Below are 57,671 nucleotides of genomic sequence, written 5' to 3'. Positions count from 1 at the left end.
TACCGCAGGTTATGCCCCGCCAAGTTTATGTCAGTTGTCTGGTCCATTCCGGCTTCCGATAGTTGAGGCGGCGGCCGGCCGCATTGCCGATGCCGCAAGCCGCCGTCAACTCCCCGCCCAACAACGCGCCCGCTCCGCCCCCGAAGGTTGCGGGCACCGGAAGACCCAGCCCATGACTGAAGCATTTCTGTGCGACGCCGTGCGCACGCCGATCGGGCGTTACGCCGGCGCGCTGGCGCCGGTACGCGCCGATGATCTCGCCGCCATCCCCCTGCGGGCATTGCTCGACCGCAACCCATCCCTCGATCCGTCGGCAATCGACGACGTGATCCTGGGCTGCGCCAACCAGGCGGGAGAGGACAACCGCAACATCGCTCGCATGGCGGTCCTGCTGGCCGGTCTGCCCGAAACGGTTCCCGGCACCACGGTGAACCGCCTGTGCGGATCGGGGCTCGACGCCATCGCGCTCGCGGCGCGCGGCGTGCGCGCGGGCGAACAATCCCTGCTCCTGGCCGGCGGAGCGGAGAGCATGTCGCGCGCGCCCTTCGTGATGGGAAAGGCAGAAGGCGCTTTCTCCCGTGCGATGCGGCTGGAAGACACCACCATGGGCTGGCGCTTCGTCAACCCGCGACTGAAGGCGTCGCACGGCGTTGACACCATGCCGGAAACCGCCGAGACGGTGGCCGAACGGTATGGCATCGCCCGCGACGATCAGGATGCTTTCGCCCTGCGCTCGCAGCAGCGGGCCGCCGCCGCTCAGCGCAGCGGACGCCTTGCACGGGAAATCGTCGCCGTGCCGGTCGCCGGTCGCAGGGGGGCGATCACCGAGGTGACAGCCGACGAACATCCTCGCCCGGACACCACGCTCGATCAGCTCGCCGCGCTGAAGCCGGTGGTGCGTCCCGGCGGTACTGTGACCGCCGGCAATGCGTCCGGCATCAACGACGGCGCGGCGGCGCTGATCGTCGCCGGAGAGACGGCAGCCAGGCGTCATGGCCTCACGCCGCGTGCCCGCATCGTCGGCGCGGCGGTGGCCGGCGTCGAGCCGCGCGTGATGGGTATGGGACCGGTCCCGGCGGTGCGCCTCCTGCTCGACCGCACCAGCGTGCCGCTCGACCGCATCGACGTGATCGAGTTGAACGAAGCGTTCGCCGCACAGGGCCTTGCCTGCCTTCGGGAGCTTGGACTGGCGGATGACGATCCGCGGGTCAATCCCAATGGCGGTGCCATCGCGCTCGGCCATCCGTTGGGGATGTCCGGTGCGCGGCTGGCCACCACCGCGTTGATCGAACTGGAGCTGCGCGGCGGCCGGTACGCCCTGTGCACCATGTGCATTGGTGTCGGCCAGGGCATCGCACTGCTGCTTGAACGGGTGTAGCAGCGATTGTTTCTTCAGAGCAAAGGGCGCCTCCCGGTGGAGGTCGCCCTTTTTCGTGAACGATTGACGACCGATCACAGCGCCTGCTGCAGCTCCGGCACAGCCTTGAACAGGTCCGCGACGAGGCCGTAGTCGGCGACCTGGAAGATCGGTGCCTCCTCGTCCTTGTTGATGGCGACGATCACCTTGCTGTCCTTCATGCCGGCCAGATGCTGGATCGCACCCGAGATGCCGACGGCGACGTACAGCTCCGGCGCCACGATCTTGCCGGTCTGGCCGACCTGATAATCGTTCGGCACGAACCCCGCGTCCACGGCGGCCCGGCTGGCGCCGACCGCGGCGCCCAGCTTGTCGGCGATGGCCTCCAGCAGGTGGAAGTTGTCGCCCGACTGCATGCCACGCCCGCCGGAGATGATGATGCGGGCGGCGGTCAGCTCCGGACGCTCCGACTTCGACAGTTCGGCCGAGACGAAGCTCGACAGGGCGGGATCGGCCACGGCGGCGATGCTCTCGACCGGGGCGCTGCCGGTGGCTGCCGCCGCTTCGAAGGCGGTGGTGCGGACGGTGATGACCTTCACCGGGTCGGCCGACTGCACGGTGGCGATGGCGTTGCCGGCGTAGACCGGCCGCTCGAACGTATCCGAAGAGACCACGGCGGTGATGTCGGAGATCATCGCCACGTCGAGCAAGGCGGCGACGCGCGGCAGCACGTTCTTGCCGGCTGAAGTGGCGGCGGCGAGGACATGGCTGTAGCCGGGGGCGAGCGACACCAGCAGCGCCGCGACCGGTTCGGCCAGGGCATGCTCGTAGGCGGCATCGTCGGCGAGCAGCACCTTGGCGACGCCGGCCAGCTTGGCGGCCTGCTCGGCAGCCGGCGCGGCGTTGCGGCCGGCGACCAGGAGGTGGATGTCGCCACCGAGCTTGGCGGCGGCGGTCACCGCGTGGGCGGTGGCAGGCTTGAGGATGACGTTGTCGTGGTCGGCGAGGATCAGGATGGGCATGGCGGATTCCTCTGGCGGGCGGGGGTGGGGGCGAGTGCGGGCACTTGCCCCCACCCCGACCCTCCCCCGCTTCGCAGGGGAGGGGGAAAGTGCTGATGCGGGAGAGCGGCGGAGTTCCCTCCCCTGCGAAGCGGGGGAGGGTTAGGGTGGGGGCACCGGAGCCGGCGCTCAGATCACCCGCGCCTCGTTCTTCAGCTTGTCGACCAGCGTGGCGACGTCAGGCACCTTGATGCCGGCCTGACGCTTGGCCGGCTCGGTGACCTTCAGCATGGTCAGGCGCGGCGTCACATCGACGCCGAGCGCGTCCGGCGTGACGGTCTCCAGCGGCTTCTTCTTCGCCTTCATGATGTTGGGCAGCGAGGCGTAGCGCGGCTCGTTCAGGCGCAGGTCGGCCGTCACCACCGCCGGCAGCTTCAGCTCCACCGTCTCCAGCCCGCCGTCGATCTCGCGCGTCACCGCGACCTTGCCGTCGCCGGCAACGATCTTCGAGGCGAAGGTGCCCTGACCCCAGCCGAGCAGCGCCGCCAGCATCTGGCCGGTCTGGTTGCAGTCGTCGTCGATCGCCTGCTTGCCGAGGATGACGAGGCCGGGGGCCTCCTTCTCGACCAGGGCCTTCAGCACCTTGGCGACGGCGAGCGGCTCGGTCGTCACGTCGGTCTGCACCAGGATGGCGCGGTCGGCACCCATGGCGAGAGCGGTGCGCAGGGTCTCCTGGGCCTGAGTCGGGCCGACGGAGACCACGACGATCTCGGTCGCCTTGCCGGCTTCCTTCAGGCGCACGGCTTCTTCGACGGCGATCTCGTCGAAGGGGTTCATGCTCATCTTCACGTTGGCGGTCTCGACGCCGCTGCCATCCGCCTTGACGCGGATCTTCACGTTGTAGTCGACCACTCGCTTAACGGGGACGAGTATCTTCATGGTTTGCATCCTTATGCGGCTCTGATGTCGGCAAGGAAGCGGTTGATCTCCTGATGGAGGTCCCCTGCCTGCCGCGCGAGATCGTTGGAGGCGCTCAGCACGTCCCCCGCCGCGGTCTTGGTGGTGTCGGCCGACCGCGCGACGCTGTCGATGATGGTGGTGACGGATTGGGTGGCCTTGGCGACCTGGGCGGCATTGGTGGCGATCTCGGCGGTCGCCGTTTCCTGCTCCTCCACCGCTTCGGCGACGATGCCGGAGATGCGGCCCATGTCCTGGATCACCACGACGATCTGACCGATGGCGGCGGCGGCACCGTCTGTTACCGATTGCATGGTCGCGATCTGGCTGCCGATCTCGTCGGTGGCTCTGGCGGTCTGCGCCGCCAGATGCTTCACCTCGCCGGCGACGACGGCGAAGCCTTTGCCGGCCTCCCCCGCCCGTGCCGCCTCGATGGTGGCGTTCAGCGCCAGCAGGTTCGTCTGGGCCGCGATGTCGTGGATCAACTGGACCACCGCACCGATGCGGCTGGCCGTCTCCACCACCACCCGCATGGTCTCCCCGGCCTCGGTCGTCGCCCCGACGGCAGCCTGGGTGATGCGGCCGGATTCATCGATATAGCGGCTGATATCGGTGATCGAGGCACTCAGTTGGTTGGCCGCCGACGCCACCGTGCCGACGCTGGCCGCCGTCTCGTCGGCCGCAGTGGTGACGCCGGTCGCCTCGCTCAGCGTGCGGTCGGCACCGATGCTCATCGAGCGTGCCGTCGCCTCCAGCCCCTCGGCCGCCGCGGTCACCGCCCGGACGATGCCGCCGACGCGCCGGTCGAAATCCGCCGTCATCCTTTCCACTTCCTGCGCCCGCTCGTCGCGCAGGACACGGACACGCTCCTGTTCGGCATGGAGCACGTCGGCACGGATCAGCGCCTCCTTGAAGACCTGCATGGCGCCGGCCATCCGCCCGATCTCGTCGCCCCTTTCGGTGGCGGGGATCTCCAGCCGGCGGTCGCCCTCGGCGAGGCGCTGCATTGCCACGCACATGGCCGTCAACGGCCGGACGATGCCGCGGGCCAGCAGGATTCCGGCGAAGCTGACGACCAGGAGCAGGGCGGCGCCCACCCCGATCATCTGGTTGCGCATGGCGCGGACAGGAGCCAGGATTTCGTCGACCGACGCCTCGGCCAGCACCAGCCAATGCAGTCCGTCATGGCTCACCGGCCGATAGGCGGCGAGCGCCGGAGAGCTGCCGCCGAAGCGGGTGGCCTCCATGACGCCGATATGATCGGGGTCGGCCTTTGCCGCCGCGACGACGGGGCTGTCATAAGGCGCCAATATGCCCTGCCCGCCGGAGAAACGCGGCGTGCTGCGCAGACGACCATCGTCGCCGACCAGGAAGGTGTCTCCGGTTTCTCCCATGCCGTCGCTCGCCAGCATGATGCGGTCGATCCCGTCCGCTTCAATCCTGAAAACCAGCGTCGCCAGATTCTGTTGGCGACCATCCGGGAACCGAAGGGCGACCGGCGCCGCCAGGAAGGCGGAGGCGGCTTTGCCGGCGGCATAGGGCGCGAAGTCGGCGATCATCGCCTCGCCGGCCATAGTGCCCGCCGTGATGCCATCCACGAGACGACGCAGCGGGCCTTCGGCGACCGGCTTGGCGAAATCGTCTTTTTTAGCAGCGCTGTAAAGGACGGTGCCGTCCGGCGCCACCAGCAACACGTCGGCCAGGCCGCGCCGCTGCATCAGATCGCTCATCCAGCCATGCAGGCGCAGATGCGCCGTGTCGTACATGGCGTTGTCGGCCGATTTCTCCAGATTGTAGCGCTCTGGCGCCGGATAGGGATTGTCGTCGACATAGCGTTTGCGCAGCAGGGCGGTGGGATCGCCACGGTCGGCTTCGATCCGCCAACCGTTGACGAGGGCCACCGCCGCATCGCGCATGGACCGGGTGTTGGCGGTCAGCACGACATCGCCTTCCAGCCCTTCGATATAGGACCGCACGCTGGCGGCACGGGCGTCGGCCAATGCCACCAGCTTTTCGCCGGCCGCCGCGCGCAGGCGACTCGATGCCGCGGAGTAGGCGAAGCCGCCGAGCAGGATCGCCGTGACCACCGCGGCGCCCACCAGCGCGCCGGGAATCCTATGGCGCAGCAGCAGGCGCCTTCCGTCGAGGCGGGACATCAGCGGTTCCCCCTGCCTGGCAGCCGGTGCATCAGTTCGCCGATGATACCGCGGCGGAAGAGCAGGACGCAGACGACGAAGATGCAGCCGATCACCACCGGCACCGGCAGGCTGGTGGAGGCGAGGTAGCTTTCCAGCGTCACCACCAACCCGGCACCGACCACCGGCCCGAACAGCGTGCCCATGCCGCCCAACAGCGTCATCAGCACCACCTCGCCCGACATCTGCCACGTCACGTCGGTCAGGCTGGCGAGCTGGAACACCAGCGCCTTGGTCCCGCCGGCCAGCCCGGCCAGCGAGGCCGACAGCACGAAGGCCACCAGCTTGTAGCGGTCGGTGCGGTAGCCGAGCGACACCGCGCGCGGCTCGTTCTCGCGGATCGCCTTCAGCACCTGGCCGAAGGGCGAATGCACCGTGCGCCAGATCAGGGCGAAGCCGGCGACGAAGATCGCCAGCACGGCGTAGTACATGGTCAGCGGCTGGCTGAGGTCGAACAGCCCGAACAGCAGGCCGCGCGGCACGCCCTGGATGCCGTCCTCGCCATGGGTGAAGGGCAGCTGCAGCGCCAGGAAGAACACCATCTGCGACAGCGCCAGCGTGATCATGGCGAAATAGATGCCCTGCCGGCGGATGGCGATCAGGCCGAAGACCAGCCCCAGCAGCCCGGCGACCACGGTGGCGGCGAGCAGGCCTGCCTCCGGCGCCCAGCCCCATTCCTTCACCACATGCGCGGCGATGTAGGCCGCCCCGCCGAAGAAGGCGGCATGGCCGAAGCTGAGCAGCCCGGCGAAGCCGATCAGCAGGTTGAAGGCGCAGGCGAACAGCGCGAAGCACAGCACCTTCATCAGAAAGACGGGATACAGGACATAGGGCGCCAGGACCGCCAGCAGCAGCCCGGCTCCGGTCAGCAGGATCTTCGGCGAGCCGCCGGACATGACAAGGCCTTCGTGCAGTGTGTCGCGGGTTTGCATGGTCATGGCTTATCTCTCCCGTCCGAACAGGCCGGCCGGCTTCACCATCAGCACCACGGCCATAATGACGAACACCACGATGTTGGACGCTTCGGGATAGAAGACCTTGGTCAGCCCTTCCAGCAGCCCCAGCCCGAGGCCGGTGACGATGGCGCCGAGGATCGACCCCATGCCGCCGATCACCACCACCGCGAACACCACGATGATCAGGTTCGACCCCATCAGCGGCGACACCTGATAGATCGGCGCCGCCAGCACGCCGGCCAGACCGGCCAGCGCCACCCCAAACCCGTAGGTCAGCGACACCATCACCGGCACGTTGATGCCGAAGGCCTGCACCAGCGTCGGGTTCTCGGTCGCCGCCCGCAGATAGGCGCCCAGCTTGGTGCGCTCGATGGCGAACCAGGTGCCAAGGCACACCAGAAGCGACGCCGCCACCACCCAGCCGCGGTAGGTCGGCAGATACATGAAGCCCAGGTTGGTGCCGCCCTTCAGCAGGTCGGGAATGGGATAGGGCTGGCCCGACACGCCGTACTGGTGGCGGAAGGCGCCCTCGAAGATCAGCGCCAGCCCGAAGGTCAGCAGCAGGCCATAGAGATGGTCGACCTTGTAGAGCCGGCGCAGCATGGTGCGCTCCAGCACCAGCCCGACGGCGCCGACCACCAGCGGCGCCAGCACCAGCGCCCCCCAGTAACCGACGCCGGCATGGCTCAGCAGAAGCCACGCCACGAAGGCGCCGACCATGTACAAGGCGCCATGCGCCATGTTGACGACGTTGAGCATGCCGAAGATCACCGCCAGCCCCAGGCTGAGCAGCGCATAGAAGGAGCCGTTGATCAGGCCGAGCAGAAGCTGGCCGAACAGGGCTTGCGGCGGAATGCCGAGCAGTTGGGACATCGGGCGTCTCTCTCCCGCTCACACGCCGAGATAGGTGTGGAGCTTGTCCATGTTGGCGTCGAGCTGGTCGTTGGGGATCATGTCCACCACATGCCCCTCCTCCATCACGTAATGGCGGTCGGCGATGGTGGCGGCGAAGCGGAAGTTCTGCTCCACCAGAACGATGGTGAAGCCGCGGGCCTTGAGCGCCCGCACCGCCACGCCGATCTGCTCGATGATGACCGGGGCCAGACCCTCGGTCGGCTCGTCCAGCAGGATCAGGGTGGCGCCGGTGCGCAGGATGCGGGCGATCGCCAGCATCTGCTGCTCGCCGCCCGACAGCCGTGTTCCCTGCGTCGAGCCGCGGCCCTTCAGGTTGGGGAACAGGTCGTGGATCTGCGGCACCGTCATCCCGCCGTCCTTCACCACCGGCGGCAGCGTCAGGTTCTCGTCCACGCTGAGCGAGGAAAAGATGCCGCGCTCCTCCGGCACATAGCCGATGCCAAGGCGCGGGATCCTGTGCTGGGCCATGCCGATCAGCTCGGTGCCCTGGAAGCGGATGGAGCCGGTGCGCTTGCCCATGATCCCCATGATGGCGCGCATGGTCGAGGTCTTGCCGGCGCCGTTGCGGCCCAGCAGCGTCACCACCTCGCCCTGGCGCACCTCCAGGCTGACGCCGTGCAGCACATGGCTTTCGCCGTAGTAGCCGTGCAGGTCGGCGATCTCCAGCATCGCCGTTCCGGTGTGGGCGGTTTTGGTCATCGCGCCGTCAGGCATGTCCGGTCCCCATATAAGCTTCCATCACCTGCGGGTTCTTGGAGACGACCTCGTACGGCCCCTCCGCCAGGATCTCGCCGCGGCGCAGAACGGTGATGGTGTCCGACAGGTGGGCGACGACCGACAGATTGTGCTCCACCATCAGCACGGTGCGGTCGGCGGCGACGCGCTTGATGAGAGCCGCCGTGCCCTCAATGTCCTCATGGCCCATGCCGGCCAGCGGCTCGTCGAGCAGCATCACCTCCGGGTCGAGCGCCAGGGTGGTGGCGATCTCCAGGGCGCGCTTGCGGCCATAGGGCAGCTCGGCGGCGGTGTGGCCGGCCCAGGGGGTGAGGTTGACCGCCTCGATCAGTTCCAGCGCCCGGTCGTGCAGGTCGTAGAGCGACGACTCGGACTTCCAGAAATGGAAGCTGGTGCCGAGCGGCCTCTGCAAGGCGACGCGGACATTCTCCAGCACGCTCAAGTGCGGGAAGACGGCCGAGATCTGGAAGGAGCGGACCAGCCCCATCAGCGCGATGTCGGCCGGCTTGGTGCGGGTGATGTCGCGGCCCTTGTAGAGGATCTGGCCGCGCGTGGGGGTGAGGAACTTGGTCAGCAGGTTGAACACCGTGCTCTTGCCGGCGCCGTTCGGGCCGATCAGCGCGTGGATGGTGCCGCGGCGAACCTGGAGGTTCACCTCCTTCACCGCCACGAACCCCTTGAACTCCTTCGTCAGGTTGCGCGCTTCCAGGATGATGTCGTCGTTCGGTGCGGCGTTCATTCCTGTCCTTTTCCGGTCTTGGGTCGGTCGGCCGGCGGCGGGCCGACATAGCGTGATGTCGGCCGCAGCATGCGTCCGGTCCGTTCCTGTTCGCGCACATGCGCCGCCCATCCGGCCGCGCGGCTGGCCGCGAAGAGTGGTGTGAAGCCGGCACGCGGCACACCGAGCGCTTCCAGCAGCAGGGCGGCGAAGAATTCCACATTGGTGTGAAGGGGCCGGTCGGGACGACGCGACGCCATCACCGCCAGAACCGTCCGCTCGACCGCTTCGGCAAAGGCGAGCCGACCCTCGGGTGCCCGGCTCGCGCCGGACCGCTGCAGAGCCAGCAGGCTGTCCTTCATGACATCGGCGCGTGGATCGCGGATATGATAGGCTCGTGACCCGAAGCCCATCAGGCGCTCGCCCCGGTCGAGCGCAGCCGCCACCCAGACGTCCGCATGGTCCGCCTCGCCGATAGCGTCCAGCATGTCAAGGACCAGCCCCGGCGCGCCGCCATGCAGCGGCCCTTCCAGCGCGCCCAACGCCGCCACGGCGGCGGCCAACAAGCCGCCCCTGGTCGAGGCGACCACGCGGGCGGTGAAGGTCGAGGCGTTCACGCCATGATCGACCATCGCGACCAGATAGCGGTTCAGTGCCCGTATTTCCGCCTCGCCGGCAGCGGCGTCATGGATCATGCGCAACAGATCGGCGGCATGCGGCAAGGAGCGGTCCGGCGCCACCGGGGTTTGTCCGTGAACCAGCCGAACGGCCGATGCGGCGGCAACGGCCGCTCCCGCCACCAGCAGCAGCGGCGTCATCGCGCTTCCCGGCAGCGAGGCCAGCAGACAGCGCTGTAGCTCGATCACCGTGAGATCGGACGGCATGGCCGCAAATCGGGAAGACAGCCGCGCGAAGGCTTCGCACCGCGCCCCCCCAAGCGCATCCAGGCTCATCTGCGCCGGGTTCTTCGCGTCCCACAGGATCGCCACGACGTCTTCATAGGACCGGTCGATCAGGTCGGGCAGTCGATGCCCGCGCATCACCATCTCACCCGTCGCGGGGTCGCCCCCGCTCAGGCTGGTTTCGGCGGCCGATATCCGCTCCATCGTCATGCTGTCCAGTAAGGGGGAAAGGGCGCCACCGCTGGGAGGGCTGCGGCGGTTTCGGTGGGAATCCTAAGCAATTCGCCCTCCGGCTCAACTTCGTTTATGTAAGCAGCGCATTACCATCGGTTATGCTTCACCAGCCTCCGAGCCTTGCAGAGCACCGGCTACATCTTTTTGACCAGGGGGCACTCGCTGTCAGACAGCGGCCGGAAGGCGCGGTCGGCGGGAACGCTGCGGACCATCTTGTAATAGTCCCAGGGCGCCTTGGATTCGGCCGGGGTCTTGACCTGGAACAGGTACATGTCGCGCAGCACCCGGCCGTCCTCGCGCACGGTGCCGTTCTTCGTCATGAAGTCGTTCACCGGCGTTTCCTTCATCGTCTTCATGACGGTGGGGGCGGCGTCGGTCCCGGCGGCCTTGATCGCCTTCAGATAATGGCTGACCGCGCCGTAGACGCCGGCCTGGTAGAAGGTCGGCATCGCCTTGCGCTTCTCGAAGAAGCGTTTGGAGAAGGCGCGCGTCTCGTCGTCCATGTCCCAGTAGAAGGGCGTCGTCAGCATGATGCCTTGGGTCGCCGGCAGGCCCAGCGCGTGGACCTCGCTGATGGCGAGCAGCAGCGCCACGATGTTCTTGCCCGATTGGCCGAGCCCGAATTCCGCCGCCTGCTTGATGGCATTCTGGGTGTCGGCCCCAGCGGTGGCGAGCGCCACGACCTTGGCCGGCGACGCCTGGGCCTGGAGCAGGAAGGAGGAGAAGTCGGCATTGTTGGCCGGCATCCTGACGCTTCCCACCACCTTGCCCTTCTGGCTTTCGACGACGGCGCCGGTGTCACGCTCCAGCGCGTGGCCGAAGGCATAGTCGGAGGTCAGGAAGTACCAGCTGTCGAAACCCGAGGCCACCACCGCCTCGCCGGTCACATGGGCCAGCGCATAGGTATCGTAGGTCCAGTGGATGCCGTTCGCCGTGCAGGCCTTGCCGGTCAGGTCAGAGCTGGCCGGCGAGGAGAAGATGGCGACGCGGTTCTTCTCCTTGGTGATCTGCTGCACCGCCAGCGCCACAGCGGAGTTCGGCACGTCCATGATGGCGTCGACCTGATCGACGTCGTACCAACGCCGTGCCGTCGAGGCACCGACGTCGGCCTTGTTCTGGTGGTCGGCGAAGATCAGTTCAACGGGCGTGCCGTTGACGGAGCCGCCGAAATCCTCCACCGCCATCTGCGCCGCGGTGATCGAGCCTTGCCCGGTGCTGTCGGACAGCTGGCCCGAAAGATCGGTCAGGATGCCGATCTTGATCTTGCCGTCGCTGTAGGCGGCACTTTGCGCAAGCGCCGGCTGGGACAAGGTGTGGGCAAACAGGCAGGCGGCAACGGCCGCCGTTACGGCGTAACGGTTCATCAGTTCCTCCCTAGGGTATTTTTATGGATGGCCAGCTTTCCGGACGGTCAGGCGGCGTCCCTGGAGGCCGCCACATGCTGGGCGGCCAGCCGGCCGAACACCGCGCCGCGCAGGACCGAGGTCGAGCCGGTATAGACCTGGTGATAGAGGCCGACCGTCTCGCCCGCCGCATAGAGTCCCGGCATCGGCCTGCCATTGCCGTCCAGCACGCGGGCATCGACGTCCACCTTCAATCCGCCGAAGGTGAAGCAATTGGCCGAGACGATGGGGAAGGCGCGGAACGGACCCTTGGTCAGCGGGCGCGCCCAGTTGGTCTTGGCCGGGCTCAGCCCGGTGGTCGCCAGACCGTCCACCCGCGTCGGGTCGAAGCGGGTCGCGTTGGCCGGACAGGCGGCGTTGTAGGCGGCGACCGTCTCCAGCGTGGCGTCCAGCGGCAGCCCCAGCTTGCCGATCAGCGCGTCGAGCGTCGGCGCCTCGATGGCCGGCACGTCGCTGCGGATGCTGGCGCGCCAGCGTGGAATGTCCTCCACCTGGTCGTCGAACAGCACATAGGCGATCCCGTCGGGCTGATCGGCGACGATGCGGGTGATGTGGTCGTAGGTGGCGTCGGCGGTGCCCGGCGCCTCGTCGAGGAAGCGCTCGCCGCGCTTGTTGACCAGCACGCCATAGGGCCAGATGAAGATCACCGCTTCCGGCTGGCGCGACCGCGGATCGACCGGTTCGGCATGGTAGGAGCCGAAATCGCCGGCCGCCGCCGCCCCGGCGTCGAGCGCCATGCGGATGCCTTCGCCCCGATTGTAGTAGCCGCCGCGTGCCACCGGCCGCACATGCTTGGCGCGCTGGCCCATGTAGCGGGTCATCATCTCCGGATTGCCCTGATAGCCGCCCGACGCCAGGATGGTCGCCCGGCCGCGGATGGCGACGCGCAGCCCGTCCGTCCCGGTGGCATAGACGCCGCCGATGCGGCCCTCGTCGTCACGCAGCAGGTCGAGCGCCGTGGTGCGGTAGAGCACGCGGGCCCCCAGCGCCTTCGCCTCCGCCATCAGGCGTTCGATCAGGGCAAGGCCGCCGCCCTGCGCCGCGATGCGCTGGGTGTTCTGGGTCAGCAGATAGATCGGCTGCGGTTCGAACCGCAGGCCGAAGCCCTTCAGCCAGGCGATGGTCGGCGGCACCCGCTCGGCGAAGCGGGAGATCACCTCCGGATCGGGGAAGGGGTGGGCCTTCACATAGTCCGGCCAATGCTCGTAGGGTTCGGCGGCCGCCGCCAGCACGTTGGGATCGATGTTCAGCCCGGCATTGGCGGCGAAATGCTCCTCGAAATCGTCAGAGATCTCGGAATCGTTCTTCATCCGCATATAGGCTTCGGTCCAGCGCGAGTTGCCGCCGAAATCCTCCTCGGGCGCCCGCTCCAGCAGGGTGACCGACAGGCCGGCCTGCAACGCCGTCACCGCCGCCGAAAGCCCGGCGATGCCGCAGCCGACGATGACCAGATCGCTGATGGCGTGCTCAGACATCCGTGTTTCCTCCGTCATTTCATTGATCTTCCGACCTGTCCCGCATCATCCTGCGAGGCGTTTCCGGTCGCTGTCGGGTTCGCTGTCGGCCACCACGATTCCGGCTTCCGTCAGCTGCTCGATCGCCGCCGGACCGTAACCGAGTTCGGTCAGCACCGCGCGCGTGTCCTGTCCGATGCGTGGCGGGTCACGGCGGATCGTCAGATCGGTGTCAGCCACGTGGATCGGCAGCCGCGGCAGCGCGGTCCGCACCCCGTTGGGCAGGGTGGTCGGCATCAGCCCGCCGGTCGCCCGCAGATGCGGGTCCTCGAACAGATCCTCCGGCCGGGCGATGGGCGCGAAGGGAATGCGGGCGCGCTCGCACACCGACACCGCCTCCTCCATTGACAGGCTGCCGAACAGCCCGGTCAACAGCGGCAGCAGGCGCGGCCTGGCAGCGATGCGTTCGTTGTTGGTGCGGAAGTCCGGATCGTCGCGCAGGTCCGGCCGGTCGATGACGGCGCAGAAGCGCTCCCAATGGCTGTCGGTGGTGATGCCGACGAAGATCGGCCGGCCGCCGGCGGTACGGAAGGTCTCATAGACCGCCCAGGCCGACACGCGCTCCGGCATCGGCGGGATCGGCCCATCCGACTGGGCGGCGTAGCAGAGATGCTGCCCCATCAGGAACACCGTGGTCTCGAACAATGCGGTTTCGATGGTCTGGCCCTTGCCGGTGTGCTCACGCTCGCGCAGTGCCACCAGGATGGCGATGACCGCGAACATGCCGCCGGTGATGTCCACGACCGAGGTGCCTGCCCGCAAAGGCCGGCCGCTCGGCCCGGTCATATAGGCGAGCCCGGTCATCATCTGCACCACCTCGTCGAGCGCGAGGCGGCCGGCATAGGGGCCGTCGAGGAAGCCCTTCAGGCTGGCATAGATCAGGCGCGGGTTGACGCGGGCCAGCGCGTCGGCGCCCAACCCCAGCCGCTCCATCGTGCCGGGGGCGAAATTCTCCACCAGCACGTCGGCCTCGGCGACGAGGCGGCGCGCGATGTCACGGCCCTCCGGCGTCTTCAGGTCGACGGCGATGGAGCGCTTGTTGCGATTGAAATAGCCGAAATAGCCGGTGCCGAAGCCTTTCAGATGGCGGGTCGGCTCGCCGTTGGGCACCGGCTCGATCTTCACCACGTCGGCGCCGAGGTCGGCGAGGATCATCGCGCAGGACGGCCCCATCACCGTGTGGCCGAAATCGAGGATTTTGACGCCGGCCAGGGGAAGCGTTTTGCCGAGGGGTTGGTCGGTCATGCGCCATCTCCTGCAACCGGACGCGGCGACGCCCCGTCATAGCGGTAGGGAATAGACGGCGGCATCGGTCCCTTGATGCGGCCGCCCTGCTGCGACTGCTCCCAGGCGTGCGCCAGGATGCCAACCGAGCGCGACAGCACGAACAACCCGCGCCCAAGACCAGCCGGGAAGCCAAGTTCAGCGAAGACCACGGCGGTGGCGCCGTCGATGTTCATCGGCAGCCGCTTGCCCTTGCGCCCGGCAAGCGCATCCTCCACCGCGCGGCCGATGGCGGCGGCCTCTCCGGTCACGGTGCCCTCCCCTCTCGCCTCCTCGACCAGGGCCAGCAGCCGGCCGGCGCGCGGATCGACGGGATGGAAGCGGTGGCCGAAGCCGGGGATATGCTCGCGCCGCTCCAGCCGGGCGGCAATCTCGCTCTCCGCCGCCCCGGCCACGGACATGCCGTCCGCCATGCGAGCGGCGACGGCGGCGTACAGTTCCATGCATTGCTGGCCGGCGCCGCCATGGACGTCGCCCAGCGCATTGATGCCGGACGCCATGGCGTTGTTCAGTCCGACGCCGCAGGTGGCAGCCATACGGGCTGTGGCGATGGACGGCGCCTGTGGGCCGTGGTCCACCGCCGCCACCAGTGCTGCACCCAACAGCCGGCCCTGCGCCGGTGTCGGCAACTCGCCGCGCAGCATCAGCCAGACCATGTCGGGGAAGCCGATCGTGCCGATCAGCTCCTCGATGGCGTAGCCGCGCACCCGGATCGAGCCCGGATGGATGTCGATGATCGATGTTCGCCACCAGCCGGTGGCGCTATCGATGGTCGTTTCGGACATGGGAATGCTCCCGGAGGGCTCCCTTCGCAGGCCCGGCCTCAGCCGAGCACGAAGGGGTTTGCGCGGTTGGGTTTGGTGGTGATCCAGACACTCTTGGTCTGGAGATATTCCTTGATCGCCTCCACGCCGCCCTCTCGGCCGAGACCGGAGCGCTTGTAGCCGCCGAAGGGCGTGGTGAAGCTGGTGGAGCGGTAATTGTTCACCCACACCGTCCCGGCGCGCAGCCGGTCGACGCAGTACATCGCGCGGTGCAGGTCGCGCGTCCAGACGCCGGCCGCCAGACCGAATTCGACGTCGTTGGCGATGCGCAGCGCATCGTCCTCGTCCTCGAAGGGAATGACGCAGAGGACCGGGCCGAACACCTCCTCCTGGGCGATGCGCATGTCGTTGCGCACCTGCGTGAAGATGGTCGGCGCCACGAACTGCCCCTGGCCGTAGTCGGGCCCCGACAGGGCATGGCCGCCGAGCGCGCAGACCGCCCCCTCTTCCTTCGCCATGTCGATCATCCGCAGGATCTTCTCCCATTGCGGACGGGTGGCGATGGGGCCGATCTGCGTGTCCATCTTCGACGGGTCGCCGATGCGCGCCTCGGCAGCAGCCGCGACCAGCTTCTCGACGAAGGCATCGTGGATGGACTTCTGGACCAGCAGGCGCGAGCCGGCCATGCAGGTCTGGCCCGAGGCGCCGAACACGCCGGAGATCGCGCCCTTCACCGCCTGGTCGAGGTCGGCGTCGTCGAAGACGATGTTCGGCGACTTGCCGCCCAGCTCCAGCGTCACCTTCTTCAGGCCCGGCGCCGCGGCCTCGTTGACGCGCTGGCCGCCGATGTCGCCACCGGTGAAGGCGATCTTGGCGGTCAGGGGATGGCGCACCAGCGGCTCGCCCACCTCCGCACCGAAGCCGGTCACGACATTCACCACACCTCGCGGGAATCCCGCCTCGTGCGCCAGCTTCGCCAGTTCCAGGATGGAGGCGGAGGTGTACTCCGACGGCTTGATGACGATGGTGTTCCCGGCCGCCAGCGCCGGCGCCATCTTCCATGTGGTCAGCGCCAGCGGCGAGTTCCACGGCGTGATGGCGACGACGACGCCGAGCGGCTCGTACTTCACATAGTTGAAGACGTCGGCCTTGTTGATCGGCACGACCGCCCCCTGAACCTTGTCGGCCAGCCCGGCATAGTAATGGAACCACTGGGCCACGTTCCGCACCTGCCCGCTGACCTCGGCCATCAGCTTGCCGTTGTCGCGCTGCTCGATGGCGCCCAGCCGGTCGACGTTGGCCTCGATCAGTTCGGCCAGCCGACGCAGCAGGGCGCCGCGCTGGGTTGCCGTCAGCCCGGCCCAGTCCGGTGACAGGAAGGCGCGGTGCGCCGCATCCACCGCGCGGTCGGCATCAGCCTGCATGCCGCGCGGGATCTCCGCCCAGGCCCGCCCCGAAAAGGGCTCCGTCGTTTCGAACCACTCGTTGGAAACCGGATCGCACCAGCCCCCGTCGATGAACAGCTTGTAGCGTTCCACCCTCGGCCTCGCATAAGTTCTGTTAGATAGAACCGTGTTTCATCTAAGAGAACATAGGCGTGCCAAATGCGTCAAGCCCGAACCATTCGCTTCCTCACTTTTTTCAGCCAAGGCCTTGTACCGGCCATCCTTGACGTACGATGGTGGTGTCGGGGAAAAATGCGCGCCGAGGATGCTTATGGCCCATCAGCCAACAAAGGACGCGATATGACCGATGCGAAGGCCAACATGACGACCGCATCCTCCGGCGGGGTGGAGTCCGTCGACCGGGCGCTGAGCATCGTCGGCTGCTTCCAGGCAGGCGATCACGCCCTGAGTTTGACGGAGATCGCTGCGCGGACCGGTCTTTATAAAAGCACCATCCTGCGGCTGACCGTGTCGTTGGAGAAGGCCGGCTATCTGGTCCGCCATCAGGACAAGTCCTATCGGCTCGGCCCGGAGCTGATGCGGCTGGGGGGGCTCTACCAGCGCTCGCTGCGGCTGGAGGATCATGTCCGACCGGTGCTGCGCCAGCTGATGCGGGAAAGCGGGGAAAGCGCGTCCTTCTTCCGGCGCGAAGGGGCATGGCGTATCTGCGCGTTCCGCGAGGATTCGACCCAGGCGATCCGCGACCATGTCCATGAAGGCGACCGCTTGCCCCTGGACCGGGGGGCCGCCGGCCATGTGCTCACCCGCTTCGCCGGGACGGTATCGGCGGCCGACTTCGCCGCCCTTCCCCTGCGCTCCTTCGGCGAGCGCGAGTCGGAAACCGGGGCCGCCGCCGTACCGGTCTTTTCCCAGCGGGAGGGGCTGATCGGCGCCCTGACCCTGTCGGGTCCGCTGACCCGCTTCACCGAGGAGCGCGTGGCGGTGATGGCGCCCCTGTTGCTGGCCGCCGGTCGGCGGCTGTCCGAGACTCTGGGCGGACACTATCCGATTTGAAGGTTCGCCGGGGCTTCAAGGCCGGCGACAGGGAGTTGACATGGATACGCTGACTCAACAGGTGCGGGACGGGATCGCGGCGAACGGATTCTCGTTCATCCAGGCACCCGACATGCAGGCTCTGCTCGGCGCGGCCGGTCTGGCGGACTGGGACGGTTTCAGCAGCAGCTGGGACGACCTGGGCCTCGATCTCTACATGGCGGACGGCGGTCGTTACCGGCGGCGGCGCCATGCCGCCTTTGCGCTTTCGGCAGGGGACATCCGGCGCAAGCCGCACCAGCCCCATTACCAGAGCCGCGATTACAACCCGCTCAACGGCGGGATCGAGCGCTGGTTCGAGCCGGTCACCGACGGGATCGCGGCGCATCCCGCCCTGCGCGCGATCCTGGCGACCAGCTTCGCCCTGTTCGACCCGTTGACGCCGCCCGACGTCCGTCCCGAGGTCTGGCACACGGAGGTTCATCAGTTTCGCATCGAGGCGCGCGCGGGCGAGGCTGCCCAACCCACGCCCGAAGGCATGCATCGGGACGGCGTCGACTGGGTCCTGGTGATGCTGATCCGGCGCGAGAACATCGCGAGCGGCACCACCACCATTCACGACCTCAATGGCCACCCGCTGGGAAGCTTCACCCTGCGCCATCCGCTGGAATCGGCGGTGCTGAACGACGCGCGGGTGTTCCATGGCGTGACGCCGGTGGAACCCGCCGACCCGGACCGGCCCGCCTTCCGAGACGTTCTCGTGGTGACCTTGCGTCGCCCGTGACCGGTTCTCCCTTCCGGCCCATCACCGCTCTTCCACCGGCGCCACCTTCGGGAACAGGATGAAGGCCGCCAGCGCCGCCACGGCCGCCGCCAGCCACACCCCGCTCCAACTCGCCCGTTCCAGCACATGGGGAATGGCCAGCGGGGCGAGGAAGTAGGCGCCGAAGGCGAAGGTGTTGCCGAGGCCGAGAGCCGTGCCGGTGTGCGCGATGCCCATGATGCTGGCGAGTTCGGTGAAGGCGATGCCGTGCCAGCTGGACGCGACGATCCCGCCGGCGACCAGGACGACGACCACCGCCACAACGAACGCACCGCCGGGCTCCGGCAGAGCGCTGTCGATCGCGACGATGCCGGCCAGCACGCAGTAGACGACGGCCGTCAGCAAAGCGCATGCCTTGAGGAACGGCCGGCGATTGCGGCGACGGTCGGTGAAGTGGCCGCTCCAAACACGGACGACGGCGGCACCAAGCTGGATCGCCACGATGCTGGCACTCACCGCGGCGGTGCCGAGATGACCGACATCGTTCAAGAAGATCGCCGCGAAGGTCACGACCGCCACCTGCGGAATGCACAGCGCGCCGATGCCGAAGACCGTTTTCCAAACCTGTCCGTTGCGCAGCGGTCCCTTTCCGGAGATCCGCGAAGAGGTCCCCGCCATCATCTTCGCCGCCATCACGGGAGGTTCGCTCACCCACAGCCACACGAACCCGGTGGTAATGAGGCAGAACGCCGCCAGCGTGCCGTAGACGCCCTGGAATCCGACGCCCTCGGCGAGCGGGGGAAGGATCAGCGCCCCGGCGGCACCGCCGGCCGGTAGCGCCATCTGCCGGACACTCATGGCGAATCCCCGCTCGCCTTCGCCGAACCACGCCATGACCGCCCGCCCGCTCGACCCGTTCAGGCTGCCGCCGATCATGCCGACCAGCAGGAAGGCGCCTGCGAGAAACGTGGTGGACGGAATGCGGCCCGGCACCGGCGATAGCAGCAGCGCCATGAGCGCCAGCACCAAACCGGTCAGGCCGAGCCCCGTCAGCAGCACCTTGCGGTCGCCCCACCGGTCGGTCAGCATCCCCCACAGCAATTCGCTGCCCGCGACTCCCAGCCCCATGGCCCCGATCACCAGCCCCAGATCCGTCGCCGCGAGCCCGTAATCGGCCCGCATGGAGACGGCCGTCGCCGGAAGCCCGGTCAGGGCCGCGGCAAAGCTGCCGTTGGCGGCCACCCCAACCCCCAGCACCTTCCAGCGATGCAGGTTCTTGTCGGTGGATTCCCTGGCGGCGCCATTGTCGCCGATATCTCGCAATGAGGCCCGTCGGGCCCGTTCGTCACTGGTCGTCGTCATGTCCGGAAGCCTCGATGTCGCTTGTGCTTGCCTCCTTGCTGATACCGCGCGACAATCATTCTGATAATCAGGATTATCTGTACCATTGATCCCGAAAATCAGGACTGTTGCCCGTGAGCAAGGTGATCTTCGATCTCGACGTGCTGCGCAGCTTCGTCACCGGTATGGACCTCGGCAGTTTTGCCAAGGCCGCGGACCGGCTGGGCCGCTCGACTTCGGCCGTAAGCGCACAGATCAGGAAGCTCGAGGAACAGGCCGGCGTGCCGATCTTTCGCAAGGCCGGTCGGGGCCTTGCCCTGACCGAGGCGGGGGAGACCATGCTCGCCTACGCCCGGCGCCTGCTCGACCTCAATGACGAGGCCGTCACCGCTCTTCACGGCATGACATCGGAAGGGTGGCTGCGGGTCGGCATGCAGGAGGATTTTGCGGAAAAGCTGTTGCCGGCGGCGCTCGGCCGCTTTGCCCGCGCGCATCCCAAGGTCCGGATCGAGGCGCGTGTCGGCCGCAACAACGATCTGCTCGACCGGGTGGCGCGGGGGCAACTGGACTTCGCCCTCGCCTGGGACAATGGGGCGGCGGCGCCGTTCAAGACCGACATCGCCACTCTTCCCGTCCGCTGGATCGCGCCCGGCACCGGCATGGCGATGCCAACATCCGAGGACGGAGCGCTGCCGCTGGTTTCCTTCGATGACGGCTGCTGGTTCCGGGGCGTCGGTACGGCGGCGCTCGACCGTGCCGGCCGGGCATGGCGCATCGCACTGACGAGCCCCAGCCTTTCGGGATTGTGGGCCGGCGTCGAAGCGGGGCTGGGACTCACCCTGCGGACGCCGATCGGCCTGTCGTCCGGCGTCCGCGTGGTGGAGGAAGGGACCCAGGGCCTGCCTCCGCTTCCCTCGATAAACCTCGCGATCTACCGGAAGGATGCGACGCTCGATCCTCTGGCGGAACGGCTGATCGACATCGTCACGGATGGCGTGCGGGACCTGACCTGACGAAATGCCGCAGACGCCGCGGTTGACCCTCAGCCAAAGGCTCAACTACCATACCAGCAACTGGAATGGTAGTATGCAACGCCACGAACGGTCCCGAAGCGGCACCGCTCCCGACGATGGCCGGACTGCTCCAGGAAACAGTTCTGAAACGTGCGACCGCCGCCCGGTGGTGCCGCGGGAAATCCGGGTAACCGGTTCCCGCGCCTGCCCATCGGTGCGCCCGAAAACATTGGGCCAAGGCATTTGATGGACACGAACCGGTGCGCAGATCCTGCGCAGTGTCCGGCGGCGGTGTGCGTCCTGGCTGGAGATGCCAATCATGAGCGAACAGACTATTGCCGACGCCCCACCCGGCCAGTCGGCGGGACCGGTCCACAAGGCCGGCGGCATCGGCAACGCGGCGGGCAAAGCGGCGGTCACGGTAAGCAAGGCCATCGGCCGCTATCGCTGGACCATCTGCGGCCTGCTCTTCTTCTCGACAACCATCAACTACATGGACCGGCAGGTCCTGGGCCTGCTGAAGTCCACGCTGATGGGCGACATGGGCTGGACCGAGTCCGACTTCGGCGACATCGTCGCCGCCTTCTCGCTGGCCTACGCCTTCGGCTATGTCGGCTGCGGCCGGCTGATGGACAAGATCGGCATCCGCATCGGCCTGCCGGCCGCGGTCGCCGGCTGGAGCTTCTTCGCCTGCGTTCATGCCTTCATGGGCAGCGTCTTCGGCTTCAAGGTGGCGCGCGCCGGCCTGGGCCTGACCGAGGGCGGCAATTTCCCGGCTTCGATCAAGGCGGTGTCGGAGTGGTTCCCAGCCAAGGAACGGGCGCTCGCCACCGGCATCTTCAACGCCGGCTCCAACGTCGGCGCGGTCGTGGCGCCGATCCTGGTACCGATCCTGCTCGTCGCCTACGGCTGGCAGGCGGCCTTCCTGGTCACCGGCGGCATCGGCTTCTTCTGGGTCATCGCCTGGCTGCTGATCTACCGCAAGCCGGAAGACCATCCGAAGCTGACGGCGGAGGAGCTGGCCTATATCCGCAGCGATCCCGTCCAGCCGCAGGAGAACATCCCCTGGATCAAGCTGCTGAGCTATCGTGGCACCTGGGCGAACATCGTCGGCACCTGCTTCTCGGCGCCCGTCTGGTGGTTCTACCTGAACTGGGTCCCGGGTTTCCTGAACAAGCAGTATGGCGTCAACCTGTTCGGGGCGATGCTGCCGCTGATCATCATCTACACCATGGCGGATTTCGGCAGCGTCGGCGGCGGCTGGTTCTCCTCCCACTTGATCAAGCGCGGCATGAAGCCCCTGCGCGCCCGCAAGCTGACCTTCCTGGTCTGCGGCCTGTGCGTGCTGCCGGTGTTCTTCGCCTCGACCGTGTCCAACATGTGGCTGGCCGTTCTGCTGATCGGCATCGCCGCCTCCGCCCATCAGGGCTATTCGGCCAACGTCTACACCATCGTGTCCGACACCATGCCGCGCAATGCGGTGGGTTCGGTGGTCGGCATCGGCGGCTTCTGCGCCTATTTCGTCGGCATGTTCGTGTCGATGGGCGTCGGTCGCCTGCTGGATGCGACCAACGGCAACTATCAGGTGCTGTTCGGCATCGCATCGGTGCTCTACCTCGTCGGTCTGGCGATCATGCACCTGATCCTGCCGAAGACCGGATCGGGCAAGACCCCGGCCGGGATCGAGGTCTGACCTCGCCTGGACTCCACCTCGCCACTCCGGGGCGCCCCGCCCCGGAGCCCTCACCAGCGACCAACAGTTCTACCGAATGACGGTGCACCGGCCACCCGCGCTGCCCCCGGGGCAGCGGATGGGGAGACCGCAGCGACCGCCGCGAACCGGAGCCCATCATGCCCGACGCGAACACCGCCCTGCTGGCGGCCCGTCCTTCACGAACCCGTCTATCCACTGCCACCATTGACCGCCTGCCCCTGACCGTCCAGCGTCCCGCCTACGACCGCGCCGCGGTGACGCCGGGCATCGTCCATATCGGCCTCGGCGCCTTCTGCCGCGCCCATCTCGCCACCTACACCGACGATGTGCTGGCGACCGGTGACCGGAGCTGGGGCATCGTCGGTGTCGACCCGCTGTCCCCCGCGATCCGCGACGCGCTGAAGCCGCAGGATTGCCTCTACACCCTGCTGGTGCGCGAGGAGAACCGCGACCGGCTGCGCGTCGTCGGCTCCTTCCTCGACGCGCTGGCGACCGCCGACCAGTCGGACGAGGTGTTGGCCTTGATGGCGAAGCCGGACATCCGGATCGTCACCCTGACGGTCACGGAAAAGGGCTATTGCCAGGATGCCGCCACCGGGTCGCTGGATGAGGCGCATCCGCTGATCCGCGCCGACCTTGCCGACCCCGCCAATCCGCGCAGCGTCCCCGGCCTGCTGGCGGAAGCGATCCGCCGCCGTCGCGCCGCCGGAGTGCCACCCTTCACCGTGCTGGTCTGCGACAACCTCGCCCAGAACGGTGTCAAGGTGCGCGGCATCGTCGTGCGCTATGCCGAGCTGTGCGATCCGGAGCTTGCCGCCTACATCGCGGGTCAAGTCAGCTTCCCCTGCACGATGGTCGACCGCATCACCCCCGCCACCCAGGACGCCGACCGCACCACAGTGGAGGTAGCGACCGGCTGCGCCGATGCTTGGCCGGTGGTGAGCGAGCCCTTCAAGCAGTGGGTCATCGAGGACCGCTTTCCGCTGGGCCGCCCGGCCTGGGAGAAAGCCGGCGCCATCCTGGTCAAGGACGTCCATCCGTTCGAGCTGATGAAGCTGCGCTGCCTGAACGGCGCCCATTCGCTGCTGGCCTACCTGTCGGTGATCGCCGGGATCGAGACCATTGCCGACGCCATGGCCGATCCGCAGATGCCGGCCGTCATGCACCGTCTGTGGGCATCCGACCTCATCCCCACGCTGCCGCCGGTGCCGGGAACCGATATCCCCGGCTACACGGCGGCGTTGGAAGCGCGCTTCCGCAATCCCGGCATCCGCCACCGCACCATCCAGATCTCGTCGGACGGCTCGCAGAAGCTGCCGCCGCGCCTGCTGGAACCGGCGCGAGAGCTGTTCGCCGCCGGCAAGGCACCGGCGGTGATCCCGCTGGCCGTCGCCGCCTGGATGCGCTTCCTGCTGGAAAAGGACGAGGCCGGCAACGCCTACACGGTTGCCGACCCGATGGCGGCGGCGCTGACCCGCATCGCCCGCGCCCATTCCGGTGATGCGGGCGCGCTGGCGGCGGATCTGTTCGCCATCGAGGATATCTTCGCACCCGAACTGGCGGCCGAAAACACCTTCCGCAGGGAGGTCGTTCGCCATCTCGACAGCCTGATGAATGTCGGCGTCCGCAAGACGCTGACCGCCGTCCTCGCCACCCCATGACTTGCGGCGGCCATCAACCCCGCCACCGCACCCGACTTTGAAAGGACCCCATCATGCAGGAAACCTGGCGCTGGTTCGGCCCGGACGATCCCGTCACTCTGGAGAAGGCCCGTCAGGCCGGTGCGACCGGCATTGTCACGGCGCTGCACCACATGAATCAGGGCAGCGTCTGGACTCCTGAGGAGATCCAGAAGCGCCGCGCAATGGTCGAGGCCGCCGGCCTGACCTGGGCGGTGGTGGAAAGCATCGGCGTCGGCGAAGAGATCAAGACCCGCACCGGCGACTACCGCACCAAGATCGACAATTACAAGCAGTCGATCCGCAATGTCGCCCGCGCCGGTATCCCGGTGATCTGCTACAACTTCATGGTCATCACCGACTGGAGCCGGACCAACCTGATGCACCGGCTGCCGAACGGCGGCTATGCACTGCGCTACGACAGCGTCGATTTCGCCGCCTACGACCTGTTCGTGCTGAAGCGCCGCAATGCGGAGTCCAGCTATGCTCCCGCCCACATCGCCGCCGCCAAGGCGCGGTTCGAGGCGATGACGGCGGAGCAGGTGGCGGAACTGGAGCGCAACCTGATCGACTGGCTGCCGGCCCGCGACTTCGCCTATGACCGCGACAGCTTCCGCGGCATGCTGGAGCTGTACCAGGAGATCGGCGTGGAGGATCTGCGCGCCAACCTGATCGAGTTCCTGCGCGAGATCACGCCCGTCGCCGAGGAAGAGGGGGTGCGGCTGTGCATCCACCCCGACGACCCGTCCTTCCCCATCTTCGGGTTGCCGCGTGTCATGTCCACCGCCGAGGATGTCCGGGCGCTGTTCGACGCCGTACCGCAGGAGGCCTGTGGCCTCACCCTGTGCACGGGCTCCTTCGGGTCCAACCCAAAGAATGATCTGGTGGCGATGGCGAAGGAGTTCGCCCCGCGCATCCATTTCGTCCATCTGCGCAACACCACGCACGAGCCCGACGGCTCCTTCTACGAGGCCGACCATCTCGGCGGCGACACCGACCTGATCGGCGTGGCCGCGGCAATCATCGACGAGGAGGCCCGCCGCAAGCGGACCGGCCGCGCCGACGCCCAGATCCCGATGCGCCCCGATCACGGCCATCTGCTGGGCGATGACATCGGCCAGACGATGAACCCCGGCTATTCCTTCGTCGGGCGTTTGAAGGGTCTGGCCGAACTGCGTGGTGTCATGCGCACCATCGAAGCCTTCCGCGAAAAGCGGGTGGCATGACCGGTGGCGGGGCTCCTCTCCGGTGCGGGGGGAGGGGCCCCGTCAGCGGGCACAGGCGGTCGTCTCTGCATTCACGCGCTTTCTCCCTCCCCGGCCTTCCGCCGGGCGGCCAGCGCCAGCATCAGCCCGCGGTCGCGTTCGGCCTCCAGCGTGGCGACGGAGCGGCCGGCGGCTTCCTGTGCGATGCCGTCGACCAGCAGACGGCAGATTTCGGGCGTCAGGCTCGGGGTACCGAGAGTCGCCCAGCGTCGTTCCTGGCTCGGCCCGAGATGGTCGAGGTAGTGGGCGATGCCGCCGGGTCCGCCGCCCAGATGATAGGCCATGTGGGCACCGATCACCGACCAGCGCAGGCCGGGACCATGCACGAGCGCGGCATCGACGTCGGCGACATCGGCAATGCCCTCCGCAACGATGTTCACCGCTTCGCGCCACAGGGCGGAGGCCAGACGGTTGGCGATGTGGCCCACGGCATCCTTCTTCAGCGCCACCGTCACGCGGCCGACGCCGCGGTAGAAGGTCTCGGCGCGGCCCAGCGTCTCCGCATCGTCGGCGAACAGTTCGACCAGCGGCATCAAATGCGGCGGATTGAAGGGATGGGCGGTGATGAAACGGTCACGCCGCGCCACGCCTGCCGCCAGATCGGTCCAGGTCAGCGAGGAGGTGCTGCTGGCGATCACCGCGTCGGGCGCAGCCGCAGCCTCCACCTCGGCATAGAGTGCATGCTTGATGGCGGTTTTCTCGGGCGCGTTCTCCTGAATCCACGCCGCATTCCGCACAGCCTCGGCGACCGATGACGCGACGGACAGGCGGCCGGGCCGGGCGGTCGTGGGCCCGAGCGCCCGCAATTGCCCGAGCAGCGGCTCCACGCGTTCCGGCAGGGCGGCCAGAACGCCGCCGTCGGGATCCCAGGCAACCACATCCAGCCCATGTGCCAGAAACAGCGCCGACCAACTCTGCCCGATCAGTCCGCAGCCAAGCACCGCAACGGACGAGATCGGCAGCGGGGATGACGGCATTGGGAACTCTCCTGCGCAGTGTTGTCGGCCAAGATGCGGGATACGGAAACACAGGGCGGCCGGAGTGGGACTTCGCCCGCCTCTGCACCGCCATGATGCATCATATAGCAAAAACTCACAGGTAAAAGAACGCGTTGGAACCGGGCGACGCCCGTGCGGGGGTCCTGTCAGCCTTCGCGCCAGCTTGTTCAATCATCTCGGTCTCACCGCGTGACGGGGCATGGAGCGGCGCATGCGGGAAGCGGCATGAACGGCCGGCTTCCGCATTGTTTTTGCACGCGTCCTGGTCGTCACCGATCATCGGGCAGCAGCCGATCCACCGGAATACGCGATTCCCCGTATGGATGATCGCCAGGGCGACCGGGGGATCATTTCATCGAACGCAATAATGAAATGCCAAGTCCAGTCATTCCCGCCGTCCTGCGGATGCAGCAGTCTGGCAATGGGGAACGGCAACGATCCCGTCCACGGGATCCTGCATCGGGGCGTACCGCCCGGTTCGCCCGCCCCTTCTTCATCCAACCCGAAGGAACCTGCCATGTCCCGTCCGCCGCTTCCCCCCTTTACCGAAGCGTCCGCCATCGAGAAGGTCCGGCTCGCCGAGGATGGCTGGAACAGCCGCGATCCGGCGAAGGTCACTCTCGCCTACACCGAGGACAGCCGGTGGCGGAACCGCGCCGAGTTCGTGACCGGACGCGCCGAAATCCAAGCCTTCCTGACCCGGAAGTGGAACAAGGAGCTTGGCTATCGGCTGATCAAGGAGCTTTGGGCCTTTGCCGGGAACCGAATCGCCGTGCGTTACGCCTACGAATATCACGACGACGGCGGCCAGTGGTTCCGTGCCTACGGCAACGAGAACTGGGAATTCGCCGAGGATGGGCTGATGCGCGCCCGGCACGCCAGCATCAACGAACACCCGATCGCCGAGACGGAGCGCAAGTTCCATTGGCCGCTCGGCCGCCGGCCCGACGATCATCCCGGTCTCAGCCATTTCGGCTTCTGACGCCGACCTTTGCCGATAGAAACGGCTGGGCCGTTTCAACGTCCGCCGGCACGCGGAGCAGGCTTACGACGCCGCCCGCCAGGGTGAGGACGGCCGCCACGGCAAGCCCGATCCGGGGCGCCTCCACCGGGCTGGAAATCAGGGAAAAGAGCAGCGTCATGGTCACCGCACCGGCGGTCTGCCCGACCAGCCTTGCGGTGCCCTGCATCCCTCCGGCCGCACCGCTGCGCTCCTTCGGCACCGTGAGCAGCATGTTGCGGTTGTTGGGAGTCTGGAAGAGGCCGAAGCCGAAGCCGCTGATCACCATGAAGGCCAGCAGGGGCAGCGGATCGCGCTGGAGCGGCCAGAATGCCGACAGAGCGAGGCCGGCGGCGAGCAGCAGGCCGCCGGCGGCGCACAGCCAGCCGGTCGGCAGGCGATCGGAAAGCCGGCCCGCGACCGGCGCCGCGACGGCGGTCGCAAGCGGCCAGGGCACCATGAACAGCCCGGCGGTGAAGGCGTCCTGCCCCAGCCCGTTCTGCAGGTAGAAGGGCAGCGCCACGGTGCTCGCCATCTGACCTGTGAAGCAGAGGATGGAGGCGACCACCGACAGGCGGAAGGAGCGCACCCGCAGCAGGTCGAGGGGGATCAGCGGCGCCTCCTGCCCATGTTCCCGCCGGATCAGGCCGGCAAGGCAGAGCACCGCGACCAGCAGCAGCGCGCCGCCCGCCTCGACCCGGGACGCGACTGTCTCGGCTCCCATCACCAGTGCCACGAAGAAGCCGGCGTTGAGGACAACGCTGACGGGGTCGATCCGGCGCTTTGCCCCCTCGACCGCGGGCAATGCGCGTGCGGTCAGCAGCACGATGGCGCCGATCGGAATGTTGACGGCGAACAGCAACGGCCAGGGGGCGACGGCGAGGATGGCCGCCCCGACGGTCGGCCCCGCCGCCGACGACAGGGCAATGACCAGGGCATTCCAGCCGATGGCGGCCCCCAGCAGCCGCGGCGGATAGACGAAGCGCAGCAACGCGACGGCGAGCGACATCACCGCGGCGCCGCCCAGGCCCTGCATCAGCCTTGCGGCGACCAGCCAGGGAAGCGTCGGCGCCAGGGCGCAGCCGGCCGAGGCGGCGGTGAACAAAAGCACGCCACCGGCGAACACCTTGCGGTACCCCAGGCTCTCGCCGAGGGCACCCGCCGGCAACAGCGCGACCACGAGCGCCAGTTGGTAGCCGGTGACAATCCAGACGGACTCGGCCGGCGCGACGCCCAGCGTGTCGGCGATGGTCGGCAGGGCGATGTTGACGACGGCGCCATCGAGCACGACGAGCACGATCGCCGTCAGGATGGACGCGACGGCGGCGACGCGACGGAAGCCCGACAGCCCCTCCGACAGTGGGGAAGCGGCCGGCCGCGCGACGGTAAATTGGGGCATCGGATATCTCCAGGAAGTCTTGGAGACCAGTATGGCGACGCCGCGACATGGCGGTAGACGCAACCCATGCAGAGTATTCCTGCATGGAACGCCATGTGTTAGCGTTTCCGCCCATGGCCGATCCCGATTTCAACCTCCTTGTCGCGCTCGACGCGCTGCTTGCGGAAGGCAGCGTGGTCAATGCCGCCCGGCGGCTCGGTCTCAGCGATTCCGCCATGAGCCGCACACTGGCGCGCCTGCGGGACGCCACCGGGGATCCGCTGCTCGTCAGGGCCGGACGCGGGCTGGTCCCGACACCGCGGGCCATCCAACTGCGGGCGCGGGTGCATGATCTTGCCGACGAGGTGCGCGCGGTGCTGCGCCCGGCGGCGGCGATCGACATTGCCGGGCTGGAACGCACCTTCACCCTGCGCGCCAGCGAAAGCTTCATCGAGGTCTTCGCCGCCCGGCTGGTCAGCCGGGTCACCGCCGAAGCGCCGGGCGTTCTGCTGCGGTTCGCCCCGAGGACGGATCGGGGTGTGCAGGCGCTTCGCGATGGCCGCATCGATCTGGAGATCGGCGCCCATGCGGAAACCGCGCCCGAGTTGAAGGTGCAGAAACTGATCGGCGACCGGCTGGTCGGCGCCGTGCGGGACGGCCATCCGCTGATGCTGCGGGGGCCGGTGACGGCCGACCGATATGCCGCCTGCGGCCATGTGGTCACCTCACGTAGCGGCCGGCCGAGGGATCAGGTGGATGATGCCCTCGCCGTCCTCGGCCTCTCCCGCAAGGTGGTCGCCGTGGTGCCGAGCTTCCCGGCCGCCCTGGCGATCGTCCGCGCGTCGGACCTCGTCGCCCTGGTGTCGGAGCGGCAGGTCGCCTCCGGCATAGCCGGGATCGCCACCTTCCCGCTCCCGGTGCCCATGAGGGATGTCACGGTGACCCAGATGTGGCACCCGCGTCAGGACGCCGACCCGGCCCACCGCTGGTTGCGCGGACAGGTGCTCGCAGCCTGTCGGGGGACGGACGACGGAGTCACGTCAGAGATGAGTGGTTGATGAATTGCCCTGCCCTGCCCCTAACTCCGGATCGCAGGACGGACGGTGATCTCGTTGACCCCGACGTCCCGCGGCTGTTCGATGGCGAAGAGGACGGCCCGCCCGATCGCTTCCGGCTCGATCGCATTGCGGCGGTACTCCACCATCGCCCGGGCAGCCGTTTCGTCGGTGATGGTGTCGGCGAGTTCGGAGCGGGTCACGCCTGGATAGATGCAGGTCGTGCGGATCGTTTCGCTTTCCTGGCGCAAACCGTCGGTGATCGCCCGCACCGCGAATTTGGTCGCGCTGTAGACGGCGGAGGTCGGCACCACCTCGAAACTGCCGACCGAGCCGATGTTGACGACGTGCCCCCTCCCCTGCGCCTCCATGACCGGCAGGGCCGCCGCGATGCCGTGGAGAACGCCGCGGATGTTGACGTCGATCATGCGGTCCCATTCCTCGACCTTCAGCGAGGCGAGCGGGGACAGCGGCATCACGCCGGCATTGTTGACGAGGACGTCGATCCGGCCGAAGCGTTCGCGCGCCTCGGCGACGAAGCCCTCCATGCTGGCGCGGTCGGTGACGTCGAGGGCGCGGGCGGCGGCCCTGCCGCCCTTCGCCGTGATTTCCCGGACGAGCGTGTCGAGCCGGTCGGTGCGCCGCGCGCCCAGCATCAGGGTGGCGCCGGCTTCGGCAAGGACGCGCGCGGTGGCTTCGCCGATGCCGCTGGAAGCACCGGTGATGAGAACGACCTGATCGATGGTCATGGATGTCTCCTGTCATTCATTGATTGCGGCGGTCACTGCGCCGTGTAGCCACCGTCGACGAAGAGCTGTGCGCCGGTGATAAAGCTGGAGGCCGGCGAGGCCAGGAAGGCGATGGCCTCGGCCACCTCCTCCGGGCGGCCGATGCGCCCGACCGGGTGGGCGTCGCCGAAGCTCCGCAGCATCTCGCGGCCGTTCTCGACCACGCCCTCCATGATGTCGGTGTCGATGACGCCGGGCAGGACCACGTTGCAGCGGATGCCGCGGCGGCCGTATTCGACGGCAACGATGCGGGCGAGCTGCGCCGATGCCGCCTTGGACGAGGCGTAGGCGGCCTGCGTCGGGAAGGCCGTCGTCGCCGACAGCGAGGAGTTGATGACGACGGCACCGCCGCCGCCCTCCTCCATCAGCGGGACCGCAGCGCGGATGGTGACGAAGGCGCCGCGGGCGTTGATCTGAAAGATTCGATCGTATTCCTCAACCGAGGTCTCACTCAGCGGCTTGTTCAGGGTGCGCCCGGCATTGCAGACGACGATGTCGAGCCGGCCGAAGCGCTCGCGGGCAAGATTGACCGAGCGCCGCGCAAGCTCCTCGTCGGACACGTCGCCGACCAGCGTGGCGATGTCGGCGGAGTCGAGCGACCGGAGCTCGTCCGACAGGTCGGACGCGACGATCCGCGCGCCACGAGCCCGCAGCAGGTCGAGCACGGCGCGCCCGATGCCGCGGCGGGCGCCGGTTACCAGCGCCACCTTGCCGGTCAGATCGTATGCGTTTGGCAGGTTGGTCATTGCGGTCTCCATAAATCCGGCGGAGCGATTTGTGCGCCCGCCATCCATGCCCGGAAGGTGGCATTGGACCGCTGTCGAGATAACTTGCTAAGAATTGGACAGTGTGGTTAGAGCGGCTAACCAATGCAGATCGACCTGAACCTGTTGACCTTGTTCACCGCGGTGGCGGAGACCGGCAATTTCCGTGCGGCTGCCGACCGCCTTGGCGTGACGCGCTCGGCGGTCAGCCAGGGCGTGCAGCGGCTGGAGGCCGCTCTCGGGCAGGCGCTTTTCCTGCGCACCACCCGCAGCGTTCGGCTGACCGAGGCCGGCGAGCGGTTCCTGGCACAGGTCTCCGCCCCGCTGGCCGAGATCGCGGGCGCCATCGACGCGGCGTCCGGTTCGGCGGAGGAGCCCCGCGGTCTGCTGCGGATCGCCGTCACCTCGATCGCCGAGCGGTTCCTGTCCGGACCGCTGATCGCCTCCTTCAGCGAAGCGTATCCCGGCGTCACGCTCGACGTGACGGTGACGGATCTGGAGTTCGACATCGTCGCCGCCGGTTTCGACGCTGGCGTGCGGCTGGGCGAAGTGATCGAGCGCGACATGATCGCAGTGCCGCTGACCGGCGACCAGCGCCAGATCGCGGTGGCGACGCCAAGCTATCTGGCGCGCCATGGCACGCCGGAACACCCGCGCGATCTCGTCCGCCACCGCTGCATCGGCTGGCGGCCGCAGCCGGATACCGCACCCTACCGCTGGGAGTTCGAGAAAGACGGGCGCGCATTCGACGTGTCGGTGGAACCGCAGATCACCACCAACGACATGCTGCTGATGCTGCGCACGGCGCTCGCCGGCGCCGGCATCACCTTCGGCATGGAAGAAACGTTCCAACCCTATCTCGAACGCGGGGAACTCGTCTCGATCCTCGACGACTGGCTGCCGCCCTTCGCCGGATTCTTCCTGTATTTCCCGAGCCGGCGCACGGTGACGCCCAAGCTCCGCGCCCTGATTGACCATGTCCGGCGCCACCGCGAAGGACCGAAGGCCGGACAGCCTCCCCTTCACCCCTCGACATAGGCCGCGAGTTCGTCGGCGGTCCCTTGCGGAAAGGCCGCTTTCAAATAATCAAGAAAGGCGGAAACGCGGGCGTTAAGCAGCCGCCGTGTCGGATAGAGCACCCACAGCGCCGTCTCGTGCCCGGTCACATCGCCCCAGTTCACAAGCCTGCCGGCGGCCAGATCGGGGCTGGCGAGCGACAGCGGCAGGCGGGCCGCCCCCACACCCAGGCGAACCGCATCGCGGATCATGACGAACGAGGAAAGGCTGAGGACCGGTTCGACCGCGATGCTCGATGGTCCGGACGATGTCGTAACTTCCCAGAGTTCGCGTTGGCCCAGCGATCCGCGGGTGACGGCGGGGACGGCATCGTGGCCGGCGGGGGGCGGCAGGTCAGGGCTCGCCACCACGACCAGCCGGTCACGAAGGAAGATGCGGCCGACAAGGCTCTCATCGGGGTTCGGATTGACGCGGATGACCAGATCATAGGCTTCTTCGATCATGTCAACGGCGCGGTCTTCCGTGGTGACCTCAAGCCGGACCTCAGGGTATTTGCGCATAAATCCCGCCGCCAGCTTCCCCGTCGCGGTCTGCGAGAACAGCAGCGGCGCGCTGATCCGCAACCGGCCGCGGGGGCTCTGGCCACCCGACGCAATGGCCTTCGCCGTCTCGTCAAGCTCGGTCAGCAATACGCCCGTCCGCTCGAACAGGGCACTTCCCTCCGCCGTGAGTTTCAGTGAACGGGTGCCCCGCTCGAACAGACGCAGGTCGAGGCTCGCCTCCAACTCGGCCACCCGTCGCGACAGGGTCGCCTTCGGACGCCCGGCCGCACGCGCGGCCTTACCGAACCCGCCATGGCGGGCGACCAGATTGAAATCGGCCAGGGCAAGCAGGTCCATCCGTTCCACCAGTGAGACGGTCCGTCCAAATCCGGTGTCTATCGGGCCTGCCGTGGATCGCTATTGTCAAGGACATCTTCTGACACCGAAACCGGAGTGATCCCCATGACCATCCTCATTACCGGAGCCACCGGCCGCGTTGGCCGCCATGTCGTCGACCAGCTGGCGAAGCGCGGTGCCGACGTGCGCGTGCTGACCCGCGACCCGTCGAAGGCCGCCTTCCCCGCCGGGGTGGAGGTCGCCCAGGGCGACATGCTGGACATCGATGCGCTGCGTGCCGCCTTCCGCGGTGTCCGCACCCTGTTCCTGTTGAATGCCGTCACCGGCGATGAATTCACCCAGGCGCTCATCACCCTGAACATCGCCCGCGAGGCGGGTGTCGAGCGGGTCGTCTATCTGTCGGTGTTCGAAGCCGATCGCGCGGTGAATGTGCCGCATTTCGCGGTGAAGTTCGGCGCCGAGCGCATGCTCGACCAGATGGGCTTCAGCGCCACCATCCTGCGCCCGACCTACTTCATCGACAACGAGGTGATGATCAAGGACGTCGTCCTCAATCACGGCGTCTACCCAATGCCGATCGGTAGCAGGGGCGTCGCCATGGTCGATGCGCGGGACATTGCGGAAGTCGCGGCCATCGAGCTGATCCGTCGTGACCGGGCGCCGGGCAAACTGCCGGTCGAGACCATAAATCTGGTCGGCCCCGACACGCTGACCGGTCCGCAGGTGGCCGCGATCTGGTCCGATCTGCTGGGCCGCACCGTGGTCTATGGCGGCGACGATCCCAGCGGGTTCGAGCAGACCATGGCGTCCTTCATGCCGAAATGGACCGCCTATGAGATGCGCCTGATGGCCGAGCGCTATGTCAGCGACGGGATGATCCCCGATGCCGGCGACGTCGAACGTCTGACCGGCCTGCTGCGACGCCCGCTGCACAGCTACCGCAGCTTCGCCGCTGCGATCGCCGCCGGCTGAGGTTCCATGCGACCACCGCCGATGTCGGCGCGGTTCACGATGCGAGATGGCAGGCCACCCGATGCGACACATCCGTCGCCGATCCCCGAGGGGCGAGCGGCGGTGTCGTCTCCCGGCAGATCGGGCCGGCCATTGGGCAGCGGGGGTGGAATCGGCAGCCGGCCGGGGGGTTTATCGCGCTCGGCGGATCGCCGATCGGAAGGGTGCGCGTGGTCCTGGCGCGTGGTACGGCGACCGGCGCCGCCGACAGCAGCATCCTGGTGTAGGGGTGCTGCGGGTCGGTGAACAGCGTCTCGCACTCCGCGATCTCGACGATGCGCCTCAGACACATCACCGCAACCCGATGGCTGATGTGGCGGACCACGGCGAGGTCGTGCGCAACGAACAGGTACGTGATGCCGAACTCCGCCTGCAGATCCATCAGCAGGTTGACCACCTGGGCCTGCACCGAGACATCCAGAGCCGACACCGGCTCGTCCCAGACGATCAGCTTGGGGTTCAGCGCCAGCGCCCGCGCGATCCCCAACCGCTGGCGCTGACCGCCGGAGAACTCGCCGGGGAGCTTGGCCATCGCCTCCGGCCGCAGGCCGACCTTGGCGAACAGCCAGGCCAGTCGGTCGCGGAGCGCGCCCGCTCCGCGCCATGCCGGATCGTCGAAGTTGCGCATTGGCTCCGCCACGATCTCGGAGTCCGACAGGCGCGGGTTCAAGGAGGCGTAGGGATCCTGGAAAATGATCTGCATGTCACGGCAATGCGCACGCATCCGTGACGGCGCAAGAGTCAGCAATTCCACCTCCTTCAAACGGACGGATCCGGCGGTGGGTTCGATCAGCCGCAGCACCGACTTGCCGGTCGTAGTCTTGCCGCAGCCGGATTCTCCGACCAAGGACAGCGCTTCACCGCGGTTCAGGGTAAAGGACACCCCATCCACAGCCTTCACCCCGCCTGCCCTGCCCGGCTTTGCCGCCGACATGGAATTGATTGGTCAGGTCCGACACATTGAGAAGGGGCGATGCGGACTGCTTCGCTGCAAAGTCCGGATTCGGGTGCGGGATCATGTGCGGGCTCCGGCGTGGCGATGCAGGGCGACGGGCTGGTAAGGGCCGACGCGGCCTCGAAGCAGGCGACGCCGTTATCGGGAGCGGCGGCGGTGAAGCCGGGCACCGCTCGGTGGAAGGCGGGCAACGGGGAGCGAAGGCGCAGCCGGTGCCCAGCTCCTGCGGGGCCGGAACCATGCCAGGGATTTCGGCCAGCCGCCCTCCCCTTCTCTGGAGCGAAGGCCCCTGGAGAGACGGCATGGAAGCCATCAGTACGCGGGTGTAGGGATGCAGCGGCCGTTCGAACAGGTCGGCGACTGGCGCTTCCTCCACCTTGCGGCCCGCATACATCACCACCACACGATCGCAGAATTCGGCCACCACGCCCAAATCATGCGTGATCATAACGATGCCCATGCCCAGCTTCGCCTGGAGGTCGCACAGCAATTCCAGGATTTGCGCCTGGATGGTCACGTCGAGCGCGGTCGTCGGCTCGTCGGCGATCAGCAGGTCGGGATGGCAGGCCAGAGCCAGGGCGATCATCACCCGCTGTCGCATGCCGCCTGACATCTGGTACGGATACTCGCCGGCCCGTCGTTCCCGATCGGCGATCTGGCACCCGACGGTCAGCACCAGGGTCAGCGAGGTCATCGGCTCGTGAAAGATCATCGAGATGCGGTTGCCGCGAATCCGGCTCATCTCGCGTTCGCAGAGGTCGAGCAGGTTGGTGCCCCGAAAGCGGATCTCGCCCCCAGCATAGCGTGCCGGTGGCGTGGGCAGCAGGCGCAGCACCGACATGACGGTGACGCTCTTGCCGCAACCGGACTCGCCGACGACGCCGAGCGTCTCGCCGGCCTCCACGCGGTAGGACACGCCGTCCACCGAGTGCACGGTGCCGTCAGGGGTAACGAAATAGGTGCGCAGGTCGCGGATGTCCAACAGGGACGGGGGACCGAATGCGTCGGTCCGGGTGAAGGGAAGGGGCGTGATCACTCCGCCGGCTAAAGCGCGGCGGCTTCTCGGACCAATTCCCCGGCACCCCGCCCGCTTGGCGTCCGAAGACCCGGAACTCGATGACGGACGCGGCCGCCACGTCGCGGTCTTCGACCAGACCGCAGTCCGGGCACCGGTGCACGCGATCGGCCAGGGTCTTTTTAACCTTGGCGCCGCAGCACGGGCACTCTTGCGATGTGCCGCGCGGATCGACGGCGACCACCAGCTTACCGGCTCTCTCGGCCTTGTCAGCGATCAGCGCCCTCAACAGGCCCCACACAGCGTCCAACACATCCTTGGCCAGCATCGAGCGGGCCAGGCCTTGACTGGTGAGGTCTTCGACCGCGATGCGGTCGAAGATGGCGACGATGTCCGCCGCCAGCTTGTGCAGGTCATCGGCGCGGCGGTTGGCAGCCTTGCGGCTGTAAGCCGCCAGACGCGCCGTCGCCTTTTTCCGGCGTTTGCTCCGAGGAAAGGGCCCCCCTTCGACATCGAGGGGTAGAGAATGGTCGAGGTCACGATACCGTTGAGTTCCTCCGAGACGACGGATCGGAGGGACGTGATGCTGGCCCCAGACGATGTGACGGCGATGATCCGGTTGCAGGCCCTGGGTTGGGGCACGAAGCGGATCACCCGGGAGTTGGGGTGCGATCGCAAGACGGTGAAGCGTTACTTGCGTGGTGGTGGTTGGCACCCCTACCGGTCGCCGCGACGGGCTGGTCGACTGGATGACTTGACGAATTGGCTCGGCGAGCGCTTCAGGCGACATCGAGGCAATGCCGACGTCGTCCGCCAAGAGTTGGCGGACGAGCATGGGGTCCAAGTGTCGCTGCGCACTGTGGAGCGCGCCGTCCAGGGATTGCGCCAGGATCTGGAGGCGGAGAGCCGAGCCACGGTGCGTTTCGAGACGGCGCCGGGGCAGCAGTTGCAGATCGACTTCGGCACCACCGCCGTGGAGGTCGGCGGTGAGCGGATGCGGGTTCACCTGTTCGTCGCGACACTGGGCTACTCGCGCCGCAACTTCGTCACGGTGTTCCGTCACGAGCGGCAGTCTGCCTGGATCACCGGCCTGGAGACCGCCTTCCGGCACTTCGGGGGCGTGCCGCACGAGGTGCTGATCGACAATCCCAAGACCCTGGTCACCCATCACGATCGGGAAACGCGGGAAGTGACCTTCAACGACCGCTTCCATGCCTTCGCCCGCTATTAGGGCTTTCGCCTGCGCGCCGTATCGGGCGCGCACCAAAGGCAAGGACGAGAACGGTGTCGGCTACGTCAAGAAGAACGCTGTCGCCGGGCGGCGCTTCGCCAGTTGGGAGGCGTTCGAAGGACACTTGGTGCACTGGATGCGCACCATCGCTGATGTCTGCGTTTCCGAGCGTCTGAGCACGGCTGCGGGCTCGAAAGAGGCCCTGCTCGAAAAGTTTAAGGCGCAATCGACTGCGAGCGATCCGGCCTTCGCGGCGCGCGAAGAGACTCGGCGAGCCGTGCGCATCGGCCGTGAGGCTCGCGAGGCCGAGCGCAACGCGGTGCGCGACGCCCGCAAGGCTGCCGAGCAGGAGGCCCTGCAAGCGGAACAAGCTGAGCGGGCCGCCCGTGAGGCGCTGGAGGCCCAGGAAACCGCCGAGCAGGCCGCGCGCCAAGTGGCCATGGCAGCGGAGGCGAAGGCGAAGGCCGCCCGCGATGCCCGCTAGGCCAGGAATCGCTGACGGTCCGCAGCGTCGAGAAGGTCGAGTCCAGGCGGCACCGCCAAAGCCATCCGTCCCAGACGCCGAACGGCTCCGGGCCGGATGGCGGGAGATGAAAAACAGATGATGAGGATACTACGATCATTCGGTTCAAAGCTGTCATTGCCTATGCGGAAAAGCCTGCACATGGCTGACAAGCGTCAGGATTCGCTCCTGATCACCGAATAATCTTGATATTATAGCGTCATGTCTTATTCTGCGGTTATTGATCGCTGGAGGCTTAACCGTCTCTTGAGAGAGACGCGGTAGGTTTCTTGGCGCGGCCCCCTGCCGCGCTCCTCAGCAAGTCGCAACTCCCTCTTTCGACCTCCTCCTGGCGAGATCGCCGGCGCTTGACCGTTCCCCAACCGGGGGTGTGGTCCGCTTTGCGCCGTCATGCGTGTGGAAGGTCCCACTCCTTGTCCGAAGATTTCGTTTCCGAACAGACGTTTGCTGATCTCGGCATTCATTCCAAGATCGCCCAGGCTCTAGGTGAGCATGGCTATACCACGCCGACGCCCATTCAGGCGGCGGCCATCCCGCCGGCGTTGGCCGGCCGCGACATCCTCGCCACCGCCGAAACCGGCACCGGCAAGACCGCGGCCTTCATGCTGCCGGCCCTGACCCGCGTTGCCGAACTGCCCCCTCCCGCGGTTGCCGCGCCACGCATCCTCGTGCTTGCCCCGACGCGTGAACTGGCCAGCCAGGTCACCCAGGCGGCGCGCAAATATGCCAAGCCGCTGCGCATGAACATCATCGACGTGGTCGGCGGCATGCCGTACGGTGAGCAGCTTCGCATGCTGTCGCGCCCGGTGCATGTCGTGGTGGCGACCCCCGGCCGCCTGATCGACCACATCGAACGGCAGCGCATCGACCTCAGCGCCGTCGAGGTGCTGATCCTCGACGAGGCGGACCGCATGCTGGACATGGGCTTCCTCGATGACGTCGAGAGGATCGCTGACGCCTGCAAGGCCAGCCGCCAGACGCTGCTGTTCACGGCGACGCTGGACCGCCGCATGAGCCAGCTCGCCGGCAAGCTGCTGCGCAACCCGGAACGCGTCGCTGTCCAGAGCCAGGCGACCGCGATCAACGTGGAACAGCGCCTGCACCACACCGACGACATGGAGCACAAGCGCCGGCTGCTGATGCACTTCGCCGGCCAGGGCGAGGTCGGCAAGGCGATCATCTTCGCCGCCACCAAGCGCGACGCCGACGCACTGGCGGAGGAGCTGAGCGCCGCCGGCCATGCCGCCGCCGCCCTGCACGGCGACATGGATCAGTCCAAGCGCAACCGCACCCTTCAGCGTCTGCGCACCGGCCAAGTCCGTCTGCTGGTGGCGACCGACGTTGCCGCCCGCGGTATCGACGTGCGCGACATCACACACGTCATCAATTTCGACCTGCCGCGCTCGGCCGAGGATTATGTCCACCGCATCGGCCGCACCGGCCGGGCCGGTGCTTCGGGTATCGCTGTGTCCTTCGCGTCGCGCGCCGATCGCGAGACCCTGTCCCGCATCGAACGCTTCACCGGTGCGACGCTGGCGATCCATACGATCTCCGGCATGGAACCGCAACGTTCCTTCTCTGGCGGCACGGGACGGCCGGCGGGCCGCCCGGCCAATCGCGGCGGAGCAAGGCCGTGGCAGCGCGACGGCGGCACGGGCAGGCCGCAGCCGCGCGCTGAACGCTGGTAACGCGTTCGAACGAGACGACCAGATCAAGCGCGGTCTTTCAGGACCGCGCTTTCTTTGTCTTCATGCCCTGATGCCGGCACCAAGCAGCCGTCTTGCCGTCACCACCTGAAAGTGCGCAGACTGTCCGGGATGTAGGAGCATGGTGTGAACTTAGGCCCAGCTGCGGGTATTGTGCGGTCGCGATGCCCAACAGGCGCGGGAGCTTGCAGATGCCCTGAGCAAGCGACCATGGCACGACGTGTCGTATTTCGCTGGAACGTTCGAGTCCTTGAAAGCTGCCGTCAGGTAAAACATGAATTCAGAGGCTTAGCCTGAATGCTGAGGCGTTTACGCTGTCCTGATGAGCCGAAGACGAACAGCCGGACTTGGTCCTGTTTCTTCGCCGTTTAGGATGGCTCCGATTCTATCCTCGCAGGGGCGGGCCATTCGACAACAAGCGCATGATGAAACGGTTAGACATTGCTTCGAGTTCAGGCTGAGCACCCGATCGATCAGGTCCGGCTTGTCCTCATTCTTGATGAGGTCAGACTCTTTGATGCACCTGATCGCATCATCCAGCATATCGTCTGCGAAGATGTTCGGCATCGGTGAACATTAACGCGTATCTTCATGATATACGAGCAATTTCCACGAATATTTCACGATTGAAATCGCTTGTTTGGAAGTCCTTGTAGAGTGGGGAGGCAGACCCAGTCCTACAGCTTCTCGGTAACTCGGCAGCCGCCAGCTCAAGCCTGGTGGCGTGGCGGAGGTTTGCGGTTATCCATCGCCGAGCATAGCCAACTAGAGGAGCGCGCGATATGTGTTCGCCAAACATGTGTGGACGACCGCTACGGTGCAAGGAGAAAGAGAAGTCGTGGTGGCATGGCCGGGTGTGGTTATGTGTCCGGCCTCTGCTGATGCGGTGCTCATATCCGCGGGCTATGATGAAATCCGCGGATCGGGTCCCAATGAGGGCAGCGCGATAGGTGTCATCCTCGGCTTTGCGCATTGCAGGATATCCGTCCGTTCTGGGACGGTGGTCATCGGGCCAAGCGGAGTGCGGGATTGTCGCGCTCTACGGGGTGTAGCAGACGGATTCGATGAGGCGGCGCAGGAGCGGAGGGGCGGTTATCATCATGTCGGTGTTTTCGGGCGACATGGCGGAAGCCTGTTCGAACGACTTTGGCGCACAAATCAACGTGAAGGCGGAGCTGGCCGGCTGGCGGCGGTGATTAGGCGACCTTGCGCGAGACGGGCATGCCCAAGCTGGTCATGATGTTGAGGACTGTGCATCCAACAGCGGCCTCGACCTTCTGGGCAGACAGACTCCGGGCGCGGAGGCTGCGACCGATCAGGTGCTTGTAGCGCATCATCGCCACGTCGCCCAGGGACCGGCGACCGTATTGCACATCCCGCTGCCAGCCGAGCCGACCACGCTCGGTGATCAGCCGGATGTGGCGGTCGCGTTGGCTGGGGGCGTTCGCAGCTGTGTCGCGCGGCACCCCGCTCGAGCGCGGCGAGATGATCACCTCCGCCGCAGGACTGTGGGCGGCGACGGAGCGGTAGACCGGCTCGCCGTCATAGGCGCCGTCCGCCAGCACCATGCGGATCGGGCGGGTGATCTGGTCGAGCAACGAGCCGACCAGTGAAGTGTCCCCTGACTGTGCTATCGAAATCCGGCCCACCGTGCTGATGAAATTTTGCCCCCTTTCCCGATCGTGCACCGTTCCTTTCCAGCGACAGCTGGAGGGGCGACATGGACAGGAGACGGAAGGTGGAGCTCTTCGAACAGCTACGGCGTGAATACGAGTTTGGCGTCGGTACGGTCAAAGGCGTGGCCCGGAAATTCGGCGTCCACCGACGTATGGTGAGACAGGCTCTGGCGAGCGCAATCCCACCGGAGCGCACCTATAAGGAACGCGTCAAGCCGGTGCTGGGGCCGGTCGCCACGTTCATCGACAGCATCCTGGAGGCTGATCGAGATCCCCACGCCGCGCTGGACTGCGTATGACGCGACGCGGTTCGGAATCAAGCCCCTGCAAGGCATGCCCATGAAACTGACGGAGCGGGCCTACACCTCGCCGATCTGGTATACGCCGCAATGATCTGCGGCCTTGCCGCTGGTTCGGCGCGAGGCGGCGGCTCGAAACCGAGGGAGGCCGCCCGCTCCCGCCTCATCTACAGATTGGTGGCGGAGAATGGCGGTTTAGAGGGCATTGTGCCGGAATGGGCCGGCTCCGTGGCGGACTGGTGCAATCAGATCAGGATCGCGCACCAGTATCCTCATGGATCGAACCAACGGTATTGAAGGGTCAACCCAACCGTCTGGAAGCGGCCGCCGACCCGCGTGATCAGCGAATTCGACCAAGTCAGCTTTGTCGACACACCGTCAAGGACTGGAACCGAAAGAGTCAAGCCATAGCGCGAATTCGCCTGAAGGTCGTGCTTGGCGTCGCCGTTCACGCTGGTTTCGCCGCCCCTATAATAGGTCGCGTCGGCGGCCAACCAGAGGCCGGGGCTGAAGTTGTAGCCACCATGCAGTTCAAACGCCCATAGTGGGTCCTGGCTGCGCCGGTTGCCACGGAAGAAGTTCGGATTGTCGGTGAACAACCAAACGCCGGTCGAGGCGTCGGCAAACCAGTTCCCGAAAGGCTGAGCCAAGCCGAACTCGGGCTTGAACGCCCATCGATTGGAGCTGAGGTTGATCAAGTAGGCTGGATTGTACTGACCGGTGGGCGCCACAATGGTAAGGCTTGCGCCGACCGTGGTGGTCGGGGCACGTCGGGCAAATTCCGCTGGGGTGAGGGCTGGCCCGCCGAGCAGGTTGGCCGTAAAGCGCATACGGAGGTCACCCAGCCCGTTGCGGGAAACCTGTCGACTCTGGTCTTCCAAGTCCCCGCGAACGTCGCCGTTGAGGAGGGGCACCAGCAAGGCAGCGCTGGCTGTGCGTCCCGCCAAGCCGAAGGTCCGCTGATAACCGAGGATGCCGCTGGTGATTACGGCCTCGACGTTGGACAGCGGAAGCGACGGGTCGGTCGACACGCTACCGGTCGAGCGGCTGTAGCCCGCGATCAGATAGTTGGTGCCGATTGGAGAGATCGAGAAGGCGCGCGGTTCCATCTCCTGTGCGCCGGCCCGGTGAGCCGCCGACACCACGCCGGCGATCGCGATCGCAACGAGCGTCGAAATGACGCCGCGTCCTCCGAATACGCAGGTGACGCCGCTCCCCCACGTCGCCCAAGACTTGATTGATGACGCACTCATCCGATCCCCGCGCGGGCGATCCTGGCCACAACCCTCAGAACCGGCATGGTCCACGCCGCATCCTGCTGTCGTTGCGATACCTCTGTCAATTGGGCCTTTGCCGAGAAACAGTCCTCGAGAATACGCAAAGGAAATATCATTGTGACTATTGGAAATAGCTCAGTTTTCTCCGAATTCTCCAACCCAGAGGCTTCTCTCTCCTACGAAGGGTAGGCTTGCCTCTTTTGGAAAGGCGACGGGTTGTTGATCCAAGTCAACCCGCCCGTTGCTGTGATGTTGAATGCTGCCAAGCAGGAAGCTCTGCTCGAGAGGATTTGTCTTACCGGCGCTTCGTTCGAGGGACTGGCTTTGCAGACGACAGGCTCTCTCCTCGTCTCCGCCGGACGACCGGAGTGCCTGCGCCCGATCCAGATCAGGAGGTCGCATTGTATGGTAAGGCTCAAAACGACCATTACGCACAGCCCTTTGCGGTCCGCTGCCGTTCATCAGCCCCGCTTGGGCTGCCGGCGGACAACCTTCATCCGGCAGCGTAGTAGGAGCACCGAAATGAACATGCGGTCATCAATGCTCGCTCTTCCGACCGCTGCCCCGCATGTCCTGTTTGCCGGATCGGCGATGAACACCCATGCGATCGACAAGCCTGGCGGCACTGCCACGCACGGCGGTGATGCGAGGGATTTCTCCCGTACCGGCCCTGCTGCGAGTGGCAGCTTCGCAGACCAGAGAGGGGCGGCAGCGACGCCACGGGCGCGGCAAGTGGGGGCGACAGAGCGGTCGGGACAACGCCCCGAAACGCAGAAGTCCAGCGTCCAATCCCAGGCCGACACGCGGAGTTCGGGGCAGCAGGAAGTCTCCTACTTCATCGTCGCTCCGCCTCCGGGGTATTAGGGCCATCGCCAATCGTGCCAGCTATGGAGGCTTCGCGATGATGCGGGCACCCTTCCAAAAGCTTGTCGCGGGTGCGGTTTTGCTGGCCGGGGTTCTCCTTGCCGCCGGCTGCGCCACCCCGGTCACTGTCGAGCGTGTGGACCAAAGCACCGTCCATCAGCACATCACCCGCAACGTTTTGTCGGCGCGAACACTCAGCGATCCCACTCACAACGTGCTGCGTCGGTGGTCGCTCGTGGATCGTTACCTTGAGAAACCCGATTACGCCATCGCGGACCTCCACAAAGCGGTAAGCGAGGGGCGCGGTGGCGCCGACGAGGTTTTCGCGCTGGCGGAGATGGCGTTCCTGCACGCCGAGCATCGGGGTGGTCGGCCCTATTACCTGGCCTCTGCTCTCTACGCCTACGCCTTCCTCTTTCCCGGCGCGGCGGATGCGCCGCCCAGCCCCTACGATCCGCGTTTCCGGCTTGCCGCCGATATGTACAACCGCGGCCTGACATTGGGATTGGAGACAGAGGACCGGACCGGAGTGGCAATCCAGGCGGCGACCCACCAGTTGCCATTCGGCCAGTTGGATATCGCCTTCGATTCTCGGGGACTCGCCTGGGGAGGGCGGCAGCTGACCGACTTCTTTCCTATCGCCGAGGTGGAGGTCGACGGCCTCGACGCCCGCTACCGCCAGCCCGGCATCGGCGCCCCTCTGGCGGCTGGGACCACGCAGGGCACTCTGTCGAAGGGCTTCCAAGTGGCTCCACGGGTCAAGACGCCGGTGACCGCGTTTTTGCGCATCCCGGACCCGCGGCGACAGCTCGCGGCCGGGCGGGTGAGCGCCCAACTCGAACTCTATCCATCCTCCGATGCCGAAGCGGTGCTGATCGATCATCAGCATGTCCCGCTGGAAGTGGAGTACACGGCGACGCTGGCCTACATGCTGGACGGTATGCCGGTCTGGGAATTTGAATTCGGCGGGTTCTTGCGAGGCAGCCTGCTGGAGCAGAAGGTGCCGTCCCGCCTGGTCGCTCTGGAACCCTACCGGCCCGATCGCATTCCTGTCGTCCTGGTCCACGGGACAGCATCGAGTGCCGTGCGCTGGGCGGAGATGCTGAACGACCTGCGAGGCGACCCGCGCATCCGCGACCATTTCCAATTCTGGTTCTTCAGCTACGAAACCGGCAATCCGATCCCTTATTCCGCGATGCTGCTGCGTGACGCATTGCAGGCGGCCGTTGCCTCCCTGGATCCGTCCGGACGCGATCCGGCGCTGCACGAGATGGTCGTTATCGGGCACAGCCAGGGCGGCCTGCTGACCAAATTGACGGCGGTCGATACCGGCGCCCGGTTCTGGAACGCAGCGTTTCGGAAGCCGCCGGACGAGCTGCCGGTCGATCCGGAAACTCGGGATCTGCTGACGCAAATGCTGTTCGTGAAGCCGGTGCCCTCGGTCAAGCGTCTCATCTTCATCGCCACCCCCCACCGCGGCAGCTATGTCGCCGGCAACAGGATCAGCCAGTTCGTCGCAAGTCTGGTCCGGCTGCCAGGAAACATCCTGCGGGGGGTGTTGACCTTGGGCACGCTGGACAGCACGAGCACTGCTCTGGCCGGACAAGAGGGGTTCGGCAGCGTCTACGGCATGACGCCCGGCAGCCTGATGATCCGGACCCTGACGGCCACGCCCATCGCCCCCGGAATTAAGGCGCACTCGATCATCGCCGTCCGCGGCGATGGGGCAATCGAAACGGGCGACGATGGCGTCGTGGAGTACCAGAGCGCCCACATCGAGGGCGTTGAATCGGAATACATTGTTCGTTCAGGCCACTCCACGCAGAGCGATCCACACACCATTGCAGAGGTGCGGCGCATCCTTCTGAAGCACTGGGCGGAGTCCTGCACGAAATGCCAGGGTTGCAGACCGCTGGACGGCGCCGCGCCGCGAATTGCAAGCGGGTCGCCTGGTGTTTGCGCATTGAGATATGGAAGTCGGTTGGCAGGTGCCGCGAGTATGGCCAATCAAGACTGATTATCTGTTTGTAGGTGTCACACGCCGACAGCCTGAGGCGCGAGGCACTTGATATGGCTGGAGAGGCTGGAGAGGATGAAGACGAAGGCGATGGTAACGTCCAGAGGCGTGATGGAAAAGCGCCCATGAAGGATCGGGCTGGGGCCGGGCGAAGCTCGCACACAGCGTAGCCCGGCCCCAGCCCGATCCTCCGCCTCGCAGGCGGTGTGTTCGGCGGCAGGAGGTGGTCATCGCGCATCTTCGGTAAGGTCAAGTTGCGACACGCGACCACGACCAAGGACACGACGATGACCGACGACAGACTGGCACTGATCGAGCAAATCCAGAAGAGCACAGACGGCGACTTCCAGCGCTCTGTCGCCGAGCACACGTTGCACCGGCTGATGGACTTCGAGGTTGAGGGGCTGATCGGCGCTGCTCGCCATGAACGCACCGACACGCGCACCACCTACCGCACCGGCTCGCGCCCGCGCCAGCTCGGCACCCGGCTCGGCACGCTGGACCTGAAGATCCCCAAGCTGCGCCAGGGCTCCTATTTCCCGGCTTTCCTGGAGCCGAGCAAGACCGTCGAGAAGGCGCTCACCGCCGTCATCCAGGAAGCGTGGATTCAGGGCGTCTCGACCCGCAAGGTCGATGACCTTGTCCAGGCGCTCGGCATGACCGGCATCTCCAAGTGCCAAGTTTCAGCGCTGTGCCAGGAAATTGATGAGCGTGTGCAGTCTTTCCTGGAGCGTCCGCTGGAGGGGGACTGGCCGTACCTCTGGCTGGATGCCACCTACCTGAAGGTCCGCCAGGACGGCCGCATCGTCTCAATCGCCGCGATAATCGCCACCGGCGTCAATCAGGATGGGCGGCGCGAGATCCTCGGCCTCGGTCTCGGGGAATCGGAGGCGGCGATCTTCTGGATTGAGTTTCTCCGTGGCCTCGTGCGGCGTGGCCTGAAAGGCGTGAAGCTGGTGATCTCCGATGCCCATGAGGGGCTGAAGGCGGCGATCAGCCAGGTGCTGAGCGCCACTTGGCAACGCTGTCGTGTTCATTTCCTTCGCTCGCTGCTCTGCCACGTGCCCAAGGGCTAGCAAACCGTGGTGTCGGCCGCTGTGCGCCAAGTCTTCGTGCAGCCCGGCCGCAAGAACGCCGGTGAGGTCTGGCGCCATGTCGCCGATCAACTGCGGGCACGCTTTCCCAAGGTGGCAGCACTGCTCGACGACGCCGAGCATGACGTGCTCGCCTACATGGACTATCCCGAGGCGCACCTCACCAAACTACACTCAACGAATCCGCTTGAACGTCTCAACAAGGAGGTCAAACGCCGCACTGATGTTGTTGGTATATTCCCGAACGAGGAAAGTGTTCGAAGGCTCGTCGGCGCGATCTTGCTGGAGCAAAATGATGATTGGCAGCTCCAGCATCGTTACCTGACGCTCGAAACCATGGCCCGGATCGCCGCCGCCGATGAGCCCACCATCACACCGCTCCCCTCAGCAAAGGCGGCCTGACCGACGACGCACCTGACCACCTTCCAATTTCCACCACCTTGACGGACGTGACCGAGAGACCCCAGTGCCTTGGTCAGCCGCCGGGTGCATCAAGCGAGAGACGCCACAGCTCCTGGAAAGCACTCGGCGAACATGCGGTGGGGGCAGGTTGATTGCGAGCAACAGAACCGCTCAACCAGAGCAAAATCAGTATAGAGGTCCTATATTTCCGGGCTTTGCCTCCCCCATCGCATTTATACGCTAGACAGCCTTCTTCTCAGGAGGATGCCGGCCAGTGGCCGCCCTTTGGATAGCGAGGCTGTCATGCAAGGAAAATTGCCTCACGCGCTGCTTGATCGGACTGCCCTACCCCTGGCGCAAATGGATGGGCGCGATCCGCAGGGATCGGCCGACACCTCTCATGAGGTGTTTCCCTCTCCGGGCGCAGTGTTGGGCGAGGCGGCGTTCACCATCGCCGCCTTCCTGCTGATCGCGCTGGCGCTGCAAGTGCTGGTCGTCTGGATCGGCGCATGACCCCGGCGGCGGCACGCCTGGGCATGGCGGATGCGATGCCCTCGGCGAATGGAATTTGGAAACGTCCTGCGATCGTCGATCAGGTCATGGCTGCGATCCTGTTTCTGTTGGCTTGTGCCCATATCGGCCACCGCATGAGGATTGCGTGGCCGCCACGCGAGCGCCAGGGCCGCCGGTCGGCTCATCTCCCGAGAGACTGACGGCAGCCCGACGGCATATATGGCGCGTATATTTTCCGGCATCGCCGCCCCCCATCGAATCTATACGCGGCTCCGGCGCACCCTTCCAGGGCCGGACCTCTCGTGCCGCCATCATGGCGAGCGGATGGTTCGACCCTGTTCCGCTTGACCCAGGTTATCCCGCCGGCGCTGAACCGGCGCGATGATCGGGGCCGAGGGGAAGGAAACTCCGGAGACCCGAACCATGCTCGACCTTCTGTTCGTGGCGCTCACCGTCGGCTTCTTCGCCGCGGCGGTCGCCTATGTCCATGCCTGCGACCGGCTGTGAGGGCGCGCCATGACCCTCGACTACGCCTTGGCCGGCCTCGTGACCGCCGGGCTGCTGGCCTATCTGGTCTATGCCCTGATCCGCCCCGAACGGTTCTGAGGAGACCCATCCCATGACCGTCAACGGCTGGATCCAGATCCTGGTCTTCCTCGCCCTGGTCATCGCGGTAACGCGGCCCCTGGGTGGCTTCATGACGCGCGTCTTCACCGGCGAGCGCACGCTGCTCTCCCCCATCCTCGCCCCCGTCGAGCGCGGCCTCTACCGGCTGGCCGGCGTCGATGACCGCGCCGAGCAGCATTGGGTGACCTACGCCGTGTCGATGCTGCTGTTCAGCGCCGCCGGCATGCTGCTGCTCTACGCCCTACAACGTCTCCAGGCAGTGCTGCCGCTGAACCCGCTGGGCATGGCGGCGGTGCCCGCCGACCTAGCCTTCAACACCGCCGCCAGCTTCACCACCAACACCAACTGGCAGAATTACGGCGGCGAGACCACCATGGGCCACTTGGTGCAGATGGCCGGGCTGACCTTCCACAACTACGTCTCCGCCGCCACCGGCATCGCGCTGGCGGTGGCGCTGGTCCGCGGCTTCGCCCGCAGTTCCGCCCGCACGGTCGGCAATTTCTGGGTCGACCTGACCCGCTGCACCCTCTACGTCCTGCTGCCGCTGTGCATCGTCTATGCGCTGTTCCTGGTCTGGCAGGGCGTGCCGCAGACGCTGGCGGGCGCCGTCGACGCCACCACGCTGGAGGGGGCGAAGCAGACAATCTCCCTCGGCCCCGTCGCCTCGCAGGAGGCGATCAAGATGCTGGGCACCAACGGCGGCGGCTTCTTCAACGCCAACTCCGCCCATCCCTTCGAGAATCCCAACGCGCTGACCAACCTCGTCCAGATGCTGTCGATCTTCGCGCTGGGCGCCGGGATGACCAATCTGTTCGGCCGCATGGTCGGCGACGAACGGCAGGGCTGGGCGATCCTTGCCGCCATGGGCCTGCTCTTCGTCGCCGGCGTCACCGTCGCCTATTGGGCGGAAGCCCACGGCAATCCAGCCTTCGCCGCCTTCGGCATCGACGGCGCCGCCGGCAACATGGAGGGCAAGGAGACCCGCTTCGGCGTCGCCGCCTCCGCCCTGTTCGCCACCGTGACCACCGCCGCCGCCTGCGGTGCGGTGAACGCCATGCATGACAGCTTCATGCCCCTGGGCGGCATGGTGCCGATGATCAACATGATGCTGGGCGAGATCATCGTCGGCGGCGTCGGCGCCGGCCTCTACGGCATGCTGCTGTTCGCCATCGTGGCGCTGTTCGTCGCCGGGCTGATGGTCGGCCGCACACCGGAATATCTCGGCAAGAAGCTGGAGGCGAAGGAGGTCAAGATGACTATGCTCGCCATTCTCTGCCTGCCGCTGATGATGCTGGGCTTCACCGCCGTCGCCGTGGTGCTCGACACCGGCACCGCCTCGATGGCCAACGCCGGGCCGCACGGCTTCGCGGAAGCGCTCTACGCCTATGTCTCGGGTGCCGCCAACAACGGCAGCGCCTTCGGCGGGCTGACCGGCAACACGCCCTGGTACAACGTCACGCTGGCCGTTGCCATGCTGGTCGGCCGCTTCCTGGTCATCGTGCCGATGATGGCGATCGCCGGCTCGCTGGCCGCCAAGCGCCGGGCGCCCGTCTCGACCGGCACCTTCCCCACCCATGACGGGCTGTTCGTCGGGCTGCTGGTCGGCGTCATCCTGATCGTCGGCGGCCTCACCTTCTTCCCGGCTCTCGCCCTCGGCCCGGTGGTCGAGCATCTGGCGATGACCGCCGGCACCCTCTTCTGATCGGGAACGCTCCCATGCATGCCAAAAGCAAACGGTCCGGCCGGACACCCGCCAAAAAGGTGGCCAGATCGGCGGCCAGTACCCTGCTGGACCCCGCAATCCTGGTGCCGGCCATCGGTGGCTCCATCGCCAAGCTTTCCCCGCACCAGATGATCCGCAACCCGGTGATGTTCTGCGTCGAGGTGGTGGCGGCGCTCACCACCCTGCTGGTCCTGCGCGATGCGGTCACTAGTGCCGGGGTGTCCGGCTTCGCCGTGCAGATCGTCGTCTGGCTGTGGTTCACGCTGATCTTCGCCAACTTCGCCGAGGCGGTGGCGGAGGGACGCGGCAAGGCCCAGGCCGCCAGCCTGCGCAAGACCCGCACCGAGACCAGCGCCAAGAAGCTGGAGAACGGCACCGTCCGCACGGTGCCCGCCACCGCGCTGAAACCGGGAGATCTGGTGCTGGTGGAGGCCGGCGACATCATCCCGTCCGACGGCGAGGTGGTGGAGGGCGTCGCCTCGGTCAACGAGGCCGCCATCACCGGCGAATCCGCGCCCGTGATCCGTGAGAGCGGCGGCGACCGGTCGGCCGTCACCGGCGGCACCCAGGTGCTCTCCGACCACATCAAGGTGCGGATCACCGCCGCCCCTGGATCGACCTTCCTCGACCGTATGATCTCGCTGGTGGAAGGCGCCCAGCGCCAGAAGACCCCCAACGAGATCGCGCTGAACATCCTGCTGACCGGGCTGACCATCGTCTTCATCATCGCGGTTGCGACAATCCCCAGCTTCGCCGCCTATGCCGGCGGTTCGGTCGGCGTGCTGATGCTGGTGGCGCTGTTCGTCACACTGATCCCCACCACAATCGGTGCGCTTCTGTCGGCCATCGGGATCGCCGGCATGGACCGTCTGGTCCGCTTCAACGTGCTCGCCATGTCCGGCCGGGCGGTGGAAGCGGCGGGCGACGTCGACACGCTGCTGCTCGACAAGACCGGCACCATCACGCTGGGCAATCGCCAGGCGACGGAGTTCCTGCCGGTCGACGGCGTCGGCGAGGAGGAACTGGCCGACGCCGCCCAACTCGCTTCGCTGGCCGACGAGACGCCGGAAGGCCGCTCCATCGTCGTACTGGCCAAGAAGGAATACGGCATCCGCGCCCGCAGGATGGAGGACATGCACGCCCACTTCGTCCCCTTCACCGCCCAGACCCGCATCAGCGGCATCGACACCGGCGGCACGGTGATCCGGAAAGGTGCAGTGGATGCGGTGTTGGCCCACGTCAACGGGGCGCAGCGCGTCGCCGTGGCCGGCGGTCGCGGCGTGACCACCCTGCATCCGACGGCCAGTGCGACGGAACGGGAGATCCTCGCGTTATCCGAACGGGTGGCCAAAGCCGGCGGTACGCCGCTGGCGGTGGCGCGCGACGGCCGGCTGCTTGGCATCATTCACCTGAAGGACATCGTAAAGGGCGGCATCCGCGAACGCTTCGCAGCACTCCGCCAGATGGGCATCCGGACGGTGATGATCACCGGTGACAACCCGATGACCGCTGCCGCCATCGCCGCCGAGGCCGGGGTGGACGATTTCCTGGCCCAGGCGACGCCGGAAGCCAAACTGCAGCTGATCCGCGACGAGCAGGCCAAAGGCAAGCTGGTCGCCATGTGCGGCGACGGCACCAACGACGCGCCAGCGCTCGCCCAGGCCGACGTCGGCGTGGCGATGAACACCGGCACGGTGGCGGCACGCGAGGCCGGCAACATGGTCGACCTCGACAGCGACCCGACCAAGCTGATCGAGATCGTCGAGATCGGCAAGCAGCTGCTGATGACCCGCGGCGCCCTGACCACCTTCTCCATCGCCAATGACGTGGCGAAGTATTTCGCCATCATCCCGGCGATGTTCCTCGCCTTCTACCCGCAGCTCCAGGCGCTGAACGTGATGGGGCTGCACAGCCCGGAAAGCGCCATCCTGTCGGCGATCATCTTCAACGCGCTGATCATCGTGGCGCTGATCCCCCTGGCGCTGCGCGGCGTGCGCTACCACGCGGTCGGCGCCGCATCGCTGCTGCGCCGCAACCTGCTGATCTACGGCTTGGGCGGGCTGGTGGTGCCCTTCGTCGGCATCAAGGCGATCGACCTGATCGTCACCGCAATCGGCCTGATTTGAGGAACCTCCCATGCTGAAGGAACTGCGCCCCGCCCTGGTGATGACTGCGGCACTGACCGTCATCACCGGGCTCGCCTATCCGCTCGCCGTCACCGGCATCGCGCAAATCCTGTTTCCGCATCAGGCCAACGGCAGTCTGATCGAGCGGAACGGAACCATCGTCGGCTCCAGCCCGATCGGGCAGGATTTCACCGGCGAAGGCTATTTCCACCCGCGCCCGTCGGCCACCACCGGCGCCGACCCCGCCGATCCGGCCAAGACCGTGCCTGCTCCCTACAACGCGGCGAATTCGATGGGCTCCAACCTCGGCCCGACGAGCAAGGCGCTGGTTGGCCGCGTGCAGGTCGACGCCGAAAAACTGAAGGCCGAGAATCCCGGCGTTCCGGTCCCGGTGGAGCTGGTGACCACGTCGGGCAGCGGCCTTGACCCCGACCTGTCGCCGGCCGCCGCCGATTTCCAGGTGCCGCGCGTTGCCAAGGCCCGCGGTCTGTCGGAAGGCGCCGTGCGCAAGCTGATCGCCATCACCACCGCGCCGCGCCAGCTGGGGTTCCTCGGCGAGCCGACTGTCAACGTTCTCGCGCTCAACCTTGCTCTGGATCGGGCGGTCGAGATGGGCCGGTAAATCTCCCTCTCCCGGGGGGAGAGGGGATCTTTTACTGCGCGATACCCCCGCCGCTTTGGCCACGCCATATTTCGACCGAACACGGAATCGGCTATCGGTTAGAAATGCCGACGAAGCGACCGGGGGCTAAAAGGGGCGATGCCATGAGCGACGAACAAGCCGACCGCACCCATGGCGACTGCACCGGACGGCCCTCTCCCGACGCGCTGCTGCGCCAGGCGGCGAAGGAGGCGCAGGGACGGCTCAAAATCTTTCTCGGTGCGGCCCCCGGCGTCGGCAAGACCTTTGAGATGCTGCAGACCGCCCAGGCCAAGCGCCGCGATGGCGTCGACATCGTCGTCGGGGTGGTGGAGACTCATGGCCGGCGAGAGACCGAGGCGCTGGTCGCCGGACTTGAGGTCGTTCCGCGCCGCAAGATCGAGCACAAGGGTCATGCCCTGGCCGAAATGGACCTGGACGCCATCCTCGCCCGCCGCCCGAAGATCGTGCTGGTCGACGAGCTGGCCCACACCAACGCCCCCGGCGGCCGCCATCCGAAGCGTTATCTCGACGTGGAGGAACTGCTGGCCGCCGGCATCGACGTCTACACCACCCTGAACATCCAGCATGTCGAAAGCCTGAACGATGTCGTCGCCAAGATCACGCGCGTCCGGGTCCGCGAGACGGTGCCGGACTCGATCCTCGACCGCGCCGACGACATCGAGGTCATCGATATCGCGCCCGACGACCTGATCCAGCGCCTCCAGCAAGGAAAGGTCTATGTCCCGCGCACCGCCGAGCGTGCAATCCGCCATTATTTCTCCCCCGGAAACCTGACCGCGCTCCGTGAACTGGCACTGCGGCGCACCGCCGACCGCGTCGACGAGCAGCTGCTGACCCACATGCAGGCGCACGCGATCTCCGGCCCCTGGGCGGCCGGTGAGCGCCTGCTGGTCTGCATCAACGAAGACGCCAGCGGCGCCGGCCTGGTGCGCTACGCAAGGCGCCAAGCCGAGAGGCTGCGCGCCCGCTGGAGCGCCATCCATGTCGAAACGAGCCGGGCGCTGCGCCTGAACGAGGCCGAGCGCGACCGCATCGCCGACACGCTGCGTCTGGTGGAGAGGCTGGGCGGCGAAGCGGTCACGGTGCCTGGCAGTGATGTCGCCGACACCGTGGTCGACTACGCACGGGCTAACAACGTCGCGCACATCGTCATCGCCAAATCCGGGCGTCCGCGCTGGTCCGAGCTGCTGCACGGCTCCGTGGCGCACAGTCTGATCCGTCGGGCCGGCGACATCAGCGTGCATGTCATCGCCGCCACCTCCGGCGTCCCGGTTCCCGCCAAAACGGTCAGGACCGAAGCGGCCAGGCATCGGGCCTTTGCCTGGGGGCCCTATGTCGCGAGCACGGGCTATGTCGGGGTGGCGCTGGGTGCCGGCCATGTGCTGCATCGGGTTCTGGCCCTCAACAACCTGGCGCTGGTCTTCCTGACCGCCGTGCTGGCGAGCGCCGTCACCGGCGGGTTGGCGCCGTCGCTCTATGCCAGCGTGATCAGCGTTCTGGCCTTCAACTACTTCTTCCTGCCGCCGCTTTACACCTTCACGATTTCCGATCCGGAAAACATCGTCGCCTTGCTGGTGTTCGCTGTCGTCTCGGTGATCGCCAGCAACCTGACCGCCCGTGTCCGCGCCCAGGCGGTGACCGCGCGGCTGCGCGCCAAGACGACGGAAGACCTCTACCAATTCAGCCGCAAGCTGGCCGGCGTGGTGACCATGGACGACCTGCTGTGGGCCACCGCCTATCAGATCGCCGCCATGCTGAAGGTCCATGTCGTTCTGCTCTTGCCTGAGGCGGGCAGCGTGGCGGTTCGCGCCGGCTACCCACCGGAGGACGTCATCGAGGATACCGATCTGGCCGCCGCGGTCTGGGCCTGGGAGAACAACCGGCCCACCGGCAAGGGGGCCGACACCTTGCCCGGCGCCAAGTGGCTGTTCCTGCCGATGCGCACCGGGCGGGGCGTCGTCGGAGTGGTCGGTATCGATACCGGCGGTGGGAAGGGACGGGCGAGTGGCTTCCTGACACCCGACCAACGGCGGCTTCTCGACGCCCTGATCGATCAGGCGGCCCTGGCTATCGAGCGGGTGACGCTGGCCGAGGATGTCGACCGGACCAAGCTGGCGGCTGAAACCGAGCGCTTGCGCTCGGCCCTGCTCACGTCGATCTCCCACGATCTGCGCACGCCGTTGGCTTCCATCCTCGGCTCGGCGACCAGCCTCGTCAGCTATGGACCGAAGATGGACGAGGAGGACCGGCGCGACCTGGCCGCGACGATCCAGGATGAGGCGGAACGGCTTAACCGCTTCATCGCCAACCTGCTCGACATGACACGGCTGGAATCGGGGGCCATCCGGCCCCGCACCGGGGCGGTCGACCTGTCCGAGGTGGTCGGCAGTGCGTTGGAGCGGGTGTCGCGCATCCTCGCCGGCCATCGGGTGGACATCGACCTTCCTGTCGACTTGCCGATGGTCGACATCGATGCGGTGCTGATCGAGCAGGCGCTGTTCAACCTGCTGGACAATGCCGGCAAATACGCGCCGGCCGGTTCGCTGATCACGGTTCGGGGGCGCCAGGACGGCGGGCTTGTCCGCATCGAGGTCCTGGATGAGGGCAGCGGCATTCCGTCGGAGGATGTGGAGCGGATCTTCGATAAGTTCTATCGTGTCCATGCCCAGGACCGGCAGCGCGCCGGCACCGGGCTGGGACTGGCGATCTGCCGGGGCTTTGTCGAAGCGATGGGAGGGACGGTCACGGCCGGCAACCGCCTCGACCGGAGCGGCGCCGTCTTTACCCTGACCCTCCCCAAGGCTGCCGATGTGTCCGGATTTGAAGAGGAAGCAGCCGCATGAAATCGGACTCCATCCCGTTGCGCGTGCTCGTCGTCGATGACGAACCGCCCATCCGGCGCTTTCTGCGCACCAGCCTGGCTGCCCAGGGATACGACATCATCGAGGCCGAGGACGGCACCAAGGCCCTGGAGGAGGTGCGCCGGCGATCTCCCGATCTTCTGGTCCTCGATCTCGGATTGCCGGGCATCGATGGGCTGGAGGTCATCCGGCGCCTGCGTGGAAGCGGCGTGACCCTGCCGATCATCGTGTTGTCCAGCCGGGTGGACGAGGCCGGCAAGGTCGAAGCGCTCGATCTCGGGGCGGACGACTATGTGACCAAACCCTTCGGGGTCGAGGAACTGCTCGCCCGCATCCGCACGGCCATGCGCCACAAGCTGCAGCAACAGGGGGAACGGCCGCTGTTCCGCAGCGGCGACCTGACGGTCGATCTGGTTCGGCGCATCGTGACCGTGCGCGGAGAGGAGGTGAAGCTGTCGCCGCGCGAATATGACCTGCTGCGGCTTCTCGTCGCCCATGCCGGTAAGGTGCTGACCCACCGCCTCATCCTCAAGGAGGTATGGGGCGGTGAAACCGACATCCAGTATCTGCGAATCTACGTCCGTCAACTGCGGCAGAAGATCGAACCCAATCCGGAACGACCCCACCACATCCTGACCGAGACAGGGGTCGGCTATCGGCTGCGCACGCCGAACTGAAACCGACCTGCGTCGCAAGAAAACAACCAGGGCGTCGACATGGACCTCTTCACGTTGTTTTCCCCTGATAGCAGTGTTGCCTCCCTTGGCGCCGCCAATAAAGGACAGCTTCTGGCGAAACTTGCCCGGCGCGCCTCCAGCGCGACCGGCACCCCGACTCTGGACATTCAGGACGGACTTCTCGCCAGAGTGGGGCCATGGTGCCCATTCAACTTTCCGCATTTTGGAATGCTTGTCCTATCATACGCAGGCATCGCTTTACCGTCGGCGAAAGACTGTTGGCAGTTCAACGGACAATACCAGAGGTGCCCCATGGCACACCTCGCCATCCCCCTTCCTCCGACTTTCGTCGCTTGGTTGTGGCCCTATCTGGTCACCTTCGCGGGGCGCACCCGCTCAACGGTGGCCGCGCTCGCGGTCGGAGCGGTGCTGGCGGTTGGTCCCCGCACCGTCGCCAACCTGCTGCGCACCCTCGGCTTGGCGGACGATCCCGGCTTCGCCACCTTTCACCGTGTGCTCAACCGCAACCGCTGGTCGGGGCTGAAGCTCGCACGCACCCTGCTGAACGCCCTTGTCAGCGCCTTCGTCCCGGACGGCCCGATCGTCATCGGTGTCGACCATACTCTTGAAAATCGCCGTGGAACCCATGTTCGCCCAGCCAGTCATTGCTTCGACTCCGTCCGATCTTCGACGGAGCGGACGGTCACCAGCCGTGGGTTGCACTGGATGAATGCCATGCTGCCGGTCGAAGGTTCCGTTTGTCGGCCGCATCTGGGGACTTCCGGTGCTGAGCGCGCTGGTGCCGAGCCGCGCCTGGTGTGAGGCGCAGAGCCAGCATTACCGGCCGACCACCGCCTGGGCCCGGGCCATCCTGCTGCGCGTGCACCGCTGGCGGCCGGATCGGCTGCTGGTCACCGTGAAGGATGGCGAATTCGCCGCGCTGACTCTGCTCGACGCAGTCAGCCCGCACATGATCGCGATCACCCGGTTGCGCCTGGATGCGCGCCTGTTCGATCCGCCACCAGCCCCACCCTGGACCCTGCGGCAGGTAATGAAGGGCGCCCGCCAGCCCAGCTTGCGGGCCCGTCTGACCGATAAGGCAACGGTGTGGCGCCGGGCCGTCCAACCAAGCCGAACCCGGTGGCGCTCCAGCGGCTGGATCGACTATGCCTCCGGCACGGCGCTGTGGCATCACCAGGGCAAGCCGATTGTGCCGATCCTCTGGGTGATGGTGCGCTATCCCGATGGCCGGCGCGATCCGGAAACCTTTTCTGTGCACCGACCTGTCGGTGCCGCCACGTACGGTGCTGGAATGGTTCAACCGCCGCTGGGCGATGGAGACGACGTGCGAAGAGAGCCGGGC

General features: G+C 66.8%; 48 protein-coding genes and 4 pseudogenes. 28 read left to right on the top strand and 24 right to left on the bottom strand.

Annotated elements, in window-relative coordinates:
- The first annotated feature begins 172 nt into the window (after positions 1 to 172).
- Positions 173 to 1,378 carry a 3-oxoadipyl-CoA thiolase gene (pcaF, locus tag ACCD06_RS20115; RefSeq protein WP_413342980.1) on the top strand — a complete coding sequence of 402 codons (1,206 nt, stop codon included), beginning with the start codon at positions 173 to 175 and terminating at the stop codon, positions 1,376 to 1,378.
- Between the two features lie 74 nt (positions 1,379 to 1,452).
- Here pcaF and ACCD06_RS20110 read toward each other — a convergent pair whose 3' ends face one another.
- From ACCD06_RS20110 to ACCD06_RS20050, 13 genes are all read right to left on the bottom strand, one after another.
- Complete coding sequence (locus tag ACCD06_RS20110) at positions 1,453 to 2,379, bottom strand: electron transfer flavoprotein subunit alpha/FixB family protein (protein ID WP_413342978.1); 927 nt, start codon at positions 2,377 to 2,379, stop codon at positions 1,453 to 1,455.
- Positions 2,380 to 2,547: 168 nt separating this feature from the next.
- Positions 2,548 to 3,297, bottom strand: a complete 750-nt coding sequence (locus ACCD06_RS20105) for an electron transfer flavoprotein subunit beta/FixA family protein (protein WP_413342976.1) — start codon at positions 3,295 to 3,297, stop codon at positions 2,548 to 2,550.
- An 11-nt stretch (positions 3,298 to 3,308) separates the two neighbouring features.
- The gene (locus ACCD06_RS20100; RefSeq protein WP_413342974.1) at positions 3,309 to 5,471 is read right to left on the bottom strand and encodes a methyl-accepting chemotaxis protein; all 2,163 of its coding nucleotides are present in this window, start codon (positions 5,469 to 5,471) and stop codon (positions 3,309 to 3,311) included.
- Positions 5,471 to 6,406, bottom strand: a complete 936-nt coding sequence (locus ACCD06_RS20095; RefSeq protein WP_413344054.1) for a branched-chain amino acid ABC transporter permease — start codon at positions 6,404 to 6,406, stop codon at positions 5,471 to 5,473. The genes ACCD06_RS20100 and ACCD06_RS20095 overlap by 1 nt, the downstream gene beginning before the upstream one ends.
- 45 nt (positions 6,407 to 6,451) lie before the next feature.
- Positions 6,452 to 7,339: a branched-chain amino acid ABC transporter permease gene (locus ACCD06_RS20090; RefSeq protein WP_413342972.1), complete on the bottom strand. Its 888-nt coding sequence runs from the start codon at positions 7,337 to 7,339 to the stop codon at positions 6,452 to 6,454.
- 18 nt (positions 7,340 to 7,357) lie between these two features.
- Complete coding sequence (locus tag ACCD06_RS20085) at positions 7,358 to 8,095, bottom strand: ABC transporter ATP-binding protein (RefSeq protein ID WP_085082702.1); 738 nt, start codon at positions 8,093 to 8,095, stop codon at positions 7,358 to 7,360.
- A complete protein-coding gene (locus tag ACCD06_RS20080) occupies positions 8,088 to 8,855 on the bottom strand; it encodes an ABC transporter ATP-binding protein (RefSeq protein WP_085092200.1) in 768 nt (255 codons plus the stop codon). Before ACCD06_RS20080 ends, ACCD06_RS20085 begins: the two co-directional genes overlap by 8 nt.
- The gene (locus tag ACCD06_RS20075; protein WP_413342969.1) at positions 8,852 to 9,940 is read right to left on the bottom strand and encodes a citrate synthase; all 1,089 of its coding nucleotides are present in this window, start codon (positions 9,938 to 9,940) and stop codon (positions 8,852 to 8,854) included. Before ACCD06_RS20075 ends, ACCD06_RS20080 begins: the two co-directional genes overlap by 4 nt.
- 164 nt (positions 9,941 to 10,104) lie before the next feature.
- Positions 10,105 to 11,334, bottom strand: coding sequence for an ABC transporter substrate-binding protein (locus ACCD06_RS20070; protein ID WP_413342967.1), 1,230 nt, complete (start codon positions 11,332 to 11,334; stop codon positions 10,105 to 10,107).
- 47 nt (positions 11,335 to 11,381) lie between these two features.
- Complete coding sequence (locus ACCD06_RS20065; protein ID WP_413342965.1) at positions 11,382 to 12,848, bottom strand: FAD-dependent oxidoreductase; 1,467 nt, start codon at positions 12,846 to 12,848, stop codon at positions 11,382 to 11,384.
- 45 nt (positions 12,849 to 12,893) lie between these two features.
- A complete protein-coding gene (locus ACCD06_RS20060; protein WP_413342963.1) occupies positions 12,894 to 14,132 on the bottom strand; it encodes a CaiB/BaiF CoA transferase family protein in 1,239 nt (412 codons plus the stop codon).
- Positions 14,129 to 14,956: a citryl-CoA lyase gene (locus ACCD06_RS20055; RefSeq protein ID WP_413342961.1), complete on the bottom strand. Its 828-nt coding sequence runs from the start codon at positions 14,954 to 14,956 to the stop codon at positions 14,129 to 14,131. Before ACCD06_RS20055 ends, ACCD06_RS20060 begins: the two co-directional genes overlap by 4 nt.
- Positions 14,957 to 14,994: 38 nt before the next feature.
- Positions 14,995 to 16,473 carry an aldehyde dehydrogenase gene (locus tag ACCD06_RS20050; RefSeq protein WP_413342959.1) on the bottom strand — a complete coding sequence of 493 codons (1,479 nt, stop codon included), beginning with the start codon at positions 16,471 to 16,473 and terminating at the stop codon, positions 14,995 to 14,997.
- A 207-nt stretch (positions 16,474 to 16,680) separates the two neighbouring features.
- Between ACCD06_RS20050 and ACCD06_RS20045 the strand changes: the two genes are divergently transcribed.
- Positions 16,681 to 17,394, top strand: coding sequence for an IclR family transcriptional regulator (locus ACCD06_RS20045; RefSeq protein ID WP_158281996.1), 714 nt, complete (start codon positions 16,681 to 16,683; stop codon positions 17,392 to 17,394).
- A 40-nt stretch (positions 17,395 to 17,434) separates the two neighbouring features.
- Positions 17,435 to 18,157, top strand: a complete 723-nt coding sequence (locus ACCD06_RS20040; RefSeq protein ID WP_109075345.1) for a 2OG-Fe dioxygenase family protein — start codon at positions 17,435 to 17,437, stop codon at positions 18,155 to 18,157.
- A gap of 21 nt (positions 18,158 to 18,178) precedes the next feature.
- Here the strand turns inward: ACCD06_RS20040 and ACCD06_RS20035 are convergent, their stop codons facing one another.
- Complete coding sequence (locus ACCD06_RS20035; protein WP_413342957.1) at positions 18,179 to 19,498, bottom strand: MFS transporter; 1,320 nt, start codon at positions 19,496 to 19,498, stop codon at positions 18,179 to 18,181.
- A gap of 122 nt (positions 19,499 to 19,620) precedes the next feature.
- Here ACCD06_RS20035 and ACCD06_RS20030 point away from each other — a divergent pair, with 122 nt between their 5' ends.
- From ACCD06_RS20030 to uxuA, 4 genes are all read left to right on the top strand, one after another.
- On the top strand, positions 19,621 to 20,490 hold the full coding sequence (locus ACCD06_RS20030; RefSeq protein WP_413342955.1) for a LysR substrate-binding domain-containing protein: 870 nt from the start codon (positions 19,621 to 19,623) through the stop codon (positions 20,488 to 20,490).
- 319 nt (positions 20,491 to 20,809) lie between these two features.
- Positions 20,810 to 22,183 carry an MFS transporter gene (locus tag ACCD06_RS20025; protein WP_109075347.1) on the top strand — a complete coding sequence of 458 codons (1,374 nt, stop codon included), beginning with the start codon at positions 20,810 to 20,812 and terminating at the stop codon, positions 22,181 to 22,183.
- A gap of 158 nt (positions 22,184 to 22,341) precedes the next feature.
- Entirely contained in the window at positions 22,342 to 23,865 is a 1,524-nt protein-coding gene (locus tag ACCD06_RS20020; protein WP_413342952.1) for a mannitol dehydrogenase family protein, read from the top strand.
- A 53-nt stretch (positions 23,866 to 23,918) separates the two neighbouring features.
- Positions 23,919 to 25,109, top strand: a complete 1,191-nt coding sequence (gene uxuA / locus ACCD06_RS20015; protein WP_413342950.1) for a mannonate dehydratase — start codon at positions 23,919 to 23,921, stop codon at positions 25,107 to 25,109.
- A gap of 71 nt (positions 25,110 to 25,180) precedes the next feature.
- Here uxuA and ACCD06_RS20010 read toward each other — a convergent pair whose 3' ends face one another.
- Entirely contained in the window at positions 25,181 to 26,125 is a 945-nt protein-coding gene (locus tag ACCD06_RS20010; protein ID WP_413342948.1) for a 3-hydroxyacyl-CoA dehydrogenase NAD-binding domain-containing protein, read from the bottom strand.
- 538 nt (positions 26,126 to 26,663) lie between these two features.
- Here ACCD06_RS20010 and ACCD06_RS20005 point away from each other — a divergent pair.
- On the top strand, positions 26,664 to 27,128 hold the full coding sequence (locus tag ACCD06_RS20005; RefSeq protein ID WP_413342946.1) for a DUF1348 family protein: 465 nt from the start codon (positions 26,664 to 26,666) through the stop codon (positions 27,126 to 27,128).
- Here ACCD06_RS20005 and ACCD06_RS20000 read toward each other — a convergent pair.
- A complete protein-coding gene (locus tag ACCD06_RS20000; RefSeq protein ID WP_413342945.1) occupies positions 27,109 to 28,545 on the bottom strand; it encodes an MFS transporter in 1,437 nt (478 codons plus the stop codon). The two genes, ACCD06_RS20005 and ACCD06_RS20000, sit on opposite strands and share 20 nt — an antisense overlap.
- 113 nt (positions 28,546 to 28,658) lie before the next feature.
- Here ACCD06_RS20000 and ACCD06_RS19995 point away from each other — a divergent pair, with 113 nt between their 5' ends.
- Positions 28,659 to 29,582, top strand: coding sequence for a LysR family transcriptional regulator (locus ACCD06_RS19995; protein ID WP_413342943.1), 924 nt, complete (start codon positions 28,659 to 28,661; stop codon positions 29,580 to 29,582).
- 20 nt (positions 29,583 to 29,602) lie between these two features.
- Here ACCD06_RS19995 and ACCD06_RS19990 read toward each other — a convergent pair whose 3' ends face one another.
- Together ACCD06_RS19990 and ACCD06_RS19985 are read right to left on the bottom strand one after the other, a co-directional pair.
- On the bottom strand, positions 29,603 to 30,328 hold the full coding sequence (locus ACCD06_RS19990) for an SDR family oxidoreductase (RefSeq protein ID WP_413342941.1): 726 nt from the start codon (positions 30,326 to 30,328) through the stop codon (positions 29,603 to 29,605).
- Positions 30,329 to 30,360: 32 nt separating this feature from the next.
- Complete coding sequence (locus ACCD06_RS19985; RefSeq protein WP_413342939.1) at positions 30,361 to 31,113, bottom strand: SDR family NAD(P)-dependent oxidoreductase; 753 nt, start codon at positions 31,111 to 31,113, stop codon at positions 30,361 to 30,363.
- Positions 31,114 to 31,236: 123 nt separating this feature from the next.
- Between ACCD06_RS19985 and ACCD06_RS19980 the strand changes: the two genes are divergently transcribed.
- Complete coding sequence (locus tag ACCD06_RS19980) at positions 31,237 to 32,169, top strand: LysR family transcriptional regulator (RefSeq protein ID WP_413342937.1); 933 nt, start codon at positions 31,237 to 31,239, stop codon at positions 32,167 to 32,169.
- Here the strand turns inward: ACCD06_RS19980 and ACCD06_RS19975 are convergent.
- The gene (locus tag ACCD06_RS19975; protein WP_413342935.1) at positions 32,154 to 33,047 is read right to left on the bottom strand and encodes a LysR family transcriptional regulator; all 894 of its coding nucleotides are present in this window, start codon (positions 33,045 to 33,047) and stop codon (positions 32,154 to 32,156) included. The genes ACCD06_RS19980 and ACCD06_RS19975 overlap by 16 nt on opposite strands.
- 105 nt (positions 33,048 to 33,152) lie before the next feature.
- Between ACCD06_RS19975 and ACCD06_RS19970 the strand changes: the two genes are divergently transcribed.
- Positions 33,153 to 34,019 carry an SDR family oxidoreductase gene (locus ACCD06_RS19970; RefSeq protein WP_136702517.1) on the top strand — a complete coding sequence of 289 codons (867 nt, stop codon included), beginning with the start codon at positions 33,153 to 33,155 and terminating at the stop codon, positions 34,017 to 34,019.
- A gap of 34 nt (positions 34,020 to 34,053) precedes the next feature.
- Here the strand turns inward: ACCD06_RS19970 and ACCD06_RS19965 are convergent, their stop codons facing one another.
- From ACCD06_RS19965 to ACCD06_RS19955, 3 genes are read right to left on the bottom strand one after another with little or no spacing between them, the layout of a single operon-like run.
- A complete protein-coding gene (locus ACCD06_RS19965; RefSeq protein WP_413342932.1) occupies positions 34,054 to 34,905 on the bottom strand; it encodes an ABC transporter ATP-binding protein in 852 nt (283 codons plus the stop codon).
- 10 nt (positions 34,906 to 34,915) lie between these two features.
- On the bottom strand, positions 34,916 to 35,995 hold the full coding sequence (locus tag ACCD06_RS19960; RefSeq protein WP_413342930.1) for an ABC transporter ATP-binding protein: 1,080 nt from the start codon (positions 35,993 to 35,995) through the stop codon (positions 34,916 to 34,918).
- Entirely contained in the window at positions 35,955 to 36,599 is a 645-nt protein-coding gene (locus tag ACCD06_RS19955; protein ID WP_282189450.1) for an RNA-guided endonuclease InsQ/TnpB family protein, read from the bottom strand. The genes ACCD06_RS19960 and ACCD06_RS19955 overlap by 41 nt, the downstream gene beginning before the upstream one ends.
- Here ACCD06_RS19955 and istA point away from each other — a divergent pair.
- From istA to ACCD06_RS19940, 3 genes and pseudogenes are all read left to right on the top strand, one after another.
- Positions 36,555 to 37,413: pseudogene (istA, locus tag ACCD06_RS19950) on the top strand (IS21 family transposase); the annotation flags it as partial. The gene ACCD06_RS19955 and the pseudogene istA overlap by 45 nt on opposite strands.
- Entirely contained in the window at positions 37,396 to 37,743 is a 348-nt protein-coding gene (locus ACCD06_RS19945; protein ID WP_413344052.1) for a DUF6481 family protein, read from the top strand. The pseudogene istA and the gene ACCD06_RS19945, both read left to right, overlap by 18 nt.
- A 452-nt stretch (positions 37,744 to 38,195) precedes the next feature.
- Positions 38,196 to 39,470, top strand: a complete 1,275-nt coding sequence (locus tag ACCD06_RS19940; protein ID WP_413342928.1) for a DEAD/DEAH box helicase — start codon at positions 38,196 to 38,198, stop codon at positions 39,468 to 39,470.
- 1,214 nt (positions 39,471 to 40,684) lie between these two features.
- On the opposite strand, the pseudogene ACCD06_RS19935 reads toward ACCD06_RS19940, so the two are convergent.
- A pseudogene (locus ACCD06_RS19935) lies at positions 40,685 to 41,116 on the bottom strand (IS5/IS1182 family transposase); the annotation flags it as partial.
- Between the two features lie 110 nt (positions 41,117 to 41,226).
- Here ACCD06_RS19935 and ACCD06_RS19930 point away from each other — a divergent pair.
- Positions 41,227 to 41,463 (top strand): hypothetical protein, encoded by a 237-nt coding sequence (locus ACCD06_RS19930; protein ID WP_413342926.1) that lies wholly within the window; start codon positions 41,227 to 41,229, stop codon positions 41,461 to 41,463.
- On the top strand, positions 41,426 to 41,557 hold the full coding sequence (locus ACCD06_RS19925; RefSeq protein ID WP_413344050.1) for a DUF3604 domain-containing protein: 132 nt from the start codon (positions 41,426 to 41,428) through the stop codon (positions 41,555 to 41,557). The genes ACCD06_RS19930 and ACCD06_RS19925 overlap by 38 nt, the downstream gene beginning before the upstream one ends.
- A 178-nt stretch (positions 41,558 to 41,735) precedes the next feature.
- Here ACCD06_RS19925 and ACCD06_RS19920 read toward each other — a convergent pair whose 3' ends face one another.
- Positions 41,736 to 42,770, bottom strand: coding sequence for a transporter (locus ACCD06_RS19920; RefSeq protein WP_413342924.1), 1,035 nt, complete (start codon positions 42,768 to 42,770; stop codon positions 41,736 to 41,738).
- Between the two features lie 871 nt (positions 42,771 to 43,641).
- Here ACCD06_RS19920 and ACCD06_RS19915 point away from each other — a divergent pair.
- The 12 genes and pseudogenes from ACCD06_RS19915 to ACCD06_RS19860 all read left to right on the top strand — a co-directional run.
- Positions 43,642 to 45,621, top strand: a complete 1,980-nt coding sequence (locus tag ACCD06_RS19915; protein WP_413342922.1) for an esterase/lipase family protein — start codon at positions 43,642 to 43,644, stop codon at positions 45,619 to 45,621.
- A gap of 287 nt (positions 45,622 to 45,908) precedes the next feature.
- Positions 45,909 to 47,117: pseudogene (locus tag ACCD06_RS19910) on the top strand (IS256 family transposase).
- A 360-nt stretch (positions 47,118 to 47,477) separates the two neighbouring features.
- On the top strand, positions 47,478 to 47,630 hold the full coding sequence (locus ACCD06_RS19905) for a hypothetical protein (protein ID WP_413342921.1): 153 nt from the start codon (positions 47,478 to 47,480) through the stop codon (positions 47,628 to 47,630).
- 381 nt (positions 47,631 to 48,011) lie between these two features.
- Complete coding sequence (locus tag ACCD06_RS19900) at positions 48,012 to 48,137, top strand: hypothetical protein (protein ID WP_256379212.1); 126 nt, start codon at positions 48,012 to 48,014, stop codon at positions 48,135 to 48,137.
- A gap of 9 nt (positions 48,138 to 48,146) precedes the next feature.
- The gene (locus ACCD06_RS19895; RefSeq protein WP_042698952.1) at positions 48,147 to 48,236 is read left to right on the top strand and encodes a K(+)-transporting ATPase subunit F; all 90 of its coding nucleotides are present in this window, start codon (positions 48,147 to 48,149) and stop codon (positions 48,234 to 48,236) included.
- 13 nt (positions 48,237 to 48,249) lie between these two features.
- Positions 48,250 to 49,959 (top strand): potassium-transporting ATPase subunit KdpA, encoded by a 1,710-nt coding sequence (kdpA, locus tag ACCD06_RS19890; RefSeq protein WP_413342918.1) that lies wholly within the window; start codon positions 48,250 to 48,252, stop codon positions 49,957 to 49,959.
- A gap of 14 nt (positions 49,960 to 49,973) precedes the next feature.
- Positions 49,974 to 52,106: a potassium-transporting ATPase subunit KdpB gene (kdpB, locus tag ACCD06_RS19885; RefSeq protein WP_413342916.1), complete on the top strand. Its 2,133-nt coding sequence runs from the start codon at positions 49,974 to 49,976 to the stop codon at positions 52,104 to 52,106.
- 10 nt (positions 52,107 to 52,116) lie between these two features.
- Positions 52,117 to 52,728: a K(+)-transporting ATPase subunit C gene (locus tag ACCD06_RS19880; protein ID WP_413342914.1), complete on the top strand. Its 612-nt coding sequence runs from the start codon at positions 52,117 to 52,119 to the stop codon at positions 52,726 to 52,728.
- A gap of 143 nt (positions 52,729 to 52,871) precedes the next feature.
- Positions 52,872 to 55,613, top strand: coding sequence for a DUF4118 domain-containing protein (locus ACCD06_RS19875; RefSeq protein ID WP_413342912.1), 2,742 nt, complete (start codon positions 52,872 to 52,874; stop codon positions 55,611 to 55,613).
- Entirely contained in the window at positions 55,610 to 56,308 is a 699-nt protein-coding gene (locus ACCD06_RS19870; RefSeq protein WP_136702577.1) for a response regulator, read from the top strand. The genes ACCD06_RS19875 and ACCD06_RS19870 overlap by 4 nt, the downstream gene beginning before the upstream one ends.
- A gap of 312 nt (positions 56,309 to 56,620) precedes the next feature.
- Positions 56,621 to 57,130 (top strand): transposase, encoded by a 510-nt coding sequence (locus tag ACCD06_RS19865; protein ID WP_413342910.1) that lies wholly within the window; start codon positions 56,621 to 56,623, stop codon positions 57,128 to 57,130.
- Positions 57,093 to 57,671: pseudogene (locus ACCD06_RS19860) on the top strand (hypothetical protein); the annotation flags it as partial. The gene ACCD06_RS19865 and the pseudogene ACCD06_RS19860, both read left to right, overlap by 38 nt.

The sequence above is a fragment of the Azospirillum sp. CT11-132 genome (genome assembly GCF_047302835.1).
Classification (GTDB): Bacteria; Pseudomonadota; Alphaproteobacteria; order Azospirillales; family Azospirillaceae; genus Azospirillum.
Note: the sequence above shows the minus strand (reverse complement) of the source record. Positions and strands in the feature narration are given on the sequence as shown.

Bases quoted from the DNA above. Each gene is read 5' to 3' on its own strand.
- ACCD06_RS20075 (WP_413342969.1), bottom strand. From the start codon at position 9,940: ATGGAGCGGATATCGGCCGCCGAAACCAGCCTGAGCGGGGGCGACCCC.
- ACCD06_RS19945 (WP_413344052.1), top strand. From the start codon at position 37,396: ATGCGCACCATCGCTGATGTCTGCGTTTCCGAGCGTCTGAGCACGGCT.
- uxuA (WP_413342950.1), top strand. From the start codon at position 23,919: ATGCAGGAAACCTGGCGCTGGTTCGGCCCGGACGATCCCGTCACTCTG.
- ACCD06_RS19905 (WP_413342921.1), top strand. From the start codon at position 47,478: ATGGATGGGCGCGATCCGCAGGGATCGGCCGACACCTCTCATGAGGTG.
- ACCD06_RS19865 (WP_413342910.1), top strand. From the start codon at position 56,621: ATGGCACACCTCGCCATCCCCCTTCCTCCGACTTTCGTCGCTTGGTTG.
- ACCD06_RS19900 (WP_256379212.1), top strand. From the start codon at position 48,012: ATGATCGGGGCCGAGGGGAAGGAAACTCCGGAGACCCGAACCATGCTC.
- ACCD06_RS19980 (WP_413342937.1), top strand. From the start codon at position 31,237: ATGCAGATCGACCTGAACCTGTTGACCTTGTTCACCGCGGTGGCGGAG.
- ACCD06_RS20060 (WP_413342963.1), bottom strand. From the start codon at position 14,132: ATGACCGACCAACCCCTCGGCAAAACGCTTCCCCTGGCCGGCGTCAAA.
- ACCD06_RS20025 (WP_109075347.1), top strand. From the start codon at position 20,810: ATGAGCGAACAGACTATTGCCGACGCCCCACCCGGCCAGTCGGCGGGA.
- ACCD06_RS20095 (WP_413344054.1), bottom strand. From the start codon at position 6,406: ATGTCCGGCGGCTCGCCGAAGATCCTGCTGACCGGAGCCGGGCTGCTG.
- ACCD06_RS20065 (WP_413342965.1), bottom strand. From the start codon at position 12,848: ATGTCTGAGCACGCCATCAGCGATCTGGTCATCGTCGGCTGCGGCATC.
- ACCD06_RS20055 (WP_413342961.1), bottom strand. From the start codon at position 14,956: ATGTCCGAAACGACCATCGATAGCGCCACCGGCTGGTGGCGAACATCG.
- ACCD06_RS20080 (WP_085092200.1), bottom strand. From the start codon at position 8,855: ATGAACGCCGCACCGAACGACGACATCATCCTGGAAGCGCGCAACCTG.
- ACCD06_RS20090 (WP_413342972.1), bottom strand. From the start codon at position 7,339: ATGTCCCAACTGCTCGGCATTCCGCCGCAAGCCCTGTTCGGCCAGCTT.
- ACCD06_RS20000 (WP_413342945.1), bottom strand. From the start codon at position 28,545: ATGCCCCAATTTACCGTCGCGCGGCCGGCCGCTTCCCCACTGTCGGAG.
- ACCD06_RS19985 (WP_413342939.1), bottom strand. From the start codon at position 31,113: ATGACCAACCTGCCAAACGCATACGATCTGACCGGCAAGGTGGCGCTG.
- ACCD06_RS19915 (WP_413342922.1), top strand. From the start codon at position 43,642: ATGATGCGGGCACCCTTCCAAAAGCTTGTCGCGGGTGCGGTTTTGCTG.
- ACCD06_RS20020 (WP_413342952.1), top strand. From the start codon at position 22,342: ATGCCCGACGCGAACACCGCCCTGCTGGCGGCCCGTCCTTCACGAACC.
- ACCD06_RS20035 (WP_413342957.1), bottom strand. From the start codon at position 19,498: ATGACGACGACCAGTGACGAACGGGCCCGACGGGCCTCATTGCGAGAT.
- ACCD06_RS19875 (WP_413342912.1), top strand. From the start codon at position 52,872: ATGAGCGACGAACAAGCCGACCGCACCCATGGCGACTGCACCGGACGG.
- ACCD06_RS19995 (WP_413342943.1), top strand. From the start codon at position 28,659: ATGGCCGATCCCGATTTCAACCTCCTTGTCGCGCTCGACGCGCTGCTT.
- ACCD06_RS19975 (WP_413342935.1), bottom strand. From the start codon at position 33,047: ATGGACCTGCTTGCCCTGGCCGATTTCAATCTGGTCGCCCGCCATGGC.
- ACCD06_RS19990 (WP_413342941.1), bottom strand. From the start codon at position 30,328: ATGACCATCGATCAGGTCGTTCTCATCACCGGTGCTTCCAGCGGCATC.
- pcaF (WP_413342980.1), top strand. From the start codon at position 173: ATGACTGAAGCATTTCTGTGCGACGCCGTGCGCACGCCGATCGGGCGT.
- ACCD06_RS20010 (WP_413342948.1), bottom strand. From the start codon at position 26,125: ATGCCGTCATCCCCGCTGCCGATCTCGTCCGTTGCGGTGCTTGGCTGC.
- ACCD06_RS20005 (WP_413342946.1), top strand. From the start codon at position 26,664: ATGTCCCGTCCGCCGCTTCCCCCCTTTACCGAAGCGTCCGCCATCGAG.
- ACCD06_RS19970 (WP_136702517.1), top strand. From the start codon at position 33,153: ATGACCATCCTCATTACCGGAGCCACCGGCCGCGTTGGCCGCCATGTC.
- ACCD06_RS20105 (WP_413342976.1), bottom strand. From the start codon at position 3,297: ATGAAGATACTCGTCCCCGTTAAGCGAGTGGTCGACTACAACGTGAAG.
- ACCD06_RS20040 (WP_109075345.1), top strand. From the start codon at position 17,435: ATGGATACGCTGACTCAACAGGTGCGGGACGGGATCGCGGCGAACGGA.
- ACCD06_RS19880 (WP_413342914.1), top strand. From the start codon at position 52,117: ATGCTGAAGGAACTGCGCCCCGCCCTGGTGATGACTGCGGCACTGACC.
- ACCD06_RS19895 (WP_042698952.1), top strand. From the start codon at position 48,147: ATGACCCTCGACTACGCCTTGGCCGGCCTCGTGACCGCCGGGCTGCTG.
- ACCD06_RS20070 (WP_413342967.1), bottom strand. From the start codon at position 11,334: ATGAACCGTTACGCCGTAACGGCGGCCGTTGCCGCCTGCCTGTTTGCC.
- ACCD06_RS20110 (WP_413342978.1), bottom strand. From the start codon at position 2,379: ATGCCCATCCTGATCCTCGCCGACCACGACAACGTCATCCTCAAGCCT.
- ACCD06_RS19870 (WP_136702577.1), top strand. From the start codon at position 55,610: ATGAAATCGGACTCCATCCCGTTGCGCGTGCTCGTCGTCGATGACGAA.
- ACCD06_RS20045 (WP_158281996.1), top strand. From the start codon at position 16,681: ATGACCGATGCGAAGGCCAACATGACGACCGCATCCTCCGGCGGGGTG.
- ACCD06_RS20100 (WP_413342974.1), bottom strand. From the start codon at position 5,471: ATGTCCCGCCTCGACGGAAGGCGCCTGCTGCTGCGCCATAGGATTCCC.
- kdpA (WP_413342918.1), top strand. From the start codon at position 48,250: ATGACCGTCAACGGCTGGATCCAGATCCTGGTCTTCCTCGCCCTGGTC.
- kdpB (WP_413342916.1), top strand. From the start codon at position 49,974: ATGCATGCCAAAAGCAAACGGTCCGGCCGGACACCCGCCAAAAAGGTG.
- ACCD06_RS20085 (WP_085082702.1), bottom strand. From the start codon at position 8,095: ATGCCTGACGGCGCGATGACCAAAACCGCCCACACCGGAACGGCGATG.